The sequence below is a fragment of the Streptomyces sp. 2A115 genome (assembly GCF_052245575.1).
GTDB lineage: Bacteria > Actinomycetota > Actinomycetes > Streptomycetales > Streptomycetaceae > Streptomyces.
Genome location: NZ_JBQQCG010000016.1, coordinates 55,925 through 112,550, shown reverse-complemented (window position 1 = coordinate 112,550; position 56,626 = coordinate 55,925). Strand labels below are relative to the sequence as shown.

Here is a 56,626-nt window from a genome sequence, read left to right as displayed (position 1 = left end):
ACCGCCCCGCACTCCAAGTACCGACCCGGAGCGCCGCACCAGCAAGGCGCTCAACTCTTGATCGCGCCGGTGAGCACGCCCTTGGTGAAGTACTTCTGCAGGAAGGGGTAGACGAGCAGGATCGGCACGGTGGCGATCACCAGGACGGCCATCTGCACGGTCTGCGGGGCGTTGACGGTGCCCTCGCTCGTGGCGGTGTCGGTGAGTCCCGAACCGGCCACCACATAGGTACGCAGCACCTGTTGGAGCGGCCAGTGGTCGCTCTCCAGGTAGAGCGAGGCGTAGAACCAGGAGTTCCAGTACGCCACCGCGTAGAAGAGGCCGACGACGGCGAGGGCCGCCTTGGACAGCGGCAGCACAACGGACCACAGGACCCGCCAGTCCCCCGCACCGTCCAGCCGGGCGGCCTCGTACAGCTCCTCGGGGATCGACTGGAAGAAGCCGCGCAGGACCACCAGGTTGAACACGTTGATCAGTACGGGAAAGATCAGCGAGCCGTACGAGTCCAGCAGCCCCAGCTCCTTGACCAGCAGGAAGCTGGGGATCATGCCGGGCGGGAAGAGGAACGTGAACAGGACCAGGAGCAGTACGGGCCGGCCGCCGAAGACCCCGGGGCGTGACAGGGCATAGGCGAGCGTGACCGTGCAGAACAGGCTCAGCAGGGTGCCGACGACGGTCACGCCGGCGCTGACGCCGAGGGCGTGGGTGACAATGCCGCCGTCGAGGATGTCGCGGTACGCCTGGATGGTCGGGTCCGTCGGCCACAGCACCCAGCCGCCGTTGTCGACCACTTCCTTGGGCGAGGCGAGCGACGTCGAGAGGATCACGAGGAAGGGCACGCAGACCAGGAGGACGACGGTCACGAGCGCGACGGCTTTCGCGGCCTGGGTCGCGGGCCTGGGCTTCTCCATCCAGGCGGGCCGGACTTGAGCGCTCACTTGTAGACCCCCTGTTCGCCGAGGCGGTGGGCGACCTTGTTGGCCGCGTAGACGAGGAGCGCTCCGATGACGCCCTTGAACAGGCCCGCGGCGGCCGCGAATCCGTAGTCGCCGCCGACCACGCCCTGGTAGTAGACGAAGGTGTCGATGACCTCGGCCGCCTCCGGCCCCACCGCGTCGCGCTGCAGCAGCATCTGCTCGAAGCCGACGGAGAGGATGTCGCCGAGTCGCATGATGAGCAGCAGGATCACGACGGGGCGGATCGCGGGCAGCGTGACGTGCCAGAACCGGCGCCAGGGTCCGGCGCCGTCGATGGCGGCGGCCTCGTACTGCTGCTCGTCGACCTGGGAGAGCGCGGCGAGGAAGATGATCGTTCCCCAGCCGGCGTCCTTCCAGATCACCTGGGCGACGGTGAGCGGCTTGAAGGCGTCGGGGTTGCCGATGATGTCGACGGTGCTCAGGCCGGCGTCACCGAGATAGCTGTTCACCAGGCCCGTGTCGCCGAGGACTTGCTGGAAGAGGGCGACGACGATCACCCACGAGATGAAGTGCGGCAGATACGCCACCGACTGCACGAAGCGGCGGGTGGTGCTCCAGGTGAGGGTGTGCAGGAGCAGGGCGAGGGCGAGCGGCACGGGGAAGTAGAAGACGATCTGGAGGATCGCGATCCAGAGGGTGTTGAGGACCGCGTCCCAGAACCCGGCGTCCTGGAACATCCGTTGGAAGTTGTCCAGGCCGACCCACGGGCTGCCCCAGATGCCGTCGAAGGGCACGTAGTCCTTGAACGCGATGACGTTGCCGGCCAGCGCCCCGTAGTGGAACACCAGGAAGTAGCCGAGCCCTGGCAGCATCAGCAGAAACAGCGCCCGGCTTCTGCGGTTCTGAAAACCTTTTCGCTTCGTAGACGCACCGATCGGAGGGCGACTGGAAGGACTCACCTCCTCTGTACCTGCGCGATCTCGCACCACCGCGGCCACATGGCCTCCTCACCTCTGGCAGTTGGGTGAGGGAAAATTAAAACGTTTCCAATACGGGGTCAACACTTCTGACACAGAAGTGTTGTTGGCCGTGCCGCAGGAGGTCTGCCGACCTGCGGGGATCGCTTAAAACGTTTTCGTACGTCGCTGGAGGTACACGTGCAGAGCCGCCGAGCCCGCCAGCCGGCGCAGGCTCCGGCGGTGCACCTCCCGCTCCCGCCCGGCCAGTTCGACCCGTACGCGCTCGGGGTTTCCGCTGGTGCGCAGCTCGGCCAGTACCGAACCGATCGTGGAGAACGGGTGGTTGCCGCGCCGCAGGAGCGCGACGACCTGCGCGAGCCGCGCCTCGGACGCGGAGTAGCGGCGGTATCCGGTGGCCTTCTCACGCGTGGGCCGCAGCAGGCCGCGGGCCTCCCAGAGGCGTAGTACGGGGGTCTGTACGCCGATGGCGTCGGCCAGTTCTCCGATGCGCAGGCGGCCGCCCTCCGTGGGCGCGGTCTCGTCCGCGAGCAGCGTGTCCAGGGCGCCCAGCACCTCGGCGAGTTCGGTCCGCTCCCGGTGCAGTTCCGCGTGGCTCGCGTCGAGCAGGGCGAGCGCGCTCTCCAGGTCGTCTTTGTGCACGGCTCGCATGATCGCGCGGGTCGTCTGCCAGCCGTGTCCCGCGGCCAGTTCACGGGCGGCGGTGAGGGCCTCCGCGTGTGCGTTCGTGAAGACCCGGTAGCCGCTGTCCGTGCGCCCGACGGGCGGCAGGATCCCCGTCTCCACGTAGTTGCGGACCTGCTGGGTCGAGACACCCGCGGCACGCGCCAGGTCGACGGCCCGCAGCTGATCGCTCACCCTGACTCCTCACCTGGATTTGAGGGTTTCAGGGTACGTTCCGGGACGGACCTGGGACCGAGTCGGCTCAAGTCTCAAGAAGCAATTGAATGACACGATTGAAGGGAGACACATCGACACGAAGACCCGGAAGGGGAGAGCGCCGACGTGAAGTTCCTTCTCGAAGTCGACATGGGGGACACGGCCTGGGACGGCGACGCCGCCCGGGAGTTGGGCCGGATCCTGCGCTACTGGGGTGGGAATCTCCAGCACTACGAGCTGAAGCCCGGTGAGCGGGCGGCCGTCTACGACTCGGACTACCGCGAGGTGGGCGCCTGGAGCATCACAGCCTCCGCGTGACGCCGGGCCGAAGAGGCCGGGGTCGGCGGAGACGGCCCCACTCCGTCTCCGCCGACCCTGTTGCGAGATCGCGTGGCACTCCGCGACGGGACTCGCACTCCCCATCCGCTGCCTGCGGGCCTCCGTCGACGCACCCGGAGAACCACGCGACCCCGGTCCCTCAGAACGTGAAGACGGTCGTCCCGTAGGAGTTCTTCACGCACTCGTTCGAGAAGGTGCGCTCATAGGAGACCCGCCGGCCCTGCCAGACACCGTCGACCGTGACGACGACGGGGTCGTATTCGCGGGTGCACATGACGTCGCGTCTGCCTGTCAGGGCGTCGAAGTCCCCGCCCGACGCCCGCAGTTCGGCGCAGGCCGACGCCGCGGCCGGGTGTGTTCCCGAGGCGGTCGGCGTGCAGGTCAGGGTGGCCGCGCGTTCGGGAGTGGTGGCGGCCGCGGTCTCACCGTGGCCCACGGTGAGGACGAGGGACGAGGGGGCGTAGAGCGCGTTCGGCGAGGGGGCGGCGAGGGCGGACCCGGTGAGGGGTCCGCATACGGCGGTGGCCGTCAGCGTGATCGTCGCTGCCCAGCGCGCGGTGTTCGGCATTGTGTGCATCCTTCCGCTCGGTTATGCCCTACCGGCTCGGTCGGGTGCCGGTACGGCGAGCGCGAGTCTGCCGAGTCCGCGACGGAAACTCACATCGACCCCACGCGTTTCAGTAACCTTGCGTGTTGAATCAGTGGCGTGAAGTAACGGAATTCGACCATGCCGCGCCCGGAACTGAGCGGACCTCGTCTCACCAAGTGGATGCGTTGGCCGGATATGCGCCGCTCAGCAATAGGCCTGAAACATTCCGCTCCAGGCTGAAGCCCACACCCTTGCACCCGCACAGCAAGCGAGTAATCGTAATTACATGATTACAGAGGAACAGCACGAGAAACTGCGCGGCTGGTTCGCCGGCCGTCTGCCCGACGATCTCTTCGAGAGCCTCAGCGAGGTGACGGTCGACCGCGAGGAGATCACCGTCATCGGCCGCATACCCGAACCCCGGCTCGCCGAGGGCGCCTCGGACGCCGAGCGGGAGGCGGCCATCGGCTCCCGTGTCCAGGAGTTCCGGGAGCGCACCCGCGACGCCCGGGTCACCGTGGCCCGCGAGGCCGAGCACCGCTTCCGCAAGAAGGTCTCGTGGGGCGTGGAGTGCGGGGACGAGCGCGCCCTGTTCACCCATGTCGCCGCGCCCGTCATGACCCGGCTGCGGCAGCCACAGCGGCAGGTGCTCGACACCCTGATCGCCGCCGGTGTGGCCCGCAGCCGCAGCGAGGCCCTCGCCTGGTGCGTACGGCTCGTCGAACGCCACGCGGACGACTGGCTCACGGAGTTGAGGGACTCCCTGGAACACGTCCAGCGGGTTCGCGCGCAGGGACCCGACGCGTCGGCCGACGAGCCCGAGGACGCTCCGAACGACGCCCCGACAGACACTCCGACCGACAACTGACCGGAACGGATGGTGTATTCGCCCACTGCCAGCCGTAAAGATGGATGATCCGCCCCCTGGTGCGGCCCTCGATCCCGGTGTCCTCTTCACCAACATCCCCGGCCAGTTCGTGGGCCCGCTCGGCGATCTGGCCGACGGGGTCGACATCGGCCTGCCGATCTCGCTGGCCGTCTCCGCCATCCTGTTCCTGGCGCTGCTGTGGCTCGTCCCCGAGCCGCGGGCCTCGCACGGGCCCGCGGGCGCGCGGCTGGTGCGTACCGTTGACGTGCCGGTACCGGCGATCACCGGCCCTGGGGCCGAGGCCGACGAGAGTCGTCCGGTGGCGGTTGGTGGGGGCTCCTGACGGCGAGAACCGGACAGCGCCGCGCAACAAGGGGCTGCCGGGAGCGGGGCGCTTCGTAGACTGCCCGGCCATGGAAGAGATCTACGAGCTGGGCGAGATCACGTGCCCGTCCGGTGAGTTGGTGGTCGTCGACGGTGGTCACCTGGGCATGTGGAGCGGGGAGCGCTCGCCGGCGGAGGTGGACCCGGGAGCGTTCGGCGTCCAGGATCCGGTGGTCGCCGCCGATGTGGCGGCGGCGACCGACTTCGCGATCGCCGGACCGGACGCCGACACCGCGGCCCACTCCTTCGACCGGCAGCCAGGCCGGACGCTCCACGACATCCCGGCGTCCGGAGTCGCGCGGCTGCTGGAGCTCTTCGACGCGCACTGCCGGGAGCACGGCCTCGACGCCCGCATCGAGGCGTGTGCCGAGCGGGTGCCACACAGGGAACGGGTACGGCGGTGCGCGGCACGGGGCGGTGGCCGCTTTCTGATGCACGGGGTGCCGGTCGTGGCGCTGGGCGGGCTGCCCCGGGACCGGGCACTACCCGTGCTGGCATCGGACGTCGGCATCGTGATCCCGGTCGGCCCTGCCCCCGCGGCCAAGTCCTTGGAACTCGGGGACATTCGCGTGGACTGGGCCCGTGTGCTCTTCGGGGACGCCGACGCGCTGAACGCCTGGCAACACGACGAGCCCGTGGACGGGTTGGCCGACGTCGCCTTCTGGGGCTCGGCGGAGGAGGAGGCCGCGGCGGAGTTCGCGGCTCCCGCGCTGGGCGAACCCGGCGAGGACGGGGTCAGGGGCTGGACGGGCCTGCCGGTGCCCGAGGCGATGCGCCGGGCCTGCGCGCTCTTCGACTGGAAGGACGCCGATCCGCGGCGGCGTCTCATGGTGGACTACCGGCCCCACTCCCACCATTGGCAGGTCATGCGCCAGGTACGGGCCTCCGCCGTCGAGGCCGGGACCGTCGAGGTCGGCGGCGCGCACGTGCTGTGCACGATGACCGGCCAGGGCGACGGCTGGTTCCCCGTGTCGGCCGACCTCGGTCCGACGGGTGAACTGGTCGCCGTACGCGTGTCGTTCGCGGCCTGATCCTGATCGCCGACGCGATCCGCCGTGTCCACGTATCGATGTGCCCATGTGTCCATGTGTCCGTGGTGGACGGATCTTGTTCCGCTCGTCAGGATCGTCGCAGGATCAGTTTCGTCGGAACAGTTTGGTCGGAACAGCGCGGTCTCACGGGCGGGATCAAGGGCGAGAGGCGGAACGTACGGTGACGAAGCACTGGGCGGACTTCCAGTACGAGATCTATCTGAACGGCATGACGGGCGCGGTGCCCCGGCTGCCCACCGATCTGACGCGGCTGGAGGAGCTGACCGAGCAGCGGCTCGGTCCTGGTCCGGTGGGCTATGTGGCGGGCAGCGCGGGCAACGGCAGTACGGCGCGGGCGAACCGGGAGGCGCTCGAGCGCCGTCGGATCGTGCCGCGGATGCTCCGCGATGTGAACGAACGCGACCTGTCCGTCGAGGTGTTGGGGCGTGCGCTGCCCGCGCCCCTCGCCCTCGCGCCGATCGGCGTCCTGTCGATCATGCACCCGGACGCCGAGTCCGCCGCCGCACGGGCCGCCGCCGCGCAGGGCGTGCCCTACATCCTGTCCTCGGCCTCCAGCACCCCCATGGAGGAGGTCGCGGAGGTGATGGGTGACGGGGAGCGCTGGTTCCAGCTTTACTGGGCGAAGGACCGCGAGGTCACGAGGAGTTTCCTGAGCCGGGCGAAGGCGGCCGGGTACACCGCGCTGTTCGTCACGCTCGACACGCCGTTGCTGGCCTGGCGGCCGCGCGATCTGGACCAGGCGTATCTGCCGTTCCTGCACGGTGTGGGCACCGCCAACTACTTCTCCGACCCGGCGTTCCTGGCGGGCCTGGCCAAGCCGGTGCTCGAGGATCCGAACGCGGCGGTCATGCACTTCGTGGGGATGTTCGCGGATCCCGGGAAGACCTGGCCGGATCTGGAGTTCCTGCGTGAGAACTGGGACGGGCCGATCGTGCTCAAGGGCATCCTGCATCCGGACGACGCGCGCCGGGCCGTCAACGCCGGGATGGACGGTGTGGTCGTCTCCAACCACGGCGGCCGTCAGGTGGCCGGATCCGTCGCCGCCGCCGATGCGCTGCCGCGGGTGGTCGAAGCGGCCGGCGACCGGCTCACCGTCTTCTTCGACAGCGGGGTTCGCACGGGTGACGACATCTTCAAGGCGCTCGCGCTGGGCGCCCAGGGGGTGCTCGTCGGGCGTCCTTACGTGTATGGCCTGGGTCTCGACGGTCGGGCGGGCGTGGAGCACGTCATCCGCTGTCTGCTCGCCGAGTTCGACCTCACGCTCGCGCTGTCCGGGCATGCGGGTCCGGCGACGCTCAGCGCGGATGACCTCGTCGAGGAGACCGGGTGACGGTTGCCTTGGGCGGTTGGGCGGTTGTTCGGGTGCGGGTTGCCTCCGGCGGTTGGGCGGTTGTTCGGGTGCGGGTGAGTGGGGGCTGGGCGCGCAGTTCCCCGCGCCCCTGGGTTGGATGTGGGGCGGGGCCGCGCCGGGACATCCGAGCGCCACTCTGAGGTAGTCGGGTTGGCCGGGAAGCGCGGCGCTCGGACGCCGGCACGTCCCCTCCCGCCGAAGGCCGGGTGTCGGCCGGTGGGGGCTGAGGCCCCTTTAAGGGCGCGGGGAACTGCCCGACCAGCCCACGACGACCGGCACTTCACGAACCGACCTGAGGCGCTTTCAGGGGCGCGGGGAACTGCGCGACCAGCCCCCGCTCACCCGCACCATACGAACCGGCCTGAGGTGTTCATACCGAGGTCCGCGGGGTGTCGTGGTGCCTCGGTCAAAGTTCGAGTTCCGCGGCCCGCGGCTCCTCCGCGCACGTCGGCTCGGCGCACTCCGAGTTCGAGTCGATCTGTGAGTCGGCGGGCGGCGAGTCGGTGACTGGACGGCCGGACGGCGCGGCCGTTCCGGCGATCGACAGGGACTCGGGGGTGGCCGTCGTGGTGATGTCGGTCAGCCATCGCTGCTCGTCCGACCTGTCGCGGATCTTCGTCACCACCTCGGCGTCCGGGTCGTTGGAGGACGGGACGACGGCGAGCCCTTCCTGCCAGCGCGGCAGCAACTCGCCCTGCACGGTGAGGTCGTAGCGGACATCGTTGCCCCGCTTGGCCGACGCGGCGGCGCAGGGGCCGAGGACGACCACGCCGGCGTCCACGTGCGAGTCGAGGCACAACTCGGGGTCGGCGACGCTGCGCAGAAGACCGTCCTCCTCGTACGACCACTGCTGGGTCCAGGCCCTGGAGCACTCCGCCAGTTCGGTTCCGGCGCCGGACTTCGCCTTGCCGCCCTTGATGTCGAGGCAGAGATCGGCGGCCAGGTTGCGCAGCCGGGTCTGCACGGGAGTCGTGGGCAGCCCGGCCGAGTTGGGCGGGGACGACGACATGGCGGGCGGGGCCTGTCCGCCGGGGCTCGGGGTGACGCTGGGGGACGCGCCGGCGGAGGCCGAGGGGTCGGCACCGCCGTCGTCCTGCGACCACAGGCCGGCAACCAGGACGGTCCCGAGCAGCGCCACCGAGACCAGGCCCGCTCCGGTGAGGAGGGCCTTCGAGTGCCGCTGGCTCGGCGAGGAGTGCCGGCCGCCCTGCCTGGCGGCGAGTTGGGAGAGCAGACGGGGACGGCCGCCACCACCCGGCCGTCTGCCGTTGTACCGGCCGGGCCGGGCCCCCGAGTGACCGCGGGCCGGCCGCGAGTCGAGATAGCGGCGGGCGCCCCAGCCGAGCACCGCTTCGGCGAGCAGTCCGCCCAACCCGCCCTCGAAATGGCTGAGCTGCTCGGCCGCGTAACGGCAGAAACGACATGTCAGCAGATGTTGTTGAACATCGGGAAGCAAGGCGCCGCCGCGCCGAATCGGGACATCCAGCAGACGGTTGTAGTGGCGGCAATCCTTGTTCGGCGCGAGTTCACGATGAGCCCGTACACAGCCCTCGCGGAATTGCTCCCGTGCCTGGTCCAGGGCGGCTGACGCGATGTCGGTATCCATGCCCAACAGACCAGCGGGTACGGATATGTGCTCGCCCTCCACCTCGGTGTGCCACAGCACGCACTGGGCGAGTCCCGGGAGCGCCTCGAAAGAACGCTCGGCGAGCTTGCGATTTTCCGGCGTCATGGACTTCGTCGCGCGCATGCCGCGGCCACCGGCGGGTTTCCGGAGATCCGGCAGCACTTCGGATATGCGGTCCTGCGCGGACCATGCCTTGACCGTGTCCCGTACCGCCACCAGGAGTTGGGGCCGCAGCGCGACGGCGGATCCGGCGCGTCTCAGCCGCTCCAGGACCTGCTGGAAGGCGGCCGTCGTGACCATGGAGGCGACGTTCGCCGAGGAAGCGAGGCAGATGACCGCGTAGTCATGCGTCGATTGCCAGTGCCGCGCGAGCAGCAGCGCGGAAGAGTGGGTGAGCTCGCCCTCCGGCTGCGCTCTCAGGAGGGCCGCGAGGCTCTCGTCTGATTCCCCGGGAGCGGCACTGGCGCGAGGCGGATATGCGGGACGAGGCGGGTGGGGGGTGTGCACTGAGCGGTTTCCTTCCAAGGCACAAGGTGGCACACAGAAGTTCTGACCGCCGAAAAGGAGCTCCTGGTTGGTGCATACCTTTTTGGCTTTGGCGCACGGAAAGCGGCCGGGGACGTCGACCACTCGATGACCGTCGGCCGAGCGCCTTTTGAGCCCGACGGCACGATGAAATCCCAAGTAGCGAATCAGACCTGGCCATTGGTCATGTGCGAGGAAGTTCACCCTTGCACAAAACTCTCACACCCAACAAGGCACTTGAGCGACTTGGGCAACATCCGCGCATTGAAGGAAAGTCAACGTCAGCCTCGGTCAACTCCCCGTTGTCGCACCGGCTTTCGAAATGTCAAGCGCCCCGTGTGAACCGCGCGCACGCTCCGGCGCCCCTCGCACGCTCCCGGCGCACAGAACTCCGTAGTGCACTGGTACCGGCCTTTCTCGGAGGCCCCGCGCGGGACGGCGGCTCTCCCGCGCGAAGCAGGCCGCCGACCCCGATCCTCCCGCCCTCGGTCGGCGGCCCCGAGGGCGGGTCGGCCTGGGGGCAGGGTCGGCCGGTCGCGAGACGGCTCGGACCCGCGATGGAGAGTCACCCCGTTCCTCGGCGGCTCAGATCTGCCAGGAACGCAGCCGGTCGGCCGCCGCGAAAACGTCCACCTTTCCGGACATCAGGTCACGGGCGAGGTCGACGAGGGCCCCGTACGGAGGGTCGATCCCCACACCACTCACGAACATGTACGAGACCGCTGTCGCGCAGGCGAAACGGGCGTTGGCGGATGGCAGCGGCTTCAGCAGGGCCAGGGTGTGCAGGAGCGCGGCGGCGCGCCACGCCGGGTCCGAGTCCACGCCGAGCCGGGGCGGGTCCACGCGATGCCGGGCCACGGCCGCGACCAGCACGGAGAAGTCGTTGACGGTCGGCTGGTCGGGCAGGACCTCTTCGTGTCGCTGGAGCAGCCAGGGCACGTCGATATGGATGACGGGGGGCATGGGTCAGGCGACCCGCCCCTCGCTCTTGGCGGCTGGTTCGTCGTCGGGGAAGGCCGCGGCGAACTCGTCCGCGTGCGCCGCGAAGAACTGGCGGAAGACGTCCGCGCCTTCCTGCAGTGCTCGGTGCCGCACGATGTCGGCGGCGGCCGCCTCGCGAACCAGGGCCTTCATCGACGTTCCGCGCTCCTTGGCGATCTGCCGCAGATCCTCGAGCTCACGCTCGCTGAATTCCACGTTGAGAGCTGGCATGCCCTCAAGGTACATCGCGGGTACTTACTCGTAAATACTTGCAGGTCAAGTGCAGCGCTTGGCGGTACCTGGCGGGTGTACGCAGGAACACCGCGGGTGTCGCGCCGCCTCGCGCACGGGATGAGACGTACGTCACATCTCGCCGTGGCTTGTCACATTCCGGGCCCCTGAATCCCTCGCAGTAGTGAGCGCGCCACGGGAGGCACAGGCATGTCCGAGAGTCCGGAACCGGGGACCGATGAGCCACCGAACACGGCGACCCGGCTGTTCATGGACCATCGCGAGCTGCTCTTCGCGATCGTCTACAACATGCTCGGCAGCGTCGCCGACACCGAGGACGTACTCCAGGACACCTGGCTGTCCTGGTCCGGCAGCCGCGACCGGTCACCGCTCCGGAAGATCGAGAACCCCCGCGCGTATCTCGTCCGCATCGCGGTGAACCAGGCGCTGAAGCGACGAGCCGTGGTCAGCCGCCGTCGCGAGACGTACGTGGGCCCGTGGCTGCCCGAGCCGCTCGTGGCCGAGGCTGCCGGGGAGCCGCCCGCGGACGCCGCCGAGCGCACCCTGCGCGCCGAGTCCGTCTCGATGGCGATGCTGGTGGTCCTGGAGTCGCTGACCCCGCTGGAGCGGGCGGTGTTCGTGCTCAACGAGGTGTTCGGCTACCCCCACACCGAGATCGCGGAGGTCATCGACCGCAGCCCCTCGGCGGTACGCCAGCTCGCGCACCGCGCCCGTCGGCACGTGCACGCCCGGCGCCCGCTGTACGAGGCGCATCCAAGGGTGCGGAGGGAGGCGACGGAGCGGTTCGTGGCGGCCGCGCTCGGCGGGGACATCGGTGCGCTGATGGAGATCCTCGCGCCGGACGTCACGGTGTGGACGGACGGCGGCGGCAAGCGGCGCGCGGCGGGGCTGCGGCCGGTGCGGGGCCGGGAGAAGGCGCTGCGGCTCTTCTCGGCGTACACCCAGAGGCGTGTGAAGCAGATGGACGTCAGCTACCGGCGCGTCAACGGCGACGAGGCGGCCGTGCTGTTCCAGGGCGAGTCCCCGTACGCCGTGATGGTCATGGACCTCACTCCGGAGGGCGACCGGGTGTCCGGCGTCTACATCGTCACCAATCCCGACAAGCTCACGCACGTGCACAGAAACGAGCACGAGGACGCGGACCAGAACGAGGAGGCAGACGCGTGACGACCACCGAACGACCGGCCGAGAAGGTCTCCTCCGGGCGGCGCGTGGCCGAGGAAGCATCCTCCGGCCGGCGCGTGGCCGACTGGTTCGACGGCCGCCTCGGCACCCACACCCTCGGCAAGCGGTACCTGCGCAAGGTCTTCCCCGATCACTGGTCGTTCCTGCTCGGGGAGATCTGCCTCTGGAGCTTCGTCGTACTGATCCTGACCGGTGTCTATCTGACGCTGTTCTTCCATCCGTCGATGAACGAGGTGACGTACCACGGCAGTTACGTTCCGCTGAACGGCGTGCGGATGTCGGAGGCGTACGCCTCGACGCTGGACATCAGCTTCGACGTGCGGGGCGGTCTGTTGATCCGGCAGATGCACCACTGGGCGGCGTTGATCTTCATCGCCGGGATGCTCATGCACATGATGCGGCACTTCTTCACGGGCTCGTTCCGCAAGCCCCGTGAGGTCAACTGGCTGTTCGGCTGGACGCTGCTGTTCCTCGGCCTGTTCGAGGGGCTCTTCGGCTACTCGCTGCCGGACGATCTGCTGTCGGGCACCGGGATGCGGTTCGTGGAGGGCGCGACGCTGTCGGTGCCGATCGTCGGCACATATCTGTCGTTCTTCCTGTTCGGCGGCGAGTTCCCCGGGCACGACATCATCGCCCGCTTCTACTCCCTGCACATCCTGGTGATTCCCGGGATCATGGCGGCGCTGGTGGTCGCCCATCTGATCCTGGTCTTCTACCACAAGCACACACAGTTCCCGGGTCCCGGGAAGACCGAACGGAACGTCGTGGGCGCGCCGTTCATGCCGGTCTACATGGCCAAGGCGGGCGGTTTCTTCTTCCTGGTGTTCGGGGTGATCGCACTCATCTCGGCGATCGCGACGATCAACCCGGTCTGGTCGTACGGTCCTTACCGCGCCGACCAGGTGTCCACGGGAGCCCAGCCGGACTGGTACCTGGGCTTCGCGGAGGGTCTGGTGCGCATCATGCCGGGCTGGGAGATCAACGTCGCCGGCCACACCCTGGTCCTCGGTGTGCTGATCCCGATCGTCGTCTTCCCGGTCCTCCTGGTCTTCATCGGCGTCTACCCGTTCCTGGAGGCCTGGATCACCGGTGACAAACGCGAGCACCACCTTCTGGACCGCCCGCGCAACCGGCCGGTCCGCACGTCCATCGGCACGGCGTGGATCAGCGTCTACCTCATCCTGCTCGCGGGCGGCGGCAACGACATCGTGGCCACCCGCTTCCATCTGTCGATCAACACGGTCACCTGGGCGATCCGGATCGCGGTCTTCGTCGTCCCCGTCCTCGTCTTCATCGCGACCCGGCGCATCTGCCTCGGCCTCCAACGCAGGGACCGCGAGCTGGTGTTGCACGGCCGCGAGACCGGCGTGATCAAACGGCTCCCGCACGGCGAGTTCGTCGAGCCGCACCAGCCCCTCTCCCCCGCCGAGCTGCACACGCTCACCCAGCACGAGCAGCCCCAGCCGCTCGAACTCGGTCCGGCGCAGGACACCAACGGCGTGCCGAGCCCGAACGGCCGGGTGCGACGTCTACGGGTCCTGCTGTCCCGTGGGCTGTACGGCGCCGGCACACAGGTGGCGAAGCCGACGGCCGAGGAGTACGCGGAGCACCGGGAGGCCGAGCAGGTCAGCGAGCCGGGACCGCCAGGCGGCTGATCCGCGGTGCGCCCCGGGCCTCGTCCGGGTACCGGCTCGTCATGGTGAGCCGGAGCCGGCTGCCGCGTACGGCGTCGAAGGTGATCGCCGTCAGCTCGTCGGACGCTGTGGCCCAGTCGATGCCGGCTCCCTTCACGGGCCGGCAGCGGTGGCCGTCCCAGTACGCGACCTCGATCGTGGCGGGCACGGCGTGCGTCGCGTCCACGCCGAAGGAGACCTCGACCCGGTCGAAGGTGCGGGCGCGGCCCCAGTCGACGGACACGCAGTCCTCCTCGCGGGCGCCGTCGAAGGCGGGGAGGAGCGGCGTCGCCGCCTTGTGGAAGGCGTTGGACCACCCGGTGGCCGGGTCGCCGCCGCGCATCGCGGCGGGCAGGGTGTCCGGACGGCCCGAGTGCGCGCGCACTGCGATGCGAGAGCCAAGCACGCATCCCCCACTGCCTTGACGGCGTGGGGGACCCCCAGCCGCTGGGTGAGCACACCTACACCTGCGCCGCCTGCGGAACCGTGTCCCCACGGGACAAGAACTCCGCACGTGTGATGCTCGTCCGGGCTGGTCTCGATCCGGCTGGTGCCGATGGCGGAAGACCTCCTGGAGCGCCGCTCCAGGAGGCGGCCTGAGCCAGGAATCCCCTCCCCCCTCAGGGAGGGGAGGATTCAATGTGAGTATGCGCAACGGAATGGAGTGGCGACGATGAGGAGCCACAACGAAACATCGGGCGACGACCCGGGCTATCCGTTCGACGAGAGCGCCACGGCACGGGCCGTCATCGACGGTGACGGCATACTCGTCGAGTGGAACGAGGGCGCCCGGCGGCTCCTCGGCCACGTCTCGGCCGACGTCGTGGGCCGGCCCGCGGCCGACCTGCTGGCGCGGGACACCGAGTTCGTACGGCCCCCGTCGACCGACAACCGCTGGAGCGGCACGCTCACGCTGCGTCACCAGGACGGGCGGATCCTCCCCGTGTGGCTGCTCGCCCACCGACGGCAACCCGACCTCGGCGACCGCAGCGACTGGTTCGTCGTCTCCCCCCTGGAGAACGACGAGCGGCCGCCGGACGATCCTCTGAACACCGCGCTACTGGTGCAGTCGCCCTGCGCCACGGTCGTCTACGACGAGCGGCTGCGACTGCACGGGATCAACGCGGTGATGTCCGAGGAGATCAGCCTCCCGCAGGAGCGCATCCGCGGACTGCGGCTCTCCGAGATCGGCGGCAGACCACAGAGCGCGGAACTCGAGGGGCACCTGCTCCGGGTGCTCCTTTCCGGTCGGCGGGAGGACGTGGAGACGTACGGGCGCGCGGGCAGTGACGACCGTGCGCAGGCCTGGCTGGCCCGGATCGCGCCGATCAGGGACGCCGAGGGAAAGGTGCGCGGCGTCTGCATGACCGCCCACGACCTCACCGAGCAGTACCTGGCCCGGGAGCGCCTCCAGCTCGTGAACGAGGCGAGCGTCCGCATCGGCTCCACCCTCGACGTCACCCGTACGGCCCAGGAGCTGGCCGACGTCTGCGTGCCCGCGCTCGCCGACTTCGTGAGCATCGACCTCATGGACCCGCTGGACCAGGGCGGCGAGCCGCACTCCGGGCCGCTGTCCGCCCCGGTGAGCCTGCGCCGTGCCGCTCACCGCTCGGTGAACGCCGGCAACCCCGAGGCGGTGGTCAAACTGGGTCAGGTCGACGTCTACCCCGCCTCCTCGCCGCAGGCCGACTCCTTGCTGGCCGGCCGCCCCATCCTGGCCACGGATCCCGCGACCACGCTCGCGGAGTGGCTCGCCTGGGACCCGGTGCGCGGCGAGCGCGTCAGGGAGCACGGCATCCACACGACGATGTCCGTACCCATCCAGGCCCGTGGCGCGACGCTGGGCGTCGCCGTCTTCACCCGGTTTCGGCGCCCCGATCCCTTCACCTCGGACGACGTCCTGCTGGCCGAGGAGGTCACGGCCAGGGCGGCCGTCTGCATCGACAACGCCCGCCGTTTCTCCCGCGAGCGCGAGACGGCGATCGCCCTGCAGCGCAGCCTGCTGCCCCGGACGCTGCCGCGCACGGCCGCCGTCGAGGCGGCCTCGCGCTATCTGCCCGCGGCGCGGGCCGGGGTAGGCGGGGACTGGTTCGACGTGATTCCGCTGTCCGGGATGCGGGTCGCCATGGTCGTCGGTGATGTCGTCGGCCACGGCGTGCAGGCATCGGCCACCATGGGACGGTTGCGGACCGCCGTACGCACCCTCGCCGACATCGACCTGGCCCCGGACGAACTACTGACCCACCTCGACGACCTGGTCATCCGCCTCTCCGAGGAGGCGGGCAGCGAAGGGACCACCGGCGAGGTCGGTGCCACCTGTCTGTACGCGGTGTACGACCCGGTCGCCCGCCGGTGCACCCTCGCCCGGGCCGGCCATCCGCCGCCGGTGATGCTCCCGCCGGACGGCCCGCCCCAGGAGATCGACGTACCGCCCGGTCCTCCCCTGGGCCTGGGCGGGCTGCCGTTCGAGTCGACCGAGCTCACACTCCGCGAGGGCACCGTGCTCGCTCTGTACACCGACGGCCTGATCGAGAGCCGTGAGCGGGACCTCGACGACGGCCACCGGCTGCTGTGCCAGGCGCTGACGCGGGCCTCGGGCTCCCTCGACGAGACCTGCCACGACATCCTGCAGTCGCTGCTCCCGCCGACCGGCGCGTCTGACGACGTGGCCCTGCTGCTCGCCCGCACGAAGGGACTGCCGACCTCGCAGGTGGCGACCTGGGACATCCCGGCCGATCCGTCCCTCGTCTCCCCGATCCGCAAGCAGGTGCTCCGGCAACTGGACATCTGGCAGCTCAACGAGGCGGCGTTCACCGCCGAGTTGGTGGTCAGCGAACTCGTCACCAACGCCATCCGGTACGGCGAGCGTCCCATCCGGCTGCGCCTCATCCACGACGCCACCACGCTGATCGTCGAGGTCTCCGACTCCAGCCACACCGCGCCGCACCTGCGCCGCGCCAAGATCTTCGACGAGGGCGGCCGCGGCCTGCTCCTGGTCGCCCAGCTCACCCAGCGCTGGGGCAGCCGCCACACCACCGAGGGCAAGACGATCTGGTCGGAGCTCGCGCTGGGCGACGAGTGATGCCGTCGGCATCCCCGTCGGCGTGAGTGCCCGTCACCAGCCTCCGTAGCCTCCGCCGCCGTACCCGCCTCCGTAGCCTCCGCCGCCATACCCTCCGCCGTAGCCCCCGCCGCCATACCCTCCGCCGCCGTAATCTCCGCCGCCGTAGCCCCCTCCGTAGCCGCCCCCTCCGTACCCGCTGCCTCCCGTCCCGCCGCCGGACCCGTCGTGCTGCCAGCAGTAGGAGCCGTAGCACTGCCAATTCGGGGCGGGTGCCGGCGCCGTGGGCCAGGGAGTCGGGGACGCCTCGGAGGGCTTGGGATTCGGCTCGGAGGACGGCGGTGTGCGGGTCGGCTCCGGTCTGGCAGCAGGGATCCGCTCCGCCGTGTCCTTGTTCGTGTACGACGTGATCCACTCCATTTGGAGCGAGTCCACCGAAGTGTCGAACTCCCAGCGCTGGGACGGTCCGTCGTCACGGGCCCTGAGGACGAGGCCTGTCCCTTCCTCCCCCGAGGCGGGCGCCAGCGCGAGCTTCGGCTGCTCCAAGGGCACCAGATTTCCCTCGACGGTGAAGTCGTAGCGGACGCCTTCCCGTTGCTCCGCGCCCTCGCACAGGCCCAGCCGGACCGAGAAGTCGATCCGGGAGTCGAGGCACAGGTCCGAGTCGGCCAGGCTCCGCAGCACACCGTCGCTCTCGTGCGACCACTGTTGCCGCTCCGAGGAGGTGCAGGTGGCGAGTATGACTTCCGCGCCCTCGGTCGCCTTGCCGTCCGCGATGCTGACGCAGTCCTCGGTACCGGTGTTGCGGAGGCGGCCGCTCAGGGTGCCGGGCTGCGAGTCGCCCGCGTCGATCCTGGACGGCCCGTCGGGATTCTCGGACGCCGCCCCGGTGCCCGCGGCAGAGGGCAGGCGGTCGTCGTCCCCGCCGCCGGACCACAGGGCCAGCGGCACCAGGACGCATCCGCTCACCGCGAGCACGGCCAGGGCGAGGTTCCGGCGGCGACGCGTGAAGCGCCTTCCGGGCTCCGCGGGGCGGGCGTCGGCGTGCGGCGGGAGTCGTACGGCGTGACGAGGGCCGGTGCGCCGGCGAGAGCTGGTTTCCAGTCGAGGATCAGTTTCAGGGCGAGGGCCGGGGCCCGGGTGAGGGCCGCCTCCCCAACTGGAACCGGTGACCGGCTGAGGGCCGGTTCCGGGGAAGAGGTCAGCGCCCGGGAAGGCGTCGGTGACTGGGTGAAGGCCACTGTCCGGAGAAGGGCCGGCCCCGCGGACGGCGGACACGATCGGGCCCGCGTGCGCCTGCTCGACTCTGGCGCGGCGGCCGGGCCTGGAGTCGAGATAGGGCCGGGCCGCCCACCCGAGGACCCCCTCGGCCAGCAGGACGGCCAGCCGGCCGCCGGCCTGGTTCAGCTGGTCGGCCGCGTACTGACAGTGGGTGCACTCGGCGAGGTGCTGCCGCAGATCAGGGACGATGCTGCCGCCGCGCCGGATCGACACGTCAAGCAGTCTGCTGTAGCGGCGGCACGTCTCCTCGGGGGCGAGTTCGCGATGGCTCTCCACACAGTTCTGGCGCAGGAGTTCGCGGGCCCGATCCAGTTCCGTGGCAGCGTCCTCGACGGCGATACCGAGCAGGCCGGCCGGTACCGCGAGGTCCTCGGCCTCGACTTCCGCGTGCCACAGGACGCAGCGGGTGGACTCCGGCAGCCGCTGGAAGGCACGTGTCACCAGCCGTCGGTTCTCCGGCGGCAGAAGCAGCGCCGCGGCCCGGCTCTCGCCGTCCGGGCCGGACTGCAACTCGGGATGGAGCAGCTCCCGCCGTTTGTCCGCGTCCCACTCGCCGGCTATTCGGCGCACGGTGACCAGGAGCTGCGGCCGCCATGCGGCCTTCGGCCCGGTGTGCCGCACGGATTCCCCGAAGAGCCGGGTGAATGCGGCGGTGGTGAGCATTCCGGCGTACTGCGCGCCGTTCGTGCACAGCCTCGCGTACGAGAAGACCGCCACCCAGTGCCGGGCCAACAGTTCCCCGGCGGGATAGTGCGCCGGCCTCTTGCCCGACCCCTTCTTCAGGTCCGCCGCGAGCCGTTCGTCCGTCACATCGAACAGGCTGCCGGTCGCTGGGGAATTCGACGGGGTGGGGACGCTCACGTGCACTTTCCTCCAAAAGCTCTGCAGAAAAGTCCATACCAAGAGGTACGGAATTACCTGCACGCTGACAGGTGCACCTTTGCACAGCACGACACCCCGGAACAAGAGAACGCTCTCAATCCCCCTTTCTTTCGGGCACTTTGACGTTGACAAAGCGTCAACATAGATGCCCGGCAAAGGACTTAGAATGACGGACCCTTAAGTTACCTGGAGTAAGTACCGATTTGGCCTCAGCAGGGACGCCGACAGGGCCCCGACTTCCGTTGGGATATGCAACTCGACAGCGAGCCGAAGGACTCGCCGGCAGCACTCAAGACACCCCCTCCCACCTCCGCGAAGCCCGACCCGATTCCGTTAAATGACACCGAAAACCACTTCACAAAAGCCGGGAACCCCGAGTTCCGCACCCGCGACAGCCCTTTCAGGTGCGCGCCACCGCGGCCCGGGCCATGTCCTGCGCAGGACATTGACGGTGTGGCATGGCCATGCAATCCTCGGACATGGGAGCGCTCCCACAATTCCGCCGTCCGCACCAGACGGCATTCGTGGACCCATTCCAGGCACAGGGAGGCGCTCCATGCTCACGTTCCCGCACGCGCTCCGCCGCCCCACGAACAGACGTACAAGAACCGGAAAGCGCATGACCGCCGCTCTGCTGACGGCGACCTTGCTCGCCGGCGGGCTGGCCCTCGCCCCCGGGGCGGCCGGAGTCCCGTCCGCGGCGGATCCGGCCGTCGCGGCGACGACGCCCGTGAGGGTCAACCAGGCCGGCTATCTGCCGGACGGCCCCAAGCGCGCCACGGTGGTCACCTCGGCCGCCCAGCCGCTGACTTGGCAGTTGCGTGGCGCGTCCGGTGCCGTGATCGCCTCCGGCCGGACCGTCGTGCGCGGCACGGACGCGGCCTCCGGCGACGCGACCCACGTGGCGGACTTCTCCAAGTACCGGAAGGCGGGCTCGGGGTACGTCCTCGTGGTCGACGGGCAGAACAGCGCCCCCTTCGACATCCGCGCGGACCTCTACGACAGCCTGCGCTCCGACGCGATGGCGTTCTTCTACCACCAGCGCAGCGGCACACCGATCGAGGCGTCACTGGTGGGCCCCGCCTACGCGCGGCCCGCCGGTCACCTCGGTGTCGCGCCGAACCAGGGCGACACCGAAGTCCCGTGCCAGGCCGGGGTGTGCGACTACACCCAGGACGTCAGGGGCGGCTGGTACGACGCGGGCGACCACGGCAAGTACGTCGTCAACGGCGGGATCTCCACCTGGCTGCTCGTCGACTCCTTCGCGCGGGCCAAGCGGGCGGGCACCGCGTCCGCGCTCGGCGACTCGACCCTGCGGATCCCCGAGCGCGGCAACGGCGTACCCGACGTCCTGGACGAGGCACGCTGGGAACTCGACTTCCTGATGCGGATGCAGGTGCCGGACGGCAAGCCGTACGCCGGCATGGCCTTCCACAAGATCCACGACGCCGCCTGGACAGGGATCCCGACCCTCCCCCACCAGGACGCCCAACCACGTGAGCTGCACCGCCCGTCCACCGCGGCGACGCTCAACCTCGCGGCCACCGCCGCGCAGTGCGCACGCGTCCTCAGGCCGTACGACTCCGCCTACGCGAACCGGTGCCTGTCGGCCGCCCGCACGGCCTGGACCGCGGCGGAGGCCAACCCCGCGCTGTACGCGCCGGATTCGGACAGCACGGGCGGCGGCCCCTACGGCGACACGCAGGTCACGGACGACTTCTACTGGGCGGCCGCCGAGTTGTACGCGGCGACCGGGGAGCGCGCCTACCGGGACGCGGTCACGTCCTCGCCCTGGCACACCTCGACCGGCGCGTTCACGCCGTCGGGCTTCAACTGGGCCGAGACCGCGGCGCTCGGCAGGCTCACCCTGGCGACCGTACGGAACGGGCTGCCCGCGTCCGACATCGCGCGGGTGCGCGCCTCGGTGACGGCCGCGGCCGACGGCCACCTGTCGACGATGGCCGGCCAGGGCTATGCCGTGCCCATCCCCGCCACCGGGTACGTGTGGGGCTCCAACAGCCAGGTCACCAACAACGCGATCGTCATGGCCACCGCCCACGCACTGACCGGTCAACAGCGGTACCGCGCCGGGGTGTTGGAGTCGATGGACTACCTGCTGGGCCGCAACACCCTCGACCTCTCGTACGTCACCGGCTACGGGGACGCGTACGCCCGCAACCAGCACCACCGGTTCTGGGCGAACCAGTACGACTCGTCGCTGCCGAACCCGCCGGCGGGCTCCCTGGCGGGCGGCCCCAACAGCGGTCTGCAGGACCCGGTGGCGCAGGAACAGCTGGCCGGCTGCGCGCCCGCGGCCTGCTACATCGACGACATCGGCTCGTACTCCACCAACGAGGTGACCATCAACTGGAACGCCCCGCTGGCCTGGTTGGCCGCGTACGCCGCTGAGCGGCGCCCTGGCAAGCAAACTTGAACTCTCAAGCATATCGTTTAGCATTCAAGGAGGCCGTGGCCCAAGACAGTCCCCACATCCATCAGGAGTGAGTACCCGCAATGACCTCCCCCACGAGGCTCTCCCCCGTCCGAGGCGCAACCCTTGACCCGCAGAACCACGGTCACAGCGCGACCCCCCACGCGTACGACGCCGGTCTTCTGCTGCTGCGTCTGGCCGTCGGACTGACCATGGCGGCGCACGGCGCGCAGAAGCTGTTCGGCTGGTTCGGCGGTGGCGGACTGGACGGCACCGGACAGTTCTTCACCATGAGCGGCTACCCGCAGGGCAGGACGATGGCCGCCGTGGCCGGGCTGAGCGAGACGCTCGGCGGTCTCGGCCTCGCCCTCGGCCTGCTCACGCCACTCGCGGGCGCGGCGGTCGTCGGCACGATGATCAACGCGGTGGCCGTGAAGTGGGACGGGGGCTTCTTCATGCCGGAGGGCATGGAGTACGAGCTGCTGCTGGCCGTCGCCGGGGCCGCGCTTGCGCTGACCGGGCCCGGCCGGTACGCCGCCGACCGCTTCCTGCCCTTCCTGCGTCACCACAAGCTCGCGTACGGCGTGGCCGCGGTGGTGCTCGCCGTGGTGGTGGCGGGCGTGATGCTGCTGCTGCGCAAGTAGGCGCCGGCGAGCAGGTGTCAGCCTCGCAGCCCCGCCCGGTACGTACCGGGCGGGGCTCCGTAGCGTTGCCGGAAGACTCGGTTGAAGTGGAACGGGCTGGTGAAGCCGGAGGCAGCCGCCACCCGTTCCACCGGCAGGTCGGTGGCTTCCAGCAGCCGCGCGGCGTGCAGCAGCCGGGCGGCCAGCAGCGCCCGCATCGGGGACTGGCCGAGCTGCTGGGTGAACAGGTGCGCGAACCGGGATGCCGAGAGCGAGACCCCCGCGGCCAGCGACTCCACGGTGTGGGGCGCCCCCGGGTCGGCGGCGATGAGTGCCTCGGCCTGGCGGATCCGTGGGTCGATGCCCGACCGGTGGGGTTCCGCGCGTGCGGTGGCGGTGGCGAGCAGGACGATCGACTCCAGGGAGCACAGGGTCAGTTCGCGCGCCGCGGTTCCGTGGGCCACGGCGACGCGGCCGTCCTCGGCCTCCTCTTCGGGTGGGGCGCCCTCCCCGGTCCATCGGGCATCCGCCAGCATCCGCCGGAACGCCGACTCCAGTCGCCCCCGGACACTGCCCGGCACCGGCCTGACGGCGTACAGCCGATCGCCGAGGGCGTACGGGCGCACCCAGCCCGTCCAGGGTGGTCTGACCTGGCAGTGGGCCCACCAGAACGCCCAGTGCCGGGCGCCCGGCGCGACGGCGTACCGGTGCGGTACGCCGGGGCCGAGGATCACCAGATCTCCCGTACCCGCCCGTGTCTCCTCCGCCCCCTGGCTGAGCTGTCCCTCGCCGCCCGTGGTCCAGGTGAAGAGCCAACTGTCGGCGCCGCGCGGCCGGTTGACGTTGTAGCCGGGGCGCTGGTCGAAACGGCCGACCGTGACCATGCCCGGTGGCGGGGACGGGGCAGCAGGCTCGGGCAACTCGTCAGCACGCACAGGCATCCTCCCGGAAGGCGCTCCGGCCTAGCTTGAGGCGTAGAGGGCACGGGTGAGAAGGGACGGTTCGTATGACAGCCACGGACAGGACGATCAGGGATATGGACAGGGATACGGGCAGGGGTGTCGTGCAGCGGTTCGAGGAGGACGGCTTCACCGTGGCGCGGGGGCTGTTCGGCCGGGCCGAGATCGACGCGCTGTGCGCCGAGTTCACCGCGCTGTACGCCGCCGGACCGATCCCCGGGCACTTCGAACCCCGGGTAACTGAGACCGCGGGTCCCGCCGACCCCCTGCACCGCTACCCCCGGGTCATGCACCCTCACCGCGTCAACGACCTGGCACTGCGCTATCTCCTCGAACCCCGGCTGCGCGACATCCTCGAACTGCTGCTGGGCGAAGAGGTGCTGGCCGCGCAGAGCATGTTCTATTTCAAACCGCCGGGCGCACGGGGCCAGGCCCTGCACCAGGACAACTTCTATCTGCGGGTGGAGCCGGGCACCTGTGTCGCCGCCTGGATCGCCTGCGACGTGATCGACCGCGACAACGGCGGCCTGGAGGTGGTCCCGGGCACCCACCGCATGGACGTGTTCTGCCCCGAACAGGCCGACGACGGGTTGTCGTTCGCCCGCGAGTACGTCCCGCCGCCGCCCGGCCTGGCCGCCGTACCAGTCGACATGGAGCCGGGCGACGTCCTCTTCTTCAATGGCAGCCTGGTGCACGGCTCCCAGCCAAACCGCAGCACCGACCGCTTCCGCCGCTCGTACATCGGCCACTACGTCGGCCGCTCCACCCAGCGCATCGGGCGCTTCTACCGCACGCTCTCGATGAGCGGCGAACCCGTCCCCCTGCGAGAGAGCGAGGGCGCGGGCCCGTGCGGCACGGAGTTCGCGCCGGCGGGACCCCATTGAGTCAGGAACGCAGCAACTCCGCCCCGTCCAGGCCGAGTACGCCGTCCCGCCAGGTCAGCCCGCGCAGATCGCGTACGACGACGGACGCGTCGGTGTCCAGACCGCGCGGCCCGACCCCGATGACGTACGCGCCGGCCGCGGCGCCTGCCGTGGCGCCCGCGGCGCTGTCCTCGAAGACGACGGAGCGCGCCGGGTCCACAGCGAGCTTCCCGGCCGCCGTGAGGTAGCCGTCGGGGGCGGGTTTGCCGTGGCTGACGTCGTCCGCGGTGATCAGCACAGGTGGGAGTGGAAGCCCGGCGGCGGCGAGCCGGGCGCGGGCGAGGGCGGTGACTCCAGAGGTCACGACGGCCCAACTCCCTTGCGGCAGGCTCGTCAGGAGGTCGAGGGCGCCGGGCAGGGCGGTCGTGGCGGCGGCGGCCTCGATCTCCAGGCGGTCGATCTCGGCGAGGGCCGCGGGGCGCTGCGCCGGGTCGGGCACGAGCAGCGCGACGGTGTCGGCGGAGCGCCGCCCGTGCACCATCGCGGTGACCTCTTCGGCCGGCAGCGCGCGGGCGCGGGCCCACTGGCTCCACGCCTGGTCGACACCGAGGTCGGAGTCGACGAGGACGCCGTCGTTGTCGAAGAGAAGGCCCTCGCAGGGGATGTTCATGTCCGGGCCTTTCCGGTGCCGGTGGTGACGGGTCGGTTGCGGTAGCGGCCGACGAGTTCGCGCGCGGCGGCCTGCATACGGGCGGGCGGCAGCCCCTGGGCCAGCAGCGTCAGGTCGTCGACCACCATGTCGCCGATGCTTCGGAAGGCCTCCGGGATGCCGCCCGCGCGGTGCGCGGAGAGTACGAGTCCCTCCAGAGCGCGGGCGGGGTCGTCGGCGGCGACGGGTTCGTCGGGCCAGACGTCGATGGCCGCCAGCAGTCGGCCTTCGGCGACCCGCGCGAGCAGCGCCGGGTAGTCGACGACGGGTGCCCGGCTGACGTGTACCAGCCGGGCGCCGTCGGGCAGCAGACCGAGTTCACGCTCGCCGAGCAGATGGCGGCTCTCCTCGGTGGCGGTGGCGAGCACGAAGACGAAGCGGCTGCGGGTCAGGGTCTCATCCAGTGTGGCCGGGACGAGGCCCTGTTCGCGCAGGACGGCGGGCGGCAGCCAGGGGTCGTATACCCGGATGGTGGGGCGGAAGGGGGCCAGCAGCGGGTACAGGCCCCGGCCGAGGTTCCCGAAGCCGATCAGGCCGATGTCCGAGCCGTGCATGAGTACGGCATCGGTGTTGCCCTCGGACACATACCGCTCCCGTCCGGCGCGGAAGGCGCGGTCCTCGCGGCTGATGCCGCGCGCCAGGTCGAGGGCGAGCCCGAGTGCGTACTCGGCGACGGCCTGGGCGTACGCGGGTCCGCAGTTGAGGACGTGGATGCCGCGCTCGAAGCACACGTCGTAGTCGACGTACGGATAGAAGTTGCCCTCGATGTTGAGCAGGGCTCTCAACTCGCCCGCCCGGGCGAGGCGTTCGGCCGGCAGGTCGGGCTGGCCGACGACGGCGAAGGCGTCGGGCAGTGCCTGGTCGAGGGCTTCCTCCGTGTCCGGTTCGACGACGGTGAAGCGGTCGTGGAGCAGGACCAGCGCGGCCGGGCTGAAGATGCGGTCCTTGGGATGGGGGGCGGCGCGCAGGATCACGAGCGGCTTGTGCGGGGTACTCACGGCTCTCCTTGCGTCTTGGCGTCTCTTTGTACCTGTGCGCCGGTACGCGAACAGGTGCCGGCCCTCACGAAACGGTAGCCCGGCTCTGCCTGCGCGGCAGCACGGCCGGGCTCGCCCCCGCGATCAGGATTCCGGAACCTCGCGCAGGGAGGCCGGGAGCGCGTCCCGGAGCTGGGCGCGGGCCGTGATGCCGAGCTTGGGGAAGATCCGGTAGAGGTGGAAGCCGACCGTGCGGGGTGAGAGGAAGATGCGTTCGCCGATCTCGCGGTTGGTGAGGCCGGCGGCGGCGAGGCGGGCGATCTGCAGTTGCTGCGGGGTGAGTTCGGCCAGGCCCGCCGAACGGTCCGGCGTGGACGTCGCATTGACGCCCGCCGCGCGGAGTTCCGCGAGCGTGCGTTCGGTCCACGGCCGGGCGCCGAGGCCATCGAAGACCTCGAGGGCCGCGCTCAGCAGGGGCCGTGCCTCGACGGCCCGGCGCCGGCGGCGCAGCCATTCCGCGTAGTCGAGGCGGGTCTGGGCGCGTTCGAAGGGCCACTGGTCGCCCGCCGGATCGGCGAGGGCCTCCTGGAAGTGCCGCTCGGCGCCGTCCGGTTCGGCCAGCAGGGCGCGGGCGCGGTGCACCAGGGCGGCGAGCCGCGGGGACACCTCGCCCCCGGCGTGCCGCCGCCGGGCCGCGTCGAGGACGCCGCGCGCCTCTTCGGCCCGTCCGGTGCGTACGGCGGTGGCCACGAGATCGGCGAGGTAGTAGTCGGAGGCGTGGAAGTGCAGGGGCTCGCCGTCGTGGGTGAAGACTGCCCGGAAACGGTCGTACGCCCCCGCGTGGTCGCCCTCGGCGAGCGCCGCCGCACCCAGCGCGTAGTGCGCACGCACCTGCAGGCTGCGGCAGTTGGGCAGGTCGACGCCGTGGACGGCGCGCTGGACGGCGGTTCGCGCCGCTTCCGTGTCGCCGCGCAGGGCGAGCAGGGTGGCGCCGAGGACGGGCGAGCCGGCGGCCACGTTCTCCAGGCCCGCCTCGGCGGCCGTGCGGTACGCCTCGTCGAGGGAGGCCCGGGCCGCTGTCCACGCGCCGCTCTCGTACTGGGCGAGCGCGAGGGCCTGGGCCACGGTGGCGTTGGCGCCCGCGGTCGGGGAGCGGCGCAGATGTTCGAGGGCCGCGCCGAGCAGCCGTATCGCCTCGCTCGTCTCGTCGAGCACCCAGGCGGCGGCACCCCAGGTGACCAGGAGAGACAAGGGGCGGTCCAGTGCGGGCCCGGTCTCGCCGTCGGGCAGCGGGTCGTCCGGGTCGGCGGTGAGCATCTCGAGGGCCCGGGCCCGGTGGCGTAAGGGATCGGTGCCCGCGAGGATCCACAGGCGGTCCGTTTCGTCGTCCTGCGGAGGGACCCGTTCCGTGATGCGCAGGATCTTCTCGCGGTGTGCCGAGTCCCCTGAGTTGTACGCGGGCGTCGTCGCCGTTGCCAGGGCGTCCAGAGCCAGAAGGGGATTGCCGTCGGCCGCGGCCTCGGCGACCGGCAGGAGGTAGCCGAGCGAGCCCTCGAACTGGGCGGTGACCGCCAGCGCCCAGCCCGCGCGGAGCGAGGCCTCGGCGAGGACGGCGGGATCCTCGGTGAGGGCGGCGACCTGGGTGGTGATCTCGGCGACCCAGCGGGGGTGTCCGGCGTACATCGCCATGGCCGCGGCCCGCACCAGGCGGCGTGCCCGTGCTGCGGGATCGGGGCTGAGCTGGGCCGCGCGTTCCAGGGCGGTGGCGGCGGCCGCGTATCCGCCGCGGCGCTGGGCCCGGCTCGCGCCTGCCTCGAGTTCCCCGGCGGCGCCCTCGTCCACTCCCTCGACGGCGGCGGCGCGATGCCAGGCGCGGCGGTCGGGGTCGCCGGTGAAAGCCTCGGCCAGGGACAGGTGGGCGGCGTGGCGTTCCGCGTAGGTGGCGGACTGGTAGACGGCCGAGCGGATCAGGGGATGCCGGAAGCGGAGGCGGCCGTCTTCGATGCGGACCAGTCCGGCGCGTTCGGCGGGGTGCCAGTCGTCGGGGGTCGTGGTGGTGGCCGCGGCCGAGAGGATGAGGGGCAGCTCGGCGGTCTCCGCGGCGGCGGCGAGGAGCAGCAACTGCCGGGTGGCGGGCGGCAGTTCGGGCAGGTCCTGGGCGAAGATCGCCTCCAGGCGGTCGGTGAGGGGCAGCGTCCCCCGTCCCGCGCCCGGATCGCGTGCCACCGCCCTGGCCAGCTCCACCAGGGCCAGCGGGACACCGGCCGCCTCGTCGAGGATGCGTGAGCGGGCCCGGCCGGCCGGGGGCCCCGGCTGGCGGTCGAGGAGCCGACCGGCCGCCGCGGAGTCCAGCGGGTCGACGGTCAACCGCTCGAACTCGCGCGCGAATTGTGCGGGCACGACCTCGTCTCGCGCCGCCACGAGCATCGCGACAGGCTCCCCCTCCAGGCGTCTGGCGACGAAGGCCAGGGTGTCGAGGGTGCCGACGTCCAGCCAGTGCGCGTCGTCGATCACGAGCAGCACCGGACCACGGACCGCGAGGTCGGAGAGCAGTGTGAGCGCACCGAGGGAGGTCAGCAGCGGGTTCTGGACCTGCTCCGGTTCCGTGCCGTCGTCGAGGCCGAACACGCCGAGCAGTGCGGCCCGTTGGCGTACCGGGAGTCCTTCGGCGAGGTCCAGTACTGGCCGGAGCAGCTGATGCAGTCCGGCGAAGGGCAGGCCCGACTCGCCGTCGCAGCCCAGGAGGCGCAACACCCGTACCCCGGACCGCCGGGCGAGCCGGGCGGTCTCGTCCAGGAGGACGCTCTTGCCCGAGCCCGGGCCGCCGGTCACGACCAGTACTCCCGGGTGCTCTGTCGGGTCTCCTGACGCCAGCCCCTTCACCAGCCGTGCCAGCAAGGTCAGTTCGCGGTCTCTTCCGACGATCCATTCATCGCCGTCCGCCCCTGCCGCGTGGTCCACCCGTCTCCTCTCAGATCCCCCGGTTCCTCGCCCCTTGAGGACTCCGGGGCTCCCGCACTCCGGAAGAAATGCCCGACCCTCACACCTTATGCACAACTCTGGTTCATGGCGCGGGGCTTCGTGGTCACTCGGGGGAGAGTCCCGCGGTGAATCCCAGGACGGCCTCGGCGACCGCGCGCGGGTTCTCCAGGAGCATCGCATGCGTGCCGTCGATCTCCGCCACGGTCACCTCGGCCCGATTCTCCGCCAGCTCGGCCAGATCCCGGGCGAGGCCCGACCCGTAGGCCGCCATCAACTCGTCGAACCAGTCGAGACCGGGAATCGGCGGCACGGGCCGCAGCGCGCGCCCGAGCAGCAGCGGCCGGTCCATGCGGTGGAAGAGCGCGAAGACGTCGAGCGCGTCGATCCTGGCCAGCATCTCCAGGGCGTGCTCCCGCCGGGGCCGCAACTCCAGCTGTCCGTCGGCGCGTTCCGCGACAGAACGCCGTACGCCCGCCTCCAACAGCTCGTAGGGGATGCCCAGTCGCGAGGACATCATCCGCTGCTCGGCGAGCAGGTCCTTCAGGCCGCCGGAGGGAAGCACCCGGCCTGCGGCCGTCGCGGCCATCTCCCGCACCTGGACGAGCCGTTCCTCGACGTACGCGGGGTCGAGACCCACGTACTGGTCGGGCCGCCCCCAGCCGTACCCGTCCAGATTCACCGCGCCCGGGGTGGCCTCCGGGTGGTCGAGGGCGTACTGGACGGCGAGCATTCCGCCGAGCGAGTGGCCGACGGGGAGTGCTCCGGGAAGGCCGTGCTCGTCCAGCACCGCCTCGATGTCACCGAGCACTTCGCCGATGCGCCACGGTCCGTCGGCGGAGCGCCCGTGGCCGCGGAGATCCAGGGCCAGCACACGGTGGTGACGGGCCAGCAGCGGGGCGACGGCGGCCCAGTCGGCCAGGGTGCGCCCGGCACCGTGCAGCAGCACGAGGGGCGGTCCTTCCCCGCCATGGTCCTCGACGGCCAGGGTGACGCGGTCTCCAGTCATGATCCAACACTAGGGCCTGTAGCGAAAGTGGCGCCTGCCGCGCGACGCCCGGCGCGCACTCTCGCCGCACCGCTCGAAAGCCCGAGTACGCCCAGTACGAGGGCTTCCCGACGGCACTCCCCCAGCCTTCGGCCGGGGCCCCAGAGCACGCACCGGACGCCGCGCGGCCGCCCTTCCGGCGACGACGGCACTTTCGCAACAGGCCCTATAACGTCCGGTCGGGCCAGCGCTCCAGGATCAGACTCAGCGTCGACAACGGGCCGCCGGGAACCTGCTGCAGACGTCCGCCGACGGCCAGCGGCCCGAGATCGACGGCCGCCCATCCGAGCCGCTCGGCGAGGCGTGCGACCCGCTCGTTGGCACCCGCGTGGTTCCCGGACAGGAAGATGACCCGACGGCCGGCGGGAGTTCCGGGTTCGGCGCCGAGAAGCCCAGGGGGCAACGTGTTGAAGGCCTTCACCAGGCGCGCGCCGGGCACCAGATCGGCGACCACCTCGCTGGAGGAACGGCCACCGAGGTCGACGGCCTGGAAGGCGGGCGGGCCGAGCGGGTTGGTGGCGTCGATGACGATCCGCTCCTGCCAGTCGCTCACGTCCACCGACCGGATCGCTTCGCGCAAGCGGCTCCACGGCACCGCGAGGACGACGACGTCCTCGACGGCCGCCTCGGCGACCGTCGCCGGTCTCAGACCCGGTCCCATCGCGTGGGCCAGCCCTCGCAGCGACTCGGGGCCCCTGCTGTTGCTGATGACCACCCGCTCACCGGCGGCCACGAGCCGCCCGGCGAGGGCCTGCCCGATGGCTCCGGCGCCGATGATTCCGATGGGCATGCGTCAACTCCTCCAGCGGGTGGGCCGGTTGCGGTGCCGTGACGGGTGCCGCCCAGCATCGCGCCGGCCCGGCGGGGGCGCTTCTGTCGGCTGACTGGCCTTCTCGCGTGCCCGGCCCCCGAGGCGCGGGTGGACCTCAACCCTGCGTACGCTCCGCGGCCTGCGCGGACTTGACACGCACGTTTCCGCACGCTTCGATCCTCTGCGTGCCCAGGCCCGCGGCCCGGCACACAGAGGTGCGCCCAGCCGGTAACGGACACGTTCTCAGTCCGGCCACAGTCGCCAGGATCGCCACGGGGCACCCCGAGCCGCTCGGCTGCCCCGAGGGGTGTCCGAGGCGGGGTCGTACCCGCGATTGATGGAGCGGACATGTCCGTCAAGCGTGGTGCCCGCGTGGGAGTCCTCCGGGCGGCGGCAGCCCTGGTCGCCCTCGCGGCGCTGGCGTCCTGTACGTCGGACGGGGACGACGATGGCCCGGACGGCACGGCGAAGCCGGGGCCCGGAACCGTTCGGCTGCCGCCCGCGCACGCCGGGTTCGACTACCAGATCGGCGGTGCCTATCCCCCGCCGGCCGGTGTCCGTATCGTCGCCCGCGACCGCGCGGCGGAACCCGCTCGCGGCCTCTACAACATCTGTTACGTCAACGCCTTCCAGACCCAGCCCGACGAGCGGGACGACTGGCCCGCCGACCTGCTGCTCCGCGACAGGAACGGCAAGGTGGTCGTCGACGGCGACTGGAACGAGGCGCTGCTCGACATCGGCACGCCCGCGAAACGCCGGCGCATCGCCGATCGCGTCAATCAGTGGATCGACGGCTGCGCGGACAAGGGCTACGACGCTGTGGAGCCGGACAACTACGACAGTTACACCCGCTCCCGCCGCCTGCTGAACGCGGACGACGCCACCTCCTTCATCAAGCTGCTCTCGGCACACGCGCACGAGCGGGGTCTGGCCGTCGCGCAGAAGAACACCGTGGAGCTGGCCGGCCTCAGGCCCCGTACCGGGCTGGATTTCGCGGTGGCGGAGGAGTGCGGTGAGTACGACGAGTGCGGTGTGTACGCGGAGGCGTTCGACGACCGGGTCGTCGTCGTCGAGTACACCGACAGCGGCCTGCGGAAGGCGCGTTCGGGCTTCGGTGACCGGCTGAGCATCGTGCGCCGGGATGTGCAGGTGTCGACGCCGGACAGCGCCGACTATGTCCGCAGGACCCGCTGACGGAGGCCGCTGGAGCCGGGTCACCGAGCCGGTGACCCGGTCCGGACCGGGTCACGGAGCAGACGGATCCGGAGCCAGCAGGTCCAGGGCCTGCTCCCAGCGGAACCCGCGCTCCGCCGGACCGCCGAAGGCGTGCTCGCCGAACCGGACTCCCATCCCGCGCAGCCGTTTCACGCTGTCCCGGTAGGCGGGGTGGGCGGTCAACGCCTCGCTCACACAGGGGAGTACGGAGATGGGGACGCCGAGTCCGTACGCCTCGCACAGGGTGCCGAGGGCGAGGGTGTCGGAGATGCCGGCCGCCCACTTGTTGATGGTGTTGAAGGTCGCGGGCGCCACGGTGACGGCGTCCGGGTCCGGGAAGGGGCGGGGGTCGCCCGGGGCCCGCCAGGCGGAACGGATGGGGTGGCCGGTCCGCTCCTCGACCGCCCCGGTGTCGAAGAAGCCCATCGCGGGCGGGGTCGCGATGACGCCCACGTCCCAGTTCCGCTCCTGCGCCAGGGCGATCAACTCACCGATGCCCTCGGCGACTCCGGCGGCGCAGACGACGACGTAGAGGAAGGGATCGCGGGCCTGTTCAGTCACCCGGGAACCCTACTGAACCGGGAAGGACTCTCCCCGCTCGGAGTCCGGGCGCGGGCCGAAGATCCGGCGCTCCTTCTCCTCTATCGGTACGTCGTTGATGCTGGCCTCACGCCGGGTCATGAGCCCATGCCGGTCGAACTCCCACAGCTCGTTTCCGTACGAGCGCCACCACTGGCCGTGGGCGTCCCGGGACTCGTACTGGAAGCGGACGGCGATGCGGTTGCCGTCGAAGGCCCAGAGGTCCTTGCGCAGGGCGTACTCCTGCTCGCGCCGCCACTTCTCCGTGAGCAGTTCCACGATCTGGGCGCGGCCCGTGACGAAGGTGTCGCGGTTGCGCCAGACCGAGTCCTCCGAGTAGGCGAGCGAGACCTTGTGGGGATCGCGGGTGTTCCAGGCGTCCTCGGCCGCCTGGACCTTCTGGGCCGCGGTGTCACGGGTGAAGGGCGGCAGGGGCGGGCGGTCGGTCATGACGGCTTCCTCTCAACGGTGGCGCGACGAACGGCAGCGGTGGTGCACCAGGCGGGAGAACGTACGTTCTCCGGTATGACTGTTAACGTAGAGAACGGTGGTTCTCTCGTCAAGAAATCCATCACGGAGCCAAGGAGCGGGACGGGTACATGGACAGCGCGGTCGCCAGGGATCAGGCTCTGGACGCGGCGGAGAGGTTGTTCTACGGGCGCGGCATTCAGTCCGTCGGCATGGACGACATCCGCGGCGCGTCGGGGGTCTCGCTCAAGCGGCTCTACCAGCTGTTCCCCGCCAAGGAACAACTGGTGCTGGCCTATCTGGAGCGGCGTGATCTGCGGTGGCGGCAGCGGCTCGCCGACCATGTGGACGGCCACGCGGATCCCGGACGGCGGATCCCGGCGGTCTTCGACTGGCTGGGCCTGTGGTTCCGGGAGCCCGACTTCCGCGGCTGTGCCTGGATCAACTCCTACGGCGAACTCGGCGCCACGTCGGAGCGGGTCGCCGACCAGGTGCGCGCGCACAAGCGGGCCTTCAAGGACTACCTGGCGGGTCTCGTGAGAGAGGCCGGACTGCCCGCGGGCCTGGCCGAACCGGTATACCTACTGGCCGAGGGGGCCATGGTCACCGCCGCCATCGAACAGAGTGCGGAGCCCGCCACGCAGGCCGGGCGGGCGGCCCGGATGCTGGTGGAGGCATACGGCGGAGCCGCCGTCATTGACTGACCGCCATTGACTGGCGTCCTGTGGAGTTGCAGACTCCCATTGAAAGTTCAACGGAGAATTATTCACCAGGCGAACGTGCAGCTTCCTCCCGGACGCCGCGCGGCGCCGCGCATGACGAGAAGAGCCTCGCATGACCCTCCACCGTGACCTGCTGATCGGCGGCAAGGACCTGCCCGCGGCATCCGGCCGCACCGCCGAGGACGTGAATCCCTACAGCTCGGAGGTGTACGCCACGGTCGCCGCGGCCGGCGTCGAGGATGTCACCCGGGCCGTGGACGCCGCGGACGCCGCGTTCGCCGACTGGGCAGCGGTCGGTCCGGCGCAGCGACGGAAGATCTTCCTCGACGCGGCCGACCTGCTGGAGGCCCGCACCGAGGACGCCGTACGGACGATGGCGGGAGAGGTCGGCGGAACCCGGCCGTGGGCCATGTTCAACGTCGGTCTCGCCGCGAACATCTTCCGCGAGGCCGCCGCCGCAGTGACCGCGCCGCGCGGAGAGGTACTGAGCGCGCAGAAGGAAGGCGCGCTGGGCCTCGCGGTCCGCGAACCGGTCGGTGTCGTCGCGGCCTTCTCGCCGTGGAACGCCCCGGTCATCCTCGGCGTCCGCGCCGTCGCCGCCCCGCTCGCCGCGGGCAACACCGTGGTGATGAAGCCGAGCGAGGACGCGCCGATCGCCTGCGGTCTGTTCATCGCGGACGTCCTGCGTGACGCGGGTCTGCCCGACGGCGTCCTGAACGTGATCACCAACGCTCCCGAGGACGCGGCCGCCGTCGCCGAGGCCCTGATCGCCGACGAGCGCGTACGGGCCGTCAACTTCACCGGGTCCACCGGTGTGGGCCGGATCATCGGCGTCCACGCGGCCCGGCATCTCAAGCCCGCGGTGCTCGAACTCGGCGGCAAGAACTCCGTGATCGTGCTGGACGACGCCGACGTGGACTACGCGGTCGACGCCGCCGTCTTCTCCGTCTTCATGAACTCCGGCCAGATCTGCATGTCCGCCGACCGGATCCTCGTCCACGAGAGCGTCGCCGAGGAGTTCGCGGCCAAGTTCACCGCGAAGACCGAGTCGCTCTCGACCGGCGACCCGGCCGACCCGCACAACGTCGTCGGCCCGCTCGTCACCGCGGACGCCGCCCGCCGGGTCGCGGCACTCGTCCAGGACGCGGTCGCCAAGGGCGCCACCGTCCTGACCGGCGGTTCCGCGCCCGAGGGCGCCGTGCACCCGGCGACCGTGCTGACCGACCTGCCCGAGGACGCCGACCTGTTCCACGGCGAGGCGTTCGGCCCGCTCGCGGTAATCAGCACCTTCACCACGGACGACGAGGCCGTCGCCTTCGCCAACACCACGGAGCACGGGCTCAGCTGCGGAATCATCACCGAGAACGGCACGCACGGGCTCAAGGTCGCCCGCCGCATCCGTACCGGCATCGTCCACGTCAACGACCAGTCCGTCGCCGATGAGCCGAACGCCCCCTTCGGCGGGTTCAAGGCCAGCGGATACGGCCGCTTCGGCGGGCGCTGGGGCATCGAGGCGTTCAGCAACACGCGCTGGGTGACGTTGGCCACCCAGCAGGCCCACTTCCCGTTCTGACCGGTTCGGGAGCCGGTTCTCCTGTGTGCTGCTGATGCCCGGGTCCGGGCATCAGCAGCTCCCGTCAAGCACTATCGGTCGGCCTGGAAGGCCTGGGCGACGGCGAGGCTGTCCTCGTACACGTGGTGCCGTACGACCAGGCCGTTCTCGACGGTGAGGTGGAGGGCGCACCGGGCGCGGTAGGGGCGCCCGGTGGCCTTCGCCGTCTGGCGGATCTCGCCGAGGACGACCGCCTCGGCGCCGTCCACGAGGATGCGTTCGATCTCGGTGGCCGCCTGCCCGGGGTCGTGGTGCTCGGCCAGCAGGAGGTAGTGGTCGGCGGCGTCGGCCCGGGTGGATCGCGGCCGGATCCAGGGAGTGTCGACGCGCCCGTGCTCGTCCTGCGGCCAGCTGAGCTTCCAGTCGGCCTCTTCGGCGTACAGTTCGGCGATCCGCTCGGGGTCGCCCTGGCCGATGCGGTGGAGGAGTTCCTCGACGACGCCGCGGGTCGTCGCGGTGCGCGTCGTGCCGGTCATGAAGGTCATGGGGCTCTCCCAATCTCGAAGTGTCGTGAACCACCCCGGCACTCGCACCGTCCGGCGCCGGGAGGAGCTCCCACCGTGCCGGTCTCGGCCCTCACCCGGCAATTACCTGCCAGGTAAGGTCGGTCGGCGCGCACGCCCGCCGAGGCCGATCTCCTCGTCCCTCCGCCCACCCCGCCAACTCGCCGTTGAAGCACGCCCGTTGGCCACGCTGGGCGAGGACCGGAAACGGGTGATCGACTCGCCGGCCCGGCTCGTCGAGGCGATGGAGAGCGGCCTGGAGGGGTAACGGCGGAGAGATGTGCGAGAGGGATGAAATCGCCGGACAAGCCGTGTTGAATCTTGGGTTGGCAGAAGTCATACATACGAACGACGATCGATGGGATGGATGGCATGCCTCTTGAGGGCGAGTACGAAGCCAGCCCGACGCAGTGGGTACGTGAGCAGGTGGAGTTGTACGAGAGCTCCGGCGGGACCGAGGGGACGACGTTGATGGACACGGGGATGCCCGTGGTCCTGCTGACCACCCGGGGTGCCAAGAGCGGCAAGCTGCGCAAGACGCCGCTCATGCGTGTGGAGCACGAGGGCCGCTACGCCGTCGTCGCCTCGCTGGGCGGCGCCCCCAAGCACCCCGTCTGGTACTACAACGTCCTCGCCGATCCCCACGTGGAGCTCCGGGACGGCCCGGTGAGCCAGGACATGACGGCACGCGAACTCACCGGCGAGGAGAAGGCGTTGTGGAGGGAGCGCGCGATCGCGGCGTATCCGCCGTACGCCGACTACGAGAAGAAGACCGACCGGGAGATCCCGATCTTCGTTCTGGAGCCGTCCGCCGGGGAGTAAGCGGCGCGAGTACGTGACCGCGGCCCGTACTGGACCCCCGTCCGGTGCGGGCCACTCCCCTGTTTCCCCCAGCTCCCCCGGTCGGTCGGCCGTGCTCCGCCACGCGTACCAGCCGATCACGACCGCGGTGAACGCCGCGGGCACTGCGACAGCGGGGCGAGCCAGGTTGTTCGGCGGTGGGGGTGATGAAGCCCCCGCGGCCGTCCGTCCGGTACGGATACGCCAACTCTCCCTGACCACTGCGTCGTTGACAACGCGAGTGGCAGGCGCGGACGGGTGGTGACAAGGGCGGAACGGCGTTCTGCCCCCTCGCCGACGGGGTTCCGAAACTCGCTCGAAAAAATGTGCATGATTCGTCGACCGTCGGGCACCCGACGGTCAGGCCCCGCCGCGCTCCCCCGTCGCGGCGGGGTCGTCGCCGTCTGCGGCGAGGCGTGGCGCCGGTCGGCCGCGGCCGGCTGCCGCGCCCCTCCGCGCCGTGAGCGCGTCCGTCACGTCGAGGAAGATCTGGTCGGCCTCGGGGATCGTGTGGGACACGGACCGTTTGATGCGTTCGGCGACCAGTTCGACCTCCTCGCTGTCCAGGCCGGGGGTGAGGTCGACGCGGGCGGCCACCAGGGTCGACTCAGGGCCGAGCTGCATGGTCAGCAGGGACTCCACGGAGTCGATCTCGGGCTGGGCCTCCAGCAGGGCGTGGATGCGGCGGCTCGGCTCCGGGCCCATGGACTGGCCGATCAGCTGCTCGCGCGCGTCGCGACCGAGCCGATACGCCACGTACACGAGCAGTGCCCCGATGCCGAACGAGGCCGACGCCTCCCAGACGATCCGGCCGGTCGCCATGTGGAGGGCCATTCCGGCGATCGCGAGGCCTACGCCCAGCACGGCGGTGGCGTCCTCGGCGACGACCGTCCGCAGGGCCGGGTCGCGGGCTCCGGCGGCGAGGCCGCCCTGTTTGCGCACCTGGTGCAGGGCGCGCAGGAGGGACGTCCCTTCGGCGAGCAGCGCGACGACGAGTACCAGGAGCCCCGCCACGTAACCGCTGCGTGTCTCCGTGCTGCCCCTGCTGAGGGCCTCGAAGCCCTGGAACAAGGAGAAACAGCCACCCATCACGAAGATGCCGACGGCCGCCAGCAGGGACCAGAAGAAGCGTTCCTTGCCGTAGCCGAAGGGGTGCCGGCTGTCGGCGGGGCGTCGGCTGCGGCGCAGGGCGGCGAGGAGGAAGACCTCGTTCATGCTGTCGGCCACCGAGTGCGCGGCCTCCGAGAGGAGCGCGGGGGATCCCGCGACGAAGCCGCCCACGATCTTGGCGAGGGCGATCACGAGGTTGGCGGCCAGGGCCACCAGCACGGTGACGCGTGTCCTGCGGTCCGAGCGATGCGAGCTGGTGGTCCCCCCGGACGGAGGCTCGGAGAGGGGCGAGGGCTTGTGACTCACCCCGCCCGACTGCCCCGGTCAAACACCCTCACACAGGGGTGACGACGGAATTCGGGGAACTCGCATCAGGGCAGGTGCGGAAAAGGAGAGGCATCATGAGCGACACCGAGGGCAACAGCGAGTACGGGAGGAAGTCCTTCAGCCGGTCCAAGAGCCACTTCACGGACCGCGTCACGGCGGACGGCCGGGACGGCTGGCCGGTCGAGGCCGGGCCCTATCGGCTGGTCGTCAGCCGGGCCTGTCCCTGGGCGAGCCGCTCGGTGATCTCGCGGCGGCTGCTGGGGCTCGAGGAGGCCCTGTCACTGGCGATCGCCGACCCCGTCCAGGACGACCGCAGCTGGCGGTTCACGCTGGATCCGGGCGGCCGCGACCCCGTACTCGGCATCCGGTTCCTCAGCGAGGCGTACGAAGCGCGGGAGCCGGACCCGCCGGGCGGCGTCAGCGTGCCCGCCCTCGTGGACGTGCCCTCCGGCCGCCTGGTGACCAACGACTACCAGCAGATCACTCTGGACCTCGCCACCGAGTGGACGGCCCTGCACCGGGAAGGGGCGCCCGACCTGTACCCGGCGGGGCTGCGGGACGAGATCGACGAGGTGATGGCGGAGGTGTACGAGGACGTCAACAACGGGGTGTACCGGGCCGGGTTCGCCACCGGCCAGGAGGAGTACGCGGCAGCCTGCGAGGGTGTCTTCCGACGGCTGGAGATCCTTTCCGACCGGCTCGCCCGCCGACGCTACCTCGTCGGGGACACGATCACCGAGGCGGACATCCGGCTGTTCACCACGCTGGTCCGCTTCGATGCCGTCTATCACGGCCATTTCAAGTGCAATCGCTGGAAGTTGACGGAGGATCGGGTGTTGTGGGCGTACGTCCGCGATCTCTACCAGACACCCGGTTTCGGGGACACCGTCGACTTCGACCACATCAAGCGGCACTACTACCAGGTCCACACGGGCATCAACCCGACCGGCATCGTGCCGCTCGGACCCGATCTGTCCGGCTGGCTGACGTCCCACCACCGGGAGGAACTCGGCGGGCGCCCGTTCGGCGACGGGAGCCCCCCGGGGCCGGTACGCGAGGGCGAGGAGGTGCCGACGACGGGACGGCCCTGAACCCGCAACCGGCGGCCGATAGCCGATAGCCGATAGCCGATAGCCGATAGCCGATAGCCGATAGCCGATCCAACTCCCCCACTACGAAGGAGGCCCAGGTGCACAAGAGGAAGAAGATGAAGCTGCCCTTCGCCTACAAGCCCCTCGGGTTCCTGCTCGGCTGGACGAGCGGGACCCTGGCGGGGATGGCGTTCCGAGCGACATGGAAGGCCATACGTCACGAGGAGGACGCACCCGACGCGCTTGACAGGGACCGGAGTTGGAGGGAGGTGCTGCTGGCCGCGGCGATCCAGGGAGCCATCTTCGCCGTCGTACGCAGCGCGGTGGACCGTACAGGTGCGACGGCCATCGCCCGGTCGACCGGAGTGTGGCCCTCCGGCGACCAGGGTGGCCGCGACTGACTCCCTTGCCCTCCCGTAGGGTTGGCCTCCACATGGGCGGCCGGGAGTCAGGGAGAGCAAGCTGTGAAGAACCAAATAGAGACGGGCGACTCCGTCGAGGACTTCGCACTGCCCGACGAGACCGGTACGTCCCGGCACCTCTCCGAGCTGGTGGGCGAAGGGCCCGTCGTGCTGTTCTTCTATCCGGCGGCGCTCACTGCCGGCTGCACCGCCGAGGCGTGCCACTTCCGTGATCTGGCCGCCGAGTTCGCCGCCGTCGGAGCGCGGCCGGTGGGGATCAGCGGCGACGAGGTCGACCGTCAGCAGGAGTTCGCGGGGAAGAACACCCTCGGGTTCCCGCTGCTGTCCGACACCGAGGGCGTCATCCGCGAGCGGTTCGGTGTCAAGCGCGGCTTCTCGCTGGCGCCCACCAAGCGGGTCACCTTCGTCATCTCCGAGGACCTGAAGGTCCTGGAAGTGGTGCGCAGCGAGTTCAAGATGAGCGCGCACGCGGACCGCGCCCTGGCGGCTCTGCGCGCTCACCAGGGCTGACCGGCCGCACCTACCGGTCACGCTTGACCGGTAGGTGATCGGTCACCGCTGGTCGGTCACCGCTGGCCGGTCAGTCACCTCTGCTTGGGAGCGGTGGCCCGCGTACGGCGCAACGTGAACGAATGGCCGGCCGGATCGGCGTACCCGCGCTCCTCGAACGGGCCGGACGCGTCCTTGGTGTCCAGCGGCCGGCCGCCGAGACCGACGACCCTGCGCTCCGCCTCGTCCAGGTCCGCGACATGGAAGTCCAGATGGACCTGCAGGGAGTTCTCGGGGCGCGGCCAGCTCGGCGGAGTGGCCTTCACGTCCCGGCGAAACGCCATCCGGACCCCGTCGGCGCCCCGGATCTCCACACGGTTGGCCGTCGCCTCCGTCTCCTCGGCCTCCAGCAACTCCTTGTAGAACGCGGCGAGTTTCTCGGGCTCGGCACAGTCCAGCACCACGACGCCTGCCCTTACCAGTGCCATGTCTCCTCCGTACCCAGTGCCATTTCTCTCCTCCGTACGCCGACCGGGCGCGAGCGGCGTTCCGCCCACTGCCACCGCGTTCGGGTACCCCGTCACCCGGAATCAGTCGACCACGCGCATTCGGCCACGGAGGCCGATGTGCTCGCCAAGGTCACGGAGTGGTGTAACGCAGGTCACGGTCAAGTCACCGAGGTTTCGGCATAGATCATTTACGATCAGGGCAGCCTCGTAGCGTAAATCGAGTCAACTTTCGTCTCGGGATGCGTAGTTCGAGTCAGCGGGCGTCACTTCCGATCGCCCGGAGCCGGGGTGGGGGGCCTTGGACCGTCTCCAGAGAGGACACGTATGCCGCAGGACGTCAGATTCGACCTCCCTTTCACCACCCCCGTGAGCGAACATCTCGAGTACGCCCGGTCCCGCCATCTGCGCTGGGTGTGGGACAGGGGCCTGGTGCGCAGCAAGGCCGGTTTCGAGGAATACCGGTCCTGGGATCTGCCCCAGGCGGCGGCCCGCACCTATCCCCACGCTTCGGCCGCCGACATGGTCGTCCTGATGAACTGGTTCTCACTGGCCTTTCTCTTCGACGACCAGTTCGACACGGGCCGGCCCGACCGGGCCGACCGCATCGCGGAGGTCGCCCGGGAGCTCATCGTCACGACGTTGCGGCCCGCGGGCATCACACCCCGGGTGGTCTGCCCGATCACGGTGGCCTGGGCCGAGGTCTGGGCTCATCTCTCGAATGGCATGTCCCTGACATGGACTACCCGGTTCGCGGCCTCCTGGGGCCGGTTCCTCGTGGCGCACACCGAGGAGGTCGACCTGGCGGCCCGCGGCCTGGCCGGCACGCTCGACCTTCAGGAGTACGCCGAGTTCCGCCGTCGCACGGTCGGCATCCACCACAGCATCGACGCCGGTGAGCGCAGCCGCGGCTTCGAGGTACCGGCGCAGGTGCAAGCACATCCGCTGATGGAGAGGATGCGGGACCTCGCTGCCGACACCATCGGGTTCATGAACGACATCCACTCCTTCGAGCGTGAGAAACGCCGAGGGGACGGACACAACCTCATAGCCGTCCTGCACCGCGAGCGCCGATACAGCTGGCAGGAGGCCGCCGACGAGGCGTTCCGGATGACCACGGACTGCCTCGCCGAGTACGTCGAACTCGAGGCGCAGGTACCGCGGATGTGCGACGAGCTCGGCCTGGACGAGGACGCGCGGCTCCAGGTGGGGATGGGCGTCGAGGCCATCCAGCACTGGATCAACGGCAACTACGAGTGGGCGCTGACCTCGGGCCGGTACGCGGCGGACAAGGAAAGTCCCGCGGCCACCGCCGAGTTGGCGGGCAAGGGCTCGCTGGACGACCTGCTCGCTGTGTGAGACGTAGACGTACGGACAAGGACACATGGCGTACGCCGTGTACGCGCACGTTCGGCCGACCACCGTTGAGGTGGTCGGCCCGATGCCGTACCGAAGCGAATGTCCGCGCCTGCCCCTACACGGCGAACCCGACCGGAAGACGGTCCAGCCGAGCCTCCCAGGTGGAGGCCGTCGAGGTGAGCTCCTCGGGGGCCACAGCGAGGCGGAGTCCCGGCAGACGGTGCAGCAGGACGTCGACGGCCGTCTCGATGATGGCCTGGCCGATGCTCTGCCCCGGGCACTCGTGCGGGCCCCCGCTGAACGCGAGATGCGACTGGTTGCCGTGCACCGAGATGCCGACGTCGGGCCGGATCTCCGGGTCGACGTTGCCGGCGGTCAGGCCGAGCACGAGCAGGTCGCCCTCCTGGATGCGGTGTCCGCCGAGTTCGAGGTCGGCGGTGGCGAACCGGCCCGGCAGGACGGCCAGCGGCGGGGTGTTCCACATGACCTCCTCCACGACGGCGGAGATGTTCAGCTGCCCGCTGACCAGCCCGGCGAGCCGGTTGGCGTCGGTGAGGACCAGTTGCAGAACCCGGGCCAGCAGGTTGCTGGTGGTGATGTGCGCGGTGATCAGCACCAGCCGCAGGTGGTTGAGGATCTCGTCGTCGTCGAGGTCGGCATGGTGTTCGAGCAGCCCGGTGGTGAAGTCCGAGGCCGGCTCCACGCGTTTGCGCTCGGCGAGTTCACCGAGGATACGCATGATGCTGTCGTTGTGCGTGAGGGCTTCCGCACCGCCCTTCATCACCTGAGCGCAGGACTCGGCCAGCCGCCGCCCCTCGCTCTCCGCGAGCCCGAACACCCTGGTCAGTACGAGCATCGGCAGATACTCGGCGTACTCGGCCACCAGGTCGGCGCTGCCCCTGCCCGCGAACGCGTCGATCTGTTTGTTCGCGAAGTGCGCGACATGGCGGCGGATGCCGCGGCTCGCGACGGCCTGCAGGTTGTCGGTGACCGCGCCGCGCAGTCTGCGGTGCGGTTCGCCGTCCTGGGAGACGCAGTCGGGGCGCCAGCCCACCATCTGCATCAGCGGCGAGGTGTTCTCGACCCTCCCCTCCTTCCAGTCCCGCCAGGTCCGCGAATCCCGGCTGAACTGGCGGGGGTTGTCGAGCACCCGCCGGTTCTCCCGGTAGCCGAGGACCAGCCACGCGGGTACGTCGCCCTCGAGCAGCACCGGCGCGACGGGGCCGTGCTGCTTGCGCAGCCGCGCGTAGATGCCGAGCGGGTCGATCGCCGCGTCGGGCCCGTAGAGGCGGGTGAGCCCGTCTCCCCCGCCGTGCGCGACCGGGCAGCCGCGCGGGGCGTCGGGGCCGTTCGAGGGTTGATCGTTCATCGGGGCTCCAGGACGACGGCAGAGCGTTCCTTGAGGTGACGTATCAGCGCGATGAGCACGTCACGGCTGGATGCCCGGTCGCGGGCATCGCAGGCCACCACCGGGATGTGCGGGGAGATGTCCAGGGCGTCGCGGATCTCCTCGACCGGGTGGTGCTTGGAGTCGGGGAAGATGTTCAGGGCGATGACGAACGGGACCTTCTGCCGCTCCATCTCCTCGATGGCCCGGAAGCTGGAGGCCAGTCGGCGCGTGTCGACCAGCACCACGGCACCGAGCGCGCCCTTGAACAGGCCGTTCCACAGGAACCAGAACCGCTCCTGGCCCGGCGTGCCGAACAGGTAGAGGACCAGCTGGTCGTTGATGCCGATCTTGCCGAAGTCGAGGCTGACGGTGGTCTCCTGCTTGTCGGCCACCCCGATCAGGTTGTCGACGTCGACGCTGGCCTGGGTGAGGGTCTCCTCGGTGGTCAGAGGCTTGATGTCGCTGACCGAGCGGACCATGGTGGTCTTTCCGGTGCCGAACCCGCCGGCGATCATCACCTTCACCGAGCGGGGCCCGGTCGGCCGGGTGCCCTCGGCCGTCGGCCGGTCGGGATGGTCAAAGCCTTTGAAGTCCACTGAGTACCTCCTCAAGGAGCGCGAGGTCGGCCCCGCGACCGGCGCCTGACGCCGGGATGGGGTCACGGGCTTCAACGCGTCCTGCGTCCAGCAGATCGGCCAAGAGCACCGCGAGAATGTTGAAGGGCAATCCGAGGTGGGCGCCGAGTTCGGCAACCGACAGCGGATCGCGGCAGCGCCGGAGGATCTCCTCGTGCTCGTGCTGCATGCCGGGGACGGCGGCGGCGCGGGAGATGATGAGGGTCGCCACGTCAAGGCTCGACGCCGCCGAGCCGCCCGGTCCGCTGCGGCCGCCCGTGAGGACGTAGTAGCGCTCCAGACCTTGGGGGTCCCCCCTGTTCGAGCGAAGCCGAGAACTTGGGGGAGGGTCCGTGGGTCGGCTGGGACCGCTCATCCAGAGTGCTCCTCCAGACGCGGAGTCTCCTCCAGACGCGGAGTGGTGCCGAGGAGCTCACCCATCCTGCGGGCCAGGTCCCTCATCTGGTGGCCGAGCAGGCCCTGGTCGAGCCCTTCCCTGGCGAGGACTCCGAGGTACGTCTCCTTGCCGGCCCGCACCACGAAGAGATGGCCTCCGTCGACCTCGATCATCGCGAGGCGCAGTTGCCCGGCGTACTTGGGGAACTGCTCGGCCACGGGCTGGGCCAGCGCCTGCAGGCCCGCCACCACTGCGGCGAAACGGTCCACGTCGTCGGGGTCGTCGGCGCCGTAGGAGGTGATGGCCTTACCGTCGCTGGAGGCCACGAGGGCGAAGCGGATCTCCTGGATGCTCTCGACCAGGTCGCGGAGCGCCCAGCTCACGTCGGTTCCCTGTTGCGTCATGCGGAATCGTCGCTCTCTTCAGTGCTGTGCTCGGCGGACTCGCGTCCGGCGGTTGTCTCGCGTCGGGGGGTCGACTCACGTCCGGCGGTGGCGAAGGCGGCCAGGCCGGCGAAGGACTCGTCCGGCGGCACCTCGTACGAGGCGGTGTTCTCGGACTCGTCGTCACCTGCGCCGGCCGGCTTGGGCCGCTCGGACTCGGCCCGCCTGCGGCGCCTGGGCAGACCGCCGGGTGTGGTGTCCCCGGCGTCCCGGGCCTCCTCCGACTCGGCCGCGGCGGCTTCGGCCGGGGCCGCGTCCGTGCTCGGCGCCGCGGAGACCTGGGCGGCCGGAGCCGGGGCCGTGACGACGGCGGGCAGGGGGGTGAAGTACTTGTGAGGTACCACCAGGACCACCGAGGTGCCGAGCCAGGGCGAGTCGGCGAACGTGACCCTGATGCCGTACCGGCGGGCCAGTGCTCCCACCACGCGCAGACCGAGGTGGGCGTCCTCGGACACTCCGCCGAGGCCGGGGCCGGGGGTCTCACCCTCGAGCGACTGGAGGGCCTCCTGCTTCTTCTCCTCGTTCAGACCCTTGCCGGCGTCCTGGATCTCGATGCCGACGCCGTTGGGCACTTCCCTGCCGGAGACGAGCACGGGCTCGCTGGGCGGCGAGTAGCGCGCCGCGTTGTCCAGCAGGTGGGCGAAGATCAGCGTGAGGTGGTCCACCAGGCCGCCGTCGACGCCGAGTTCGGGCAAGTGCTGCACCTGGACGCGGTCGAAGTCCCTGATCCGGCCGATGCCGCCGCGCACCACGCTGAGCAGCCGCTGCGGTTCCTGCCACTGCCGACCGGGCCGGTCCGAGCCGCCGAGTACGCCGATGCTCGCGGCCAGAGAGTCGGCGGGGCCGAGCTCCTGGTCCAGTTCCATCAACCCCTGGGCCACGGCAGGCAGCCTGCCGTGCTCGCCCTGCATCTCGTGCAGCCGGCCGCGCAGCTTGCTGGTCAGCACGTGGATACGGCTGCCGATGCTGATGACGGCCTGCTCGGCGGAGGTGGAGCGGTTGAACTCCTGCTCCACGCCGATGAGCGCCGTCCTGAGGACCTTGCGCAACTCGGCCTGCAGATCGGCGCTGACCTCCGCGCACTGGTTGACCGACGGCAGGACGTCGTCGATGGCGTCCCCGGCGCGCAGTCGCTCCAGGGCGTCGGGCAGCTGCTCCTCGGCCAGACGGGCGACCGCCGCCAGCTGCCGGTCCAGCTGCTCCTGCCAGGCCTGCGTCTGCTCGGCGATCCGTGTCTCGTACGCCTTGGACTGCTCGGCCAGCTGCGTGTCGTGGGCCGAGCGCTCGGCGGCGTACTTCCGCTCCAGGCCGGCCACGTGCTGCTGCCACTGCTGGGAGTGCTCGGCCTGCGCGGTCCTGAACTCGCCCGCGCTGCGGCGCAGTTGATGCTGGGAGCGGACGAGGAGCCGTACGGAGACAGCGCTCGCCGCCGTCGCCACGACCCCGGAGACGATCGCGGGTATTGGGATCTGGTCGGATCCCGCGACCGCGGCGACGACGGTTCCGGCGCCCAAGGCCAGTGGCAGCAGCCACCAGCTGTACCAGGCGACGGGCGCCCGCGCCGCCGGGGGCGGAGTGGCAAGTTCCATCTGCATCCTTCGGAGCAACACGATCGAACAGAGGGGGGTTGAAGCTCGGAGCGGCACGCGTCACGCGGCGTTCCACCCCGCGACGGACATGCGGAGACAGCGAGCGACAACCGTCCTACCGCGTCAACTCGCCGCGCCCGAAGGAACCTTATCGGGTTCGATCTCCCCCGTATCAACCCTCCCTGCCCACTTCAGTGACGCTTTGGCTACGCTCCGACCAGGCCAAACGAGTCGACAAATCCCTTTACTCGCATCACCTGAGCCGCACCGTGCGTTCGGAATCGGTGACGCCGAGGCCGGGCGTCGGAGCCAGGGAAAGGACGCCGATCTTGCCCATATGGGCATTGCTCTGGACCAGGCGGGCCGCCTCGGCCGTGTCGGTGAGGGGGTAGGTCTCGGTGAGCGCGGGCTTGAGGTGGCCGAGGTCGAGGAGGCGGCCGACGGCGGCCTGCTCATGGAGGTTGGAGCCGTGGCTGCCGATGACGCGTTTGAGGCGCATCCAGAGGTAGCGGTTGTCGAACTCGTGGTGGTAGCCGGTGCTGGATCCGCAGGTCACCACCGTGCCGCCGCGACGAACGACGAAGACGGAGACGCCGAAGGTGGCGCGGCCCACGTGCTCGAAGACGATGTGCGGGTCCTCTCCGGTCGCGGCCCGGATCAGCTTGCCGAGCCGCTTGCCGGTCACGGTGGGATCGGCGGGCGCCTCGCTGCCGCTGAGGCCGATCTCCTCGCGGTTGATGACCGCGTGACAGCCCAGGCGGCGGGCATACTCGGCCTTCCGCTCGCTGCTGACGACGCCGACGGCGATCCCGCCGCCGTTGCGGACGAGTTGGACCGCGTACGCGCCGAGGCCGCCGGCCGCTCCCCAGATCAGCACCACGTCGCCCTGCGTCATCCGGGCACCCCGGTCGCTGACCAGCATCCGGTAGGCCGTGCCCGCGCACAGCGGATTCGAGGCGGCCTCCTCCCAGGTCAGGTGGGCAGGCTTGGGGAGGAGTTGACTGGTCCGGGCGACGGCGTAGTGGGCCAGCCCCCCGTAGTTGGTCTCGAAGCCCCACGCCAGCTGGCCCGCGCCCAGCATGCCGTCGGCGTGGGTCGCCGGGTCTTCCTCGTCGACGTACACCGGGCTCACCACGACGTGATCGCCGACCTGCCATCTGCGCACCCCCGAGCCGGTGCGGACGACGACGCCGGACGCGTCCGAGCCGATGACGTGGAAGGGCCGGTCGTGCCGGGCCGCCCAGCGGTCCTGGCGGCCGAAGTGCTTCAGAAAAGTGAAGGTCGGGATGGGTTCGAACATCGCCGACCACACGGTGTTGTAGTTGATGCCGCTCGCCATGACGGCGACCAGCACCTCGGTCGGGGCGAGTGCGGGCATCGGCACATCGCCGATGTGGATGGACTTGCGGACGTCCTTGTCGGCGACTCCGCTGAAACTGTCCACGTCCTCCGCGCGCAGGTGGGCGGCGGTGAAGCGGTCGGGTATGGGGAGGCGTTCCAGTTCGGTGCGGGCGGCTCCCGCCACGACGGCCTCGGCCAGGGCGTCCATGTGGTTCCTCCGTAAGTTGTCAGGCGGCCCAGGAGGGCCGGGTGAGGTCAGGTCAGGCCGAGGCCCGCCGCGAGCGTCGGCCACGACGCCTTGAACTCCTGCCGCCAGTAAGGCCAGTCGTGCACTCCGCCGCGGTAGAAGTGCACCTGGGCGGGAATGTCCAGGGCGTCCAACTGCCGTGCGAAACGATGTGCTTGGGACCAGAGCACACCTTCGAGGACCGCGCCTTCGAGGTTGCCGGAGTCGTCGCCGGGCAGGCCGCTGCCCTGGGAGACGTACAGCCTGGTGCCCTTGAGGTTGCGGGCCTGCGCGTACGGGTTGTGCCGGGTCCAGTTGGCCCGCTGCAACAGCGGGCTGCCCCAGAGGGTCCCCGGCAGCTGCTGCTCCCGGGCGACGATCGCGCCGAGCACGGTCGGCATGCCCGGCGCAGTGGTGTCGAGGATTCCGCTGTACGAGGCGGCCGCGCCGAAGGTGCCGGGGTGGCGGGCGGCGAAGGCCAGGGCTCCGTAGCCGCCGGTGGAGACACCGGCGACAGCCCGGTCGGATCCCGCCCGGAACCTCTGCCGCAACAGGCCCATCAGCTCGTCCACTTGGAACGTCTCGTAGTCCGGAGCGCCGGCCCTGCCGTAGTTCCACCAGTCGGTGGGGATGCCGGTGGGACCGGACGACGGCATGACGGTGAGGACGTCCTGACCGGCGAGGAAGTCGACGACGTCCGTCTCCCGGGTCCAGGACGTGTAGTCGTCGTGGGCGCCCTGGAGGAGGTAGAGGACGGGCCAGGTCCGGTTCGGTTGGGCGGCGTATCCGGTCGGCAGGACCACTCGTACGGGCAGGGAGGCGCCGACGGCGGGAGAGTCGACGGTGAGGTCGACGGTACGGGCGTCGAGCCACTTCTCGCCGACGATGGTGGCGCCGTCGGTGTCTTTGACGGTGGCCGCGATGGGGGCGGCCGCCGAGGGCGCGGCGATGCCGACTCCCGCTCCCAGCATGGCTGTCGTGACCGCGAGAGCGGCGTATCTGCGCTTGAGAGGCATGGGTGACGGTCCTTTCAGGAGTCCCGCAGATCGCGTGTCAGCAGGCGGGCCAGCTCGTCGACGACCGGTGGGTCGAGCAGCGACAGATGGTGTCCGGGCAGTGGAACGACGGTGAGGTCGGTGCAGTGGGCGGCCCAGCCCAGGGTCGCGTCGTCGCGCTCGTAGCGGGGGTCGCGGACGGTGTGCGGGGCGGGCTCGCTCGCCCGGTAGAGCAGGGTGCGGCCGGTGTACCGGCCGGGCCTGTGGCGCTCGCCGCTGCGGAGGTCCAGATAGGAGGTGCGCTGATGCTCCAGCACTGGGTCGGGAAGCTCGACCGAGTCCCTCAGCATCTTGATGACCAGGTCGATCTGGTCCCTGTCGTCGAGCCCGGCGAGTTCGTCGTACGGCAGGTCGAGCGCGGTGCCGTAGGTGCGTTCCACGTACGCGGCGAAGTCCCGGAAGTGGCGCAGGGCCAGGTCGGCCGCGGTGAGACGGGTGGGCAGGGGCAGCACCGAGTCGAGCAGGACCAGGGCGTGGACGGGGCCGTGCGCGGACAGGAGTCTGGCCGCCTCCTGCGCGATGACTCCGCCGTACGACCAACCACCGAGCAGCCAGGGGCCCCTCGGGCGCACCTCCCATATGCGCCGGGCGAACTCCGCCGCCCGTCCGGGCACGTCTTCGGGGTCCGGCTGACGGTCGAAGCCGTACAGCGGGCGGTCGCCGTCGAGGCGGAGTGCCAACTGGGCGTAGACGTCGGCGGATCCACCCGCGGCGTGGGCCAGGAAGAGGGGGGTGTGGGGGCCGGTGGCGGGGAAGGTGCGGAGGGGACCGGAGGCCGCGGTGGGGTGCTTGCGTACGGGAGTGCCGGGGCCAGGGTGCACGCCCTCCTCCTGGCGTCCACCGTCTCCCAGCAGTTCGGCGACCCCTCTCAACGTCCCCCGCCTCAGCAGCACCCCCGGCTCCACCTCGACGTCGAACTCCCGCTCCACGACGGCCCGTATCCGCACCGCCGTGAGGGAGTCGAGGCCGAGGTCGGTCAACGGCGTGTCCGGGTCGAGGTGTTCGGGGCTGTAGCCCATCACCCCGGCCACGCACAGCCGAAGCCGCTCCAGAAGGCCCGCACCACGGTCGAGCGGCTCGGCCGGCATCGGGTCCTCGGCCGTCTCCTCCCCCGCCCAGAATCGGCGGTGCCGCCAGCGGGGCGGCGGGACGTCCACGATGCGTCCGTCGGTGTGCAGGCCCTCACGCGGCTGGGCCGCCCGTACGCCATGGACGAGCAGCGTGGCCAGCGAGGTGCGGAAGGTCAGCGCGTCGTCGGTGCCGCGGCGCAGGGTGGGCACGATCAGCGCGTTCTCGGCGCCGGCGTCCCGCAGAGTCTCGGTCAGCGGGTGCAACTGCGTCGCGTGCGGGGCCACTTCCACGAAGACGCGGTGTCCGTCCTCGGCCGCCGCGCGCACCGCTTGCGCGAACCGGACGGGGTTGCGCAGGTTGGCCGCCCAGTACTCCGTGTCGCAGGGCACGGCCTCGCGGGGATCGTCGAGCGCGGTGGAGTAGCGTCGGCAGCGCGGCGTGGAGTGCCGGATCTCGCCGAGCTCCCACGCGAACTCCGGTAGCAGTTCCTCGACTTCGGGCGAGTGCCCCGCTCCTGATACGCCCAGCGAACGGGCGAAGCCGCCGCTCTCGGTCACCCGGGCGACCAGAGCGGCGACATCCTCGGCAGAGCCGGTGACCACGCTCTGCACCGGCGAGGCGTGCACGGCGACTTCGAGCGTTCGGAACTCCCTTGCCAGTAAGGGGATTTCGACAGCGGGGAGGTCAACGACCGCCATGGCTCCACCGGTCAGCCGGTCCAGCAGCCGGGAGCGTACGGCGACGATCCGCGCACCGGTGGCCTCGTCCAGCGCCCCCGAGGCGACCGCCGCCGCGATCTCGCCCAGGGAGTGGCCGATGACGGCGGCGGGTTCGAGGCCGTACGAGTGCCACAGTTCCGCGAGGGCGACCTGGACTCCGTACAGGACGGGCATGACGGTGGCGGGGGTCGACAGGTCGGCGTCGGATCTGAGTCCGGCGCGCAGGGAGATGCCGGCGTGCTCGCGCAGGAGTGGTTCCAGTCGGTCGACGGCTGCCGCGAACACCCTTTCCGCCATGAGGAGTTGGCTGCACATGCCTGGCCACTGGGAGCCGTAGCCGGAGAAGACCCATACCGGTCCGGGTCCGCCGGGGGTTCCTTCCCCTGTGACCAGGTGCGGGGAGGGATCGCCTGCGGCGAGGCGGGCGAGTGCGGTGGCGGTCTCCGTGCGGTTTCGGGTGACGATGGCCGCGCGATGGCGGCCGCGTCCGATGCGGCCGGCGAGGGTGCGGGCGAGGTCGGTGTCGCGTACGCGTCGGCTCTCGGGGGTGTCCAGCCAGGCGGCGAGTTCGCCCGCGTACGACCGCACCCGTTCTTTTACCGGCCCGTCGAGCAGAAGCAGCCGGGGGCGCTCTGAAGTGCTGCTCGCCCGACGGGCCGGAGTGTGTTCGGCGAGTACGACATGGGCGTTCGTACCGCCGAAGCCGAAGGCCGAGACGCCCGCGGTGGCCGTGCCCGAGTAGCGGGGCCAGGGCTCGGGCGAGGTGACCACGCGCAGGCCGAGTGCGTCGAGGTCGGCGTGCGGGCCCGGTCGGGTGAAGTGGAGTTGGGCGGGGATCTCGCCGTGGTGCAGGGCCAGCACGGTCTTGATCAGGCCCGCGATGCCGGCGGCCGCTTCCAGGTGGCCGAGGTTCGTCTTGGCCGAGCCGATCAGGAGGGGCTGTTCCAGGGCGCGGCCACGGCCGAGTACGGCGCCGAGGGCGCTCGCCTCGATGGGGTCGCCGAGTGCGGTGCCGGTGCCGTGTGCCTCGACGTAGTCCACGGTCGTGGGGTCGGCCTCGGAGTGGGCCTCGGCAAGGAGGGCGCGCTGCGCCTCGGCGTTGGGGGCCGTCAGGCCGTTGGAGCGGCCGTCGGAGTTGACGGCCGTCGCTCGGATCACCGCCAGAACGCGGTCGCCGTCGCGTTCGGCGTCCGTGAGCCGTTTCAGCACAACGACGCCGCAGCCCTCGCCGCGTACGATCCCGTCGGCGGCGGCGTCGAAGGCCTTGCATCGGCCGTCCGGTGCGAGGGCGCCCGTGCGTTGGAAGCCGAGGGTGACGGCGGGGGTCAGGAGCAGGTTCACCCCGGCGGCCAGTGCCGTGTCGCTCTCGCCCGTCACCAGGCTGCGTACGGCGTGATGCACCGCGACCAGCGAGGACGAGCACGCCGTGTCCACGGACAGGCTGGGGCCGCGCAGGTCGAGGGCGTACGAGAGGCGGCCCGCGGCGATGCTCAGCGCGGCCCCGGTGGCCGTCCAGGCGTCCACGGCACGGGGGTCGGCGGTCGTGAGGTGCGCGTACTCGTTGCCGCTGATGCCCACGAAGACGCCGGTGCGGGTGCCCGCGAGCGTGGGCGCCGAGAGGGCCGCGTGGTCGAGGGCCTCGCGGGTGACCTCGAGGAGCATGCGGTGCTGGGGGTCCATGGCGGTGGCCTCGTGTGCGGGGATGCCGAAGAACTCGGCGTCGAAACCCGCGATGTCGTCGATCCCGCCGAGGAAGGCGCCGTACCGGCTCACGTCGTCCGGCAGCCGCGCCGGATCCCGCACGAAGGGGTCCCATCGGCCCGCCGGAAGCGTGCCGACGGCGTCGCGGCCCTCGGTGAGAAGCCGCCAGTAGGCGTCGGGCGAGGTGACGCCACCGGGGAAGCGGCAGCCCAGGCCGATGATGGCGACAGAGGTGGGTGCGGTAGCGGACGTGCGGGCCGTCTGGGGCTTGTCCCGCACCTCCTCGCGCACCTGAAGGGGCGGGGCCTCCCCCAGCCGTCCCACCAGCGCGTCGATCGTCGGCGCCTCCCACAGCAACGTGTCCGGCAACCGCCGCCCCGCCAGCCCGCTCAGCTCGGCCGTCAGCGCCACGGCGTCCCGCGAGGTCAGTCCGGCCTCCGCCAGGGGTCTGTCGTCGGGGAGTTGGTCCGGGCCGAGGCCGTACCAGGCCTGGAGCCGTTCGGCGACCAGCCCACGGATCTCCGTACGCGACGCGCTCATCGCGGGCCGAACCCGCCGTCGAGGAAGCGCGCCCGGGCGGCGGCGCGGGACACCTTGCCGCTGCTCGTACGGGGGACGGCGCCGGGCGGTACGAGCAGCAACGACCCGAGGCGCAGCCCGTGGCGGGCGGAGACCTCGGCGCGTACGGTGCGTTCGGCGTCCCCGGCCTCCTCGGCCGTCGGATCGGTGTCCCGCCGGTGCTCCGCGACCACGACGAGTTCCTCGCCCACCCCGACCGGCCGGGTCACTCCGAACGCGGCGAGCCGGTCCCGGCGGATCAGGGACACGGCCGTCTGTACGGTCTCCTCGATGTCCTGGGGGTAGTGGTTGCGCCCGTCCACGATGATCACGTCCTTGAGACGGCCGGTGACGAGGAGTCGCCCGTCGTGCAGGGCACCGAGGTCACCGGTGCGCAGCCAGTCGCCTGTCGCGCCGAAGCCGAAGGTCTCGGCGGAGAGCCCGGCGCGTTTCCAGTAACCGAGCCCGATGTTGGGCCCGCGCAGCTGGATCTCGCCGACCCGTCCGTCCGGCAGCACGGCGCCGTCGGCACCGACGATCCGCAGCTCCTGCCCGACGGGCGCCCCGCACGAGACGAGCACCACGGCCGCTCCCTCGCCCGAGGTCTCCTCGATGCGTCCCTTCCCGAGCGCGTCGGCGTCGCAGGCGACGGTCGAGAGAGGTTCGTCCGGAGAGCCCGCGGTGACGAACACGGTGGCCTCCGCCAGGCCGTACGCCGGGCAGGGCACCGCGGGGTCGAGTCCGGCGGGCTCGAACGCCGTCCGGAAGCGGTGCACCGTCCTGGCCCGGATCGGCTCGCTGCCGTTGATGAGTACCCGTACGCGGTCCAGGCGGAGTTCATCGACGAGGGCGGGGTCCGTGCGGGCCACGCAGTAGTCGTAGGCGAAGTTCGGGGCTGCGCTGATCGTTCCCTCGTACGAGCCGAGGAGGCGCAGCCAGCGGGAGGGGTCCTGGAGGAAGGCGACGGGGTCCATGAGGACGGACGGGAAGCCGCCCACGACGGGCGCGGCGATGCTGAGGACGAGACCCATGTCGTGGAAGAGGGGCAGCCAGCCGACCGTCGTGGCGGCCTCCGGGTCGGCGACGAACGCGTCGATGGCCTGGCGTGCGTTGGCGACGACGTTGGCGTGGCTGATCATCACGCCGGCCGGGCTGCGGGTGGAGCCGGAGGTGTACTGGAGGTAGGCGATCTCGTCCGGCTCCGGAGCCGGATCCGGCTCGTCCGGGTCGCCGAAGCCGAACCCGGTGTGCTGGATGGGGAGTTGGTCGACGGGGACGACGGGGACGTCCGGCAGGCCGCGGTCGCGGACGAAGTCGCGTACCGCCGGGGTGGTGGTGGAGTCGGTGAGCAGGCAGGCCGGTTCGCAGTCGGCGAGGACGGCCGCCAATCGCCCTTCGTGGCCGGGGAGTTGAGGGCCGAAGAGGGGTACGGCGATGACGTGCGCGTACAGGCAGCCGAGGAACGCGGCGGCGTAGTCGAGCCCTTGGGGCAGTAGCAGGGCGGCCCGTTCGCCCGGGGACGCGACCGTGCCGAGCCGGGCGGCGACGGCTCTGGCCCGGGCGTCGAGCGCACTCCAGCCGAGGGTGCGGTGCCGCCCGGACGATGAGCCGTCGGGGAAGTCGACGTGGCTGAAGGCGCGTTGCTGCGGCCGGTGTCTGGCCCAGTGCCGCAGGTGGTCCGTGAGGGAGACTGCGTCGGCGACGGCGGGCCGGGCGGACGTCATGGCTGCTCCAACTGGGTCGGCGGCGGCGCGAGTTGAGGCGGTGCACAGGCTGAGACGGGTGACCAGGCTGAGCTGAGTGACCCGCTTGAGACGGGTGCCCCAGGTTCCGCCTCCGGACGACCGGTGGGTTAGACGACGTACTGACAGTTCGCCTCCCGCCTTCTGTCAGTACGTGACAAAAGCGCGTCCCCTATTCCATGCCGTGGGCCAGAGCCCGGGCGCCTCTCTCCCGCCGAGAATCCCTGCGACGGCGGAAGGAGCCACTTGTGAGCCGTGCACGGCTGATCGCGCTGTTTTCCCTGCTCACGCTGACCGGGTTCATCACGACGCTCGACAACACGGTCATCAACGTGGCCCTGCCCACCGTGCAGCGCGAACTGGGCCTGAGCGTCACGGACCTGGAGTGGGTGGCCGCCAGCTACGTGCTCAGTTTCGGCGCACTGCTGCTGCCCGGCGGCCGGCTGACCGATCTGTTCGGGCGCAGGTCCGTGCTGGCCGCCGGGATCGTGGTCTTCACTGCGGCGTCGGCGGCGGCCGCCCTCGCGGACAGCGGTGGGGCGCTGATCGGAGCCCGTACGGTGCAGGGGGTCGGGGCCGCGCTGGTCATCCCGGCCTCGCTCGCGGTGGTCGCGGTCGATCTGCCCGCGCCGCGGCGCTCGATGGCCGTCGGGCTGTGGACCGCGGCGCTCGCCGTGGCGCTCGCGCTGGGGCCCGTGGTCGGCGGCTTCGTCACCCAGCGATGGGGCTGGGGCTGGGTGTTCGCGCTCAACGTCCCGTTCGGGCTGATCGCCCTGCTGCTGATGCCGGCCGTGCCCGCCAGGTCCGCCCCTCGGCGCGGCGGCCTCGATCTGCCCGGTGTGCTCCTGTCCGTACTCGCGCTCTATCTGCTCACGTACGGTCTCGTGCGCGGCGGAGAGCACGGGTTCCGCGCCGCGCCCGTACCGCTGTGCCTCGGTGTCTCGGCGGTCGCCACCTGTGTGTTCCTCGTCGTGGAAGCCCGGACCGCCCGGCCACTCGTCGAACTCCGGCTGCTGCGCGACCGGTTCCTCACCGGCGGGGTCGTCGCGCAGGTGCTGTGGGGCATCGGCGTCAACGGCGTCTTCTTCTTCACGGCCCTCTACCTCCAGCAGGTGCTCGGCTTCTCACCGACCAGGGCGGGGCTCGCCTTTCTGCCACTCGCGGGCGCGCTGTTGCTGGGCACGCCGGTGGCCGAGCGGGCGGCCCGTGCGCTGGGCGCCCATGTCTCGATCGCGGCGGGGCTCGGCATGGTGGCGGTCGGTCTGCTGTACGTCTCGGGGACGGGCGCGCGCGCCGGCTTCTGGGAGCTGCAGCCGGGGCTGGTGCTGATCGGCTGGGGTTCCGCGTTCACCACTCCCCTGACGGTACGGTCGCTCGCCCGGGTCCCGGAGGCCGGAATGGGGATGGCGACCGGGCTGGTGAGCGCGGCACGGGAGGTCTCGGGCGTGTTCGGGGTGGTCCTGGTCGGCGTGGTCCTCACCCGGCGTGAGCGCTCCGAGCTGCGGGCCGGCACGGATCCGCGCGGGGCCTTCCTGGAGGGCTACGACCTGGGGCTCCGGCTGGCCGCGTGCTGTGTACTGGCGGGCGCGCTCGTGACGCTGCTGACGCTGCGCCGCCGGGGTCGCCACCGGCGGGTGGTGGCGCGGACCTGGCTTCCCCCGGCCGCGAAGAAAGCCGCGAAGAATCACGCCCCGGTTGTCATGAAGCGGTAGGCGGCCCCGCCCCGGTTGTCGCTAAATGACAAACGCCGGTGGTGTGTCTGTCAATCGCCGATGGCGCTGGGCAGAATCCGTGCGGGTATCGTCTCCGTGCCCTACTTCCCGTGCGCGGAAGGAGCCGCTGCGTGAACGGTTTACGCATTCTGGAGAGCAAGGCCGCGGGCGCCACAGCGACGATCGAAGAGCCCAACGGCCCGTTCAAGGCGTTCCCTTCGGGTCTGCACCACCACCTCAGACCGTTCTTCGCCGACATCACGGAAGAGGTCGTAGCGGCCATCAGAACCGAGATCCCGGAGTACGCGCGTCCGACAGACGGCATGTACATGCATGTCGTGCACCAGGGCGTGGAGCACGCGTTGCAGGGGTTCCTGGAGCGGATGGCGAAGCCCGACACCGACTGGGAGCCGGTGAAGGCGACGTATCAGCGCATCGGCCGGGGCGAGGCGGAGGAGGGGCGCAGTCTCGACGCGTTCCAGTCGGCGCTGCGGCTCGGTGCGCGGGTGACCTGGCGTCGGATCAACGCGCTGGCCGACGCCGATCTGCTGCCCCGTCAGGTGCTGGCCGCGTTCGGGGAGGCACTGTTCCTGCACCTCGAC

48 protein-coding genes and 3 pseudogenes (1 of these 51 only partly in view) are annotated in these 56,626 nt (G+C 70.8%); 22 read left to right on the top strand and 29 right to left on the bottom strand.

The features are described 5' to 3' along the window. Positions 1 to 50: 50 nt before the first annotated feature. From ACTWQR_RS16725 to ACTWQR_RS16715, 3 genes are all read right to left on the bottom strand, one after another. Positions 51 to 938 carry a carbohydrate ABC transporter permease gene (locus ACTWQR_RS16725; protein ID WP_443227854.1) on the bottom strand — a complete coding sequence of 296 codons (888 nt, stop codon included), beginning with the start codon at positions 936 to 938 and terminating at the stop codon, positions 51 to 53. Further along, complete coding sequence (locus ACTWQR_RS16720; protein WP_443227853.1) at positions 935 to 1,789, bottom strand: ABC transporter permease; 855 nt, start codon at positions 1,787 to 1,789, stop codon at positions 935 to 937. Before ACTWQR_RS16720 ends, ACTWQR_RS16725 begins: the two co-directional genes overlap by 4 nt. Positions 1,790 to 2,041: 252 nt before the next feature. Next, positions 2,042 to 2,752: a MerR family transcriptional regulator gene (locus ACTWQR_RS16715; protein WP_443227852.1), complete on the bottom strand. Its 711-nt coding sequence runs from the start codon at positions 2,750 to 2,752 to the stop codon at positions 2,042 to 2,044. 147 nt (positions 2,753 to 2,899) lie between these two features. Here ACTWQR_RS16715 and ACTWQR_RS16710 point away from each other — a divergent pair, with 147 nt between their 5' ends. Further along, on the top strand, positions 2,900 to 3,091 hold the full coding sequence (locus ACTWQR_RS16710; RefSeq protein ID WP_443227851.1) for a hypothetical protein: 192 nt from the start codon (positions 2,900 to 2,902) through the stop codon (positions 3,089 to 3,091). A gap of 160 nt (positions 3,092 to 3,251) precedes the next feature. Here ACTWQR_RS16710 and ACTWQR_RS16705 read toward each other — a convergent pair whose 3' ends face one another. After that, positions 3,252 to 3,680 (bottom strand): protease inhibitor, encoded by a 429-nt coding sequence (locus ACTWQR_RS16705; RefSeq protein WP_443227850.1) that lies wholly within the window; start codon positions 3,678 to 3,680, stop codon positions 3,252 to 3,254. A gap of 307 nt (positions 3,681 to 3,987) precedes the next feature. Here ACTWQR_RS16705 and ACTWQR_RS16700 point away from each other — a divergent pair, with 307 nt between their 5' ends. The 4 genes and pseudogenes from ACTWQR_RS16700 to ACTWQR_RS16685 all read left to right on the top strand — a co-directional run bounded on the left by ACTWQR_RS16700 (position 3,988) and on the right by ACTWQR_RS16685 (position 7,335). After that, on the top strand, positions 3,988 to 4,569 hold the full coding sequence (locus ACTWQR_RS16700) for a hypothetical protein (RefSeq protein ID WP_443227849.1): 582 nt from the start codon (positions 3,988 to 3,990) through the stop codon (positions 4,567 to 4,569). A gap of 76 nt (positions 4,570 to 4,645) precedes the next feature. Further along, positions 4,646 to 4,912 (top strand): annotated as a pseudogene (locus ACTWQR_RS16695) (cytosine permease); the annotation flags it as partial. Positions 4,913 to 4,982: 70 nt separating this feature from the next. Next, positions 4,983 to 5,984, top strand: coding sequence for a hypothetical protein (locus ACTWQR_RS16690; protein ID WP_443227848.1), 1,002 nt, complete (start codon positions 4,983 to 4,985; stop codon positions 5,982 to 5,984). A 181-nt stretch (positions 5,985 to 6,165) separates the two neighbouring features. Continuing rightward, positions 6,166 to 7,335: a lactate 2-monooxygenase gene (locus tag ACTWQR_RS16685; protein WP_443227847.1), complete on the top strand. Its 1,170-nt coding sequence runs from the start codon at positions 6,166 to 6,168 to the stop codon at positions 7,333 to 7,335. Between the two features lie 427 nt (positions 7,336 to 7,762). Here ACTWQR_RS16685 and ACTWQR_RS16680 read toward each other — a convergent pair whose 3' ends face one another. From ACTWQR_RS16680 to ACTWQR_RS16670, 3 genes are all read right to left on the bottom strand, one after another. Further along, positions 7,763 to 9,490: an RICIN domain-containing protein gene (locus tag ACTWQR_RS16680; RefSeq protein ID WP_443227846.1), complete on the bottom strand. Its 1,728-nt coding sequence runs from the start codon at positions 9,488 to 9,490 to the stop codon at positions 7,763 to 7,765. 603 nt (positions 9,491 to 10,093) lie between these two features. Then, entirely contained in the window at positions 10,094 to 10,471 is a 378-nt protein-coding gene (locus tag ACTWQR_RS16675) for a toxin Doc (protein WP_443227845.1), read from the bottom strand. 3 nt (positions 10,472 to 10,474) lie between these two features. Beyond that, positions 10,475 to 10,720: a hypothetical protein gene (locus tag ACTWQR_RS16670; protein ID WP_443227844.1), complete on the bottom strand. Its 246-nt coding sequence runs from the start codon at positions 10,718 to 10,720 to the stop codon at positions 10,475 to 10,477. Between the two features lie 210 nt (positions 10,721 to 10,930). On the opposite strand from ACTWQR_RS16670, the gene sigJ reads away from it, so the two are divergent. Both sigJ and qcrB read left to right on the top strand, forming a co-directional pair. Beyond that, positions 10,931 to 11,908, top strand: a complete 978-nt coding sequence (sigJ, locus tag ACTWQR_RS16665) for an RNA polymerase sigma factor SigJ (RefSeq protein ID WP_443227843.1) — start codon at positions 10,931 to 10,933, stop codon at positions 11,906 to 11,908. Positions 11,909 to 11,952: 44 nt separating this feature from the next. Then, entirely contained in the window at positions 11,953 to 13,581 is a 1,629-nt protein-coding gene (gene qcrB, locus ACTWQR_RS16660) for a cytochrome bc1 complex cytochrome b subunit (protein ID WP_443227898.1), read from the top strand. On the opposite strand, the pseudogene ACTWQR_RS16655 reads toward qcrB, so the two are convergent. After that, positions 13,553 to 13,978 (bottom strand): annotated as a pseudogene (locus ACTWQR_RS16655) (glycoside hydrolase family 2 TIM barrel-domain containing protein); the annotation flags it as partial. The gene qcrB and the pseudogene ACTWQR_RS16655 overlap by 29 nt on opposite strands. 23 nt (positions 13,979 to 14,001) lie before the next feature. Here ACTWQR_RS16655 and ACTWQR_RS16650 point away from each other — a divergent pair. After that, positions 14,002 to 14,199, top strand: a pseudogene (locus tag ACTWQR_RS16650) (RNA-guided endonuclease TnpB family protein); the annotation flags it as partial. Between the two features lie 73 nt (positions 14,200 to 14,272). Beyond that, a complete protein-coding gene (locus ACTWQR_RS16645; RefSeq protein ID WP_443227842.1) occupies positions 14,273 to 16,681 on the top strand; it encodes a SpoIIE family protein phosphatase in 2,409 nt (802 codons plus the stop codon). Between the two features lie 33 nt (positions 16,682 to 16,714). Here the strand turns inward: ACTWQR_RS16645 and ACTWQR_RS16640 are convergent, their stop codons facing one another. Continuing rightward, on the bottom strand, positions 16,715 to 18,802 hold the full coding sequence (locus ACTWQR_RS16640; protein ID WP_443227841.1) for a ricin-type beta-trefoil lectin domain protein: 2,088 nt from the start codon (positions 18,800 to 18,802) through the stop codon (positions 16,715 to 16,717). Positions 18,803 to 19,442: 640 nt separating this feature from the next. On the opposite strand from ACTWQR_RS16640, the gene ACTWQR_RS16635 reads away from it, so the two are divergent. Beyond that, positions 19,443 to 21,257 carry a glycoside hydrolase family 9 protein gene (locus ACTWQR_RS16635; RefSeq protein ID WP_443227840.1) on the top strand — a complete coding sequence of 605 codons (1,815 nt, stop codon included), beginning with the start codon at positions 19,443 to 19,445 and terminating at the stop codon, positions 21,255 to 21,257. 80 nt (positions 21,258 to 21,337) lie between these two features. After that, positions 21,338 to 21,898, top strand: a complete 561-nt coding sequence (locus ACTWQR_RS16630) for a DoxX family membrane protein (protein WP_443227839.1) — start codon at positions 21,338 to 21,340, stop codon at positions 21,896 to 21,898. Between the two features lie 17 nt (positions 21,899 to 21,915). Here the strand turns inward: ACTWQR_RS16630 and ACTWQR_RS16625 are convergent, their stop codons facing one another. After that, the gene (locus tag ACTWQR_RS16625; protein WP_443227838.1) at positions 21,916 to 22,818 is read right to left on the bottom strand and encodes a helix-turn-helix domain-containing protein; all 903 of its coding nucleotides are present in this window, start codon (positions 22,816 to 22,818) and stop codon (positions 21,916 to 21,918) included. 95 nt (positions 22,819 to 22,913) lie between these two features. Here ACTWQR_RS16625 and ACTWQR_RS16620 point away from each other — a divergent pair, with 95 nt between their 5' ends. After that, on the top strand, positions 22,914 to 23,720 hold the full coding sequence (locus ACTWQR_RS16620) for a phytanoyl-CoA dioxygenase family protein (RefSeq protein ID WP_443227837.1): 807 nt from the start codon (positions 22,914 to 22,916) through the stop codon (positions 23,718 to 23,720). A gap of 1 nt (position 23,721) precedes the next feature. Here the strand turns inward: ACTWQR_RS16620 and ACTWQR_RS16615 are convergent, their stop codons facing one another. The 5 genes from ACTWQR_RS16615 to ACTWQR_RS16595 form a co-directional block, all read right to left on the bottom strand. Beyond that, positions 23,722 to 24,369 (bottom strand): HAD-IA family hydrolase, encoded by a 648-nt coding sequence (locus ACTWQR_RS16615; RefSeq protein ID WP_443227836.1) that lies wholly within the window; start codon positions 24,367 to 24,369, stop codon positions 23,722 to 23,724. Then, positions 24,366 to 25,406 (bottom strand): NAD(P)-dependent oxidoreductase, encoded by a 1,041-nt coding sequence (locus tag ACTWQR_RS16610; RefSeq protein ID WP_443227835.1) that lies wholly within the window; start codon positions 25,404 to 25,406, stop codon positions 24,366 to 24,368. Before ACTWQR_RS16610 ends, ACTWQR_RS16615 begins: the two co-directional genes overlap by 4 nt. 123 nt (positions 25,407 to 25,529) lie before the next feature. Then, the gene (locus ACTWQR_RS16605; RefSeq protein WP_443227834.1) at positions 25,530 to 28,346 is read right to left on the bottom strand and encodes an AAA family ATPase; all 2,817 of its coding nucleotides are present in this window, start codon (positions 28,344 to 28,346) and stop codon (positions 25,530 to 25,532) included. A gap of 124 nt (positions 28,347 to 28,470) precedes the next feature. After that, on the bottom strand, positions 28,471 to 29,373 hold the full coding sequence (locus ACTWQR_RS16600) for an alpha/beta fold hydrolase (protein ID WP_443227833.1): 903 nt from the start codon (positions 29,371 to 29,373) through the stop codon (positions 28,471 to 28,473). Positions 29,374 to 29,578: 205 nt separating this feature from the next. After that, positions 29,579 to 30,202 (bottom strand): NADPH-dependent F420 reductase, encoded by a 624-nt coding sequence (locus tag ACTWQR_RS16595; protein WP_443227832.1) that lies wholly within the window; start codon positions 30,200 to 30,202, stop codon positions 29,579 to 29,581. A 369-nt stretch (positions 30,203 to 30,571) separates the two neighbouring features. Between ACTWQR_RS16595 and ACTWQR_RS16590 the strand changes: the two genes are divergently transcribed. Further along, positions 30,572 to 31,417, top strand: a complete 846-nt coding sequence (locus tag ACTWQR_RS16590; protein ID WP_443227831.1) for an endo alpha-1,4 polygalactosaminidase — start codon at positions 30,572 to 30,574, stop codon at positions 31,415 to 31,417. Positions 31,418 to 31,468: 51 nt separating this feature from the next. On the opposite strand, the gene ACTWQR_RS16585 is transcribed toward ACTWQR_RS16590, so the two are convergent. Both ACTWQR_RS16585 and ACTWQR_RS16580 read right to left on the bottom strand, forming a co-directional pair. After that, entirely contained in the window at positions 31,469 to 31,999 is a 531-nt protein-coding gene (locus ACTWQR_RS16585; protein WP_443227830.1) for a flavoprotein, read from the bottom strand. Positions 32,000 to 32,008: 9 nt separating this feature from the next. Continuing rightward, positions 32,009 to 32,467: a DUF1348 family protein gene (locus tag ACTWQR_RS16580; protein WP_443227829.1), complete on the bottom strand. Its 459-nt coding sequence runs from the start codon at positions 32,465 to 32,467 to the stop codon at positions 32,009 to 32,011. 149 nt (positions 32,468 to 32,616) lie between these two features. Here ACTWQR_RS16580 and ACTWQR_RS16575 point away from each other — a divergent pair, with 149 nt between their 5' ends. Further along, entirely contained in the window at positions 32,617 to 33,189 is a 573-nt protein-coding gene (locus tag ACTWQR_RS16575) for a TetR/AcrR family transcriptional regulator (protein ID WP_443227828.1), read from the top strand. Positions 33,190 to 33,319: 130 nt separating this feature from the next. Further along, positions 33,320 to 34,780 (top strand): aldehyde dehydrogenase family protein, encoded by a 1,461-nt coding sequence (locus ACTWQR_RS16570; protein ID WP_443227827.1) that lies wholly within the window; start codon positions 33,320 to 33,322, stop codon positions 34,778 to 34,780. A 71-nt stretch (positions 34,781 to 34,851) separates the two neighbouring features. Here ACTWQR_RS16570 and ACTWQR_RS16565 read toward each other — a convergent pair whose 3' ends face one another. Further along, positions 34,852 to 35,304, bottom strand: coding sequence for a nuclear transport factor 2 family protein (locus tag ACTWQR_RS16565; RefSeq protein WP_443227826.1), 453 nt, complete (start codon positions 35,302 to 35,304; stop codon positions 34,852 to 34,854). Positions 35,305 to 35,694: 390 nt separating this feature from the next. Between ACTWQR_RS16565 and ACTWQR_RS16560 the strand changes: the two genes are divergently transcribed. After that, positions 35,695 to 36,144, top strand: coding sequence for a nitroreductase family deazaflavin-dependent oxidoreductase (locus tag ACTWQR_RS16560; RefSeq protein ID WP_443227897.1), 450 nt, complete (start codon positions 35,695 to 35,697; stop codon positions 36,142 to 36,144). Between the two features lie 378 nt (positions 36,145 to 36,522). Here ACTWQR_RS16560 and ACTWQR_RS16555 read toward each other — a convergent pair whose 3' ends face one another. Next, positions 36,523 to 37,578 (bottom strand): cation diffusion facilitator family transporter, encoded by a 1,056-nt coding sequence (locus ACTWQR_RS16555; protein ID WP_443227825.1) that lies wholly within the window; start codon positions 37,576 to 37,578, stop codon positions 36,523 to 36,525. Between the two features lie 95 nt (positions 37,579 to 37,673). Here ACTWQR_RS16555 and ACTWQR_RS16550 point away from each other — a divergent pair, with 95 nt between their 5' ends. The 3 genes from ACTWQR_RS16550 (at position 37,674) to ACTWQR_RS16540 (ending at position 39,622) form a co-directional block, all read left to right on the top strand. Continuing rightward, on the top strand, positions 37,674 to 38,690 hold the full coding sequence (locus ACTWQR_RS16550) for a glutathione S-transferase family protein (protein ID WP_443227824.1): 1,017 nt from the start codon (positions 37,674 to 37,676) through the stop codon (positions 38,688 to 38,690). Positions 38,691 to 38,806: 116 nt separating this feature from the next. Beyond that, positions 38,807 to 39,091 carry a DUF4235 domain-containing protein gene (locus ACTWQR_RS16545; protein WP_443227896.1) on the top strand — a complete coding sequence of 95 codons (285 nt, stop codon included), beginning with the start codon at positions 38,807 to 38,809 and terminating at the stop codon, positions 39,089 to 39,091. 63 nt (positions 39,092 to 39,154) lie between these two features. Then, positions 39,155 to 39,622: a peroxiredoxin gene (locus ACTWQR_RS16540; protein ID WP_443227823.1), complete on the top strand. Its 468-nt coding sequence runs from the start codon at positions 39,155 to 39,157 to the stop codon at positions 39,620 to 39,622. Between the two features lie 74 nt (positions 39,623 to 39,696). On the opposite strand, the gene ACTWQR_RS16535 is transcribed toward ACTWQR_RS16540, so the two are convergent. Then, positions 39,697 to 40,089 carry a VOC family protein gene (locus tag ACTWQR_RS16535; RefSeq protein WP_443227822.1) on the bottom strand — a complete coding sequence of 131 codons (393 nt, stop codon included), beginning with the start codon at positions 40,087 to 40,089 and terminating at the stop codon, positions 39,697 to 39,699. Between the two features lie 345 nt (positions 40,090 to 40,434). Between ACTWQR_RS16535 and ACTWQR_RS16530 the strand changes: the two genes are divergently transcribed. Then, on the top strand, positions 40,435 to 41,466 hold the full coding sequence (locus ACTWQR_RS16530; RefSeq protein WP_443227821.1) for a 7-epi-alpha-eudesmol synthase: 1,032 nt from the start codon (positions 40,435 to 40,437) through the stop codon (positions 41,464 to 41,466). A gap of 115 nt (positions 41,467 to 41,581) precedes the next feature. Here ACTWQR_RS16530 and ACTWQR_RS16525 read toward each other — a convergent pair whose 3' ends face one another. From ACTWQR_RS16525 to ACTWQR_RS16485, 9 genes are all read right to left on the bottom strand, one after another. Then, positions 41,582 to 42,835, bottom strand: coding sequence for a cytochrome P450 (locus tag ACTWQR_RS16525; RefSeq protein ID WP_443227820.1), 1,254 nt, complete (start codon positions 42,833 to 42,835; stop codon positions 41,582 to 41,584). Continuing rightward, positions 42,832 to 43,452 (bottom strand): GTP-binding protein, encoded by a 621-nt coding sequence (locus ACTWQR_RS16520; protein ID WP_443227819.1) that lies wholly within the window; start codon positions 43,450 to 43,452, stop codon positions 42,832 to 42,834. Before ACTWQR_RS16520 ends, ACTWQR_RS16525 begins: the two co-directional genes overlap by 4 nt. Further along, positions 43,433 to 43,846, bottom strand: a complete 414-nt coding sequence (locus ACTWQR_RS16515) for a DUF742 domain-containing protein (RefSeq protein WP_443227818.1) — start codon at positions 43,844 to 43,846, stop codon at positions 43,433 to 43,435. The genes ACTWQR_RS16520 and ACTWQR_RS16515 overlap by 20 nt, the downstream gene beginning before the upstream one ends. After that, complete coding sequence (locus ACTWQR_RS16510; protein WP_443227817.1) at positions 43,843 to 44,271, bottom strand: roadblock/LC7 domain-containing protein; 429 nt, start codon at positions 44,269 to 44,271, stop codon at positions 43,843 to 43,845. The genes ACTWQR_RS16515 and ACTWQR_RS16510 overlap by 4 nt, the downstream gene beginning before the upstream one ends. Continuing rightward, the gene (locus ACTWQR_RS16505) at positions 44,268 to 45,899 is read right to left on the bottom strand and encodes an ATP-binding protein (protein WP_443227816.1); all 1,632 of its coding nucleotides are present in this window, start codon (positions 45,897 to 45,899) and stop codon (positions 44,268 to 44,270) included. Before ACTWQR_RS16505 ends, ACTWQR_RS16510 begins: the two co-directional genes overlap by 4 nt. A gap of 253 nt (positions 45,900 to 46,152) precedes the next feature. Further along, entirely contained in the window at positions 46,153 to 47,448 is a 1,296-nt protein-coding gene (ccrA, locus tag ACTWQR_RS16500; RefSeq protein ID WP_443227815.1) for a crotonyl-CoA carboxylase/reductase, read from the bottom strand. A 47-nt stretch (positions 47,449 to 47,495) separates the two neighbouring features. After that, positions 47,496 to 48,482: an alpha/beta hydrolase gene (locus ACTWQR_RS16495; RefSeq protein ID WP_443227814.1), complete on the bottom strand. Its 987-nt coding sequence runs from the start codon at positions 48,480 to 48,482 to the stop codon at positions 47,496 to 47,498. A 14-nt stretch (positions 48,483 to 48,496) separates the two neighbouring features. After that, positions 48,497 to 52,552 (bottom strand): beta-ketoacyl synthase N-terminal-like domain-containing protein, encoded by a 4,056-nt coding sequence (locus ACTWQR_RS16490; protein WP_443227813.1) that lies wholly within the window; start codon positions 52,550 to 52,552, stop codon positions 48,497 to 48,499. Continuing rightward, positions 52,549 to 54,294: a fatty acyl-AMP ligase gene (locus ACTWQR_RS16485; RefSeq protein WP_443227812.1), complete on the bottom strand. Its 1,746-nt coding sequence runs from the start codon at positions 54,292 to 54,294 to the stop codon at positions 52,549 to 52,551. The genes ACTWQR_RS16490 and ACTWQR_RS16485 overlap by 4 nt, the downstream gene beginning before the upstream one ends. A 266-nt stretch (positions 54,295 to 54,560) precedes the next feature. Between ACTWQR_RS16485 and ACTWQR_RS16480 the strand changes: the two genes are divergently transcribed. Beyond that, on the top strand, positions 54,561 to 56,024 hold the full coding sequence (locus ACTWQR_RS16480; RefSeq protein WP_443227811.1) for an MFS transporter: 1,464 nt from the start codon (positions 54,561 to 54,563) through the stop codon (positions 56,022 to 56,024). 131 nt (positions 56,025 to 56,155) lie between these two features. Next, positions 56,156 to 56,626 carry the 5' portion of a PucR family transcriptional regulator gene (locus ACTWQR_RS16475; protein ID WP_443227810.1) on the top strand. The gene runs 777 nt beyond the window's last position, so only the first 471 of its 1,248 coding nucleotides appear in the window; it begins with the start codon at positions 56,156 to 56,158; its stop codon lies beyond the right edge, outside the window.

Coding starts and splice junctions, on each gene's coding strand:
- ACTWQR_RS16720 (WP_443227853.1), bottom strand. CDS start 1,789: ATGCTGCCAGGGCTCGGCTACTTCCTGGTGTTCCACTACGGGGCGCTG.
- ACTWQR_RS16705 (WP_443227850.1), bottom strand. CDS start 3,680: ATGCCGAACACCGCGCGCTGGGCAGCGACGATCACGCTGACGGCCACC.
- ACTWQR_RS16700 (WP_443227849.1), top strand. CDS start 3,988: ATGATTACAGAGGAACAGCACGAGAAACTGCGCGGCTGGTTCGCCGGC.
- ACTWQR_RS16690 (WP_443227848.1), top strand. CDS start 4,983: ATGGAAGAGATCTACGAGCTGGGCGAGATCACGTGCCCGTCCGGTGAG.
- ACTWQR_RS16675 (WP_443227845.1), bottom strand. CDS start 10,471: ATGCCCCCCGTCATCCATATCGACGTGCCCTGGCTGCTCCAGCGACAC.
- ACTWQR_RS16670 (WP_443227844.1), bottom strand. CDS start 10,720: ATGCCAGCTCTCAACGTGGAATTCAGCGAGCGTGAGCTCGAGGATCTG.
- sigJ (WP_443227843.1), top strand. CDS start 10,931: ATGTCCGAGAGTCCGGAACCGGGGACCGATGAGCCACCGAACACGGCG.
- ACTWQR_RS16645 (WP_443227842.1), top strand. CDS start 14,273: ATGAGGAGCCACAACGAAACATCGGGCGACGACCCGGGCTATCCGTTC.
- ACTWQR_RS16635 (WP_443227840.1), top strand. CDS start 19,443: ATGACCGCCGCTCTGCTGACGGCGACCTTGCTCGCCGGCGGGCTGGCC.
- ACTWQR_RS16630 (WP_443227839.1), top strand. CDS start 21,338: ATGACCTCCCCCACGAGGCTCTCCCCCGTCCGAGGCGCAACCCTTGAC.
- ACTWQR_RS16625 (WP_443227838.1), bottom strand. CDS start 22,818: ATGCCTGTGCGTGCTGACGAGTTGCCCGAGCCTGCTGCCCCGTCCCCG.
- ACTWQR_RS16620 (WP_443227837.1), top strand. CDS start 22,914: ATGGACAGGGATACGGGCAGGGGTGTCGTGCAGCGGTTCGAGGAGGAC.
- ACTWQR_RS16615 (WP_443227836.1), bottom strand. CDS start 24,369: ATGAACATCCCCTGCGAGGGCCTTCTCTTCGACAACGACGGCGTCCTC.
- ACTWQR_RS16600 (WP_443227833.1), bottom strand. CDS start 29,373: ATGACTGGAGACCGCGTCACCCTGGCCGTCGAGGACCATGGCGGGGAA.
- ACTWQR_RS16595 (WP_443227832.1), bottom strand. CDS start 30,202: ATGCCCATCGGAATCATCGGCGCCGGAGCCATCGGGCAGGCCCTCGCC.
- ACTWQR_RS16590 (WP_443227831.1), top strand. CDS start 30,572: ATGTCCGTCAAGCGTGGTGCCCGCGTGGGAGTCCTCCGGGCGGCGGCA.
- ACTWQR_RS16580 (WP_443227829.1), bottom strand. CDS start 32,467: ATGACCGACCGCCCGCCCCTGCCGCCCTTCACCCGTGACACCGCGGCC.
- ACTWQR_RS16575 (WP_443227828.1), top strand. CDS start 32,617: ATGGACAGCGCGGTCGCCAGGGATCAGGCTCTGGACGCGGCGGAGAGG.
- ACTWQR_RS16570 (WP_443227827.1), top strand. CDS start 33,320: ATGACCCTCCACCGTGACCTGCTGATCGGCGGCAAGGACCTGCCCGCG.
- ACTWQR_RS16565 (WP_443227826.1), bottom strand. CDS start 35,304: ATGACCTTCATGACCGGCACGACGCGCACCGCGACGACCCGCGGCGTC.
- ACTWQR_RS16560 (WP_443227897.1), top strand. CDS start 35,695: ATGCCTCTTGAGGGCGAGTACGAAGCCAGCCCGACGCAGTGGGTACGT.
- ACTWQR_RS16550 (WP_443227824.1), top strand. CDS start 37,674: ATGAGCGACACCGAGGGCAACAGCGAGTACGGGAGGAAGTCCTTCAGC.
- ACTWQR_RS16545 (WP_443227896.1), top strand. CDS start 38,807: ATGAAGCTGCCCTTCGCCTACAAGCCCCTCGGGTTCCTGCTCGGCTGG.
- ACTWQR_RS16535 (WP_443227822.1), bottom strand. CDS start 40,089: ATGGCACTGGTAAGGGCAGGCGTCGTGGTGCTGGACTGTGCCGAGCCC.
- ACTWQR_RS16530 (WP_443227821.1), top strand. CDS start 40,435: ATGCCGCAGGACGTCAGATTCGACCTCCCTTTCACCACCCCCGTGAGC.
- ACTWQR_RS16525 (WP_443227820.1), bottom strand. CDS start 42,835: ATGAACGATCAACCCTCGAACGGCCCCGACGCCCCGCGCGGCTGCCCG.
- ACTWQR_RS16515 (WP_443227818.1), bottom strand. CDS start 43,846: ATGAGCGGTCCCAGCCGACCCACGGACCCTCCCCCAAGTTCTCGGCTT.
- ACTWQR_RS16510 (WP_443227817.1), bottom strand. CDS start 44,271: ATGACGCAACAGGGAACCGACGTGAGCTGGGCGCTCCGCGACCTGGTC.
- ACTWQR_RS16505 (WP_443227816.1), bottom strand. CDS start 45,899: ATGGAACTTGCCACTCCGCCCCCGGCGGCGCGGGCGCCCGTCGCCTGG.
- ccrA (WP_443227815.1), bottom strand. CDS start 47,448: ATGGACGCCCTGGCCGAGGCCGTCGTGGCGGGAGCCGCCCGCACCGAA.
- ACTWQR_RS16495 (WP_443227814.1), bottom strand. CDS start 48,482: ATGCCTCTCAAGCGCAGATACGCCGCTCTCGCGGTCACGACAGCCATG.
- ACTWQR_RS16490 (WP_443227813.1), bottom strand. CDS start 52,552: ATGAGCGCGTCGCGTACGGAGATCCGTGGGCTGGTCGCCGAACGGCTC.
- ACTWQR_RS16485 (WP_443227812.1), bottom strand. CDS start 54,294: ATGACGTCCGCCCGGCCCGCCGTCGCCGACGCAGTCTCCCTCACGGAC.